The sequence below is a fragment of the Pseudarthrobacter sp. AG30 genome, from assembly GCF_003116525.1.
In the GTDB taxonomy this organism is placed as follows: Bacteria; Actinomycetota; Actinomycetes; order Actinomycetales; family Micrococcaceae; genus Arthrobacter.
Map to the genome: position 1 here is coordinate 284,987 of NZ_QEHL01000003.1, position 56,163 is coordinate 341,149.

Genomic DNA, 56,163 nt, shown 5'->3' on the forward strand with positions numbered 1-56,163 from the left:
ACGGCGAGCCGCCCACGTCGCTCTACAACGTCCTCAGCGAGCAGTACGGGCTGGTTATGGAGTGGGGCGAGGACATGATCGAGGCGACTGCCGCATCACCCTCCACGGCGCGCCTGCTCAACGTGGAAGTCGGGGCCCCATTACTGAAGATCCAGCGGCATGCCTTTGTCGCCAGGGCGATGGTTGACTACTCGGTGTCCTACTACCGCGCTGACCGGTACAAGCTGTGGGTGCCACTGCAGCGGCCCGGAGCCCGGCGGGCCCGCAACCACTAACCAAACCGCCCTTGGCCAACCCCTCCACCAGCCGGCAGCCCGAAGGCCCCTTTCGTGGGCTGGGGCAGGCAACAGCCCAGGAAACGGGTAAGGCCCGATCCGTATGGATCGGGCCTTTCCCGTTTGGGCGGGAAACCTAGTGCGTCAGGCTCTTGCTTCCTTCTGCCGATTCAACAGCTTCGTGGCCGTGGCCGTGAGCGGCCTCAAGTTCAGCAGGCGTGGCCGGGGCGACGCGGTCCTCGAAGAACCAGCGGGAGAGGAGTGCGCGGCGCTTTTCCTTGCGGGTGACGACGCCGTGCTCGTTGGGTAAGGCCGGAAGGACCTGAGGTGACTCAAAGCCAACCAGCTTGTAGCGCTTGTACTCATCCAGCGGTGCGTGGACCTCAATGAATTCACCGTGGGGGAGCCGGACAATACGGCCCGTCTCCCGGCCGTGGAGGGCAATCTCACGGTCCTTGCGCTGCAGCGCAAGGGCGACCCGCTTGGTGACCACGAACGCGATAACCGGTCCGATGAAGAACAGTGCGCGCAGCCAGTAAGTGACGTCGTTCAGCGAAACACCGAAGTGTGTCGCGATGAGGTCGGAACCGGCAGCGGCCCACATAACGCAGTACCAGACGAAACCTGCCATGCCGATGGCGGTACGCGTCGGGGCGTTCCTTGGACGGTCCAGGACGTGGTGTTCCCGGTCGTCCTTGGTCACCCAGCGTTCAATCCACGGGTACATGAACATCACGGTGAACAGGATTCCGGCCGGTACCAGGGCCGGCAGCAGGACGTTGAACGTAAAGACGTATCCGAAGAAGACCTGCTCGACGCGCCAATTGCCCAGGGTACCCGGCATCAGTCGCAACGCGCCGTCCACAAAGCCGATGTACCAGTCAGGCTGGGTTCCGGCGGACACAGGGGAGGGGTCGTACGGACCGTAGTTCCAGATCGGGTTGATGGTAAAGAACGCTGCCATCAATGCGATCACGCCGAAGACGATGAAGAAGAATCCGCCGGCCTTTGCTGCGTAGACAGGACCCAGGGGGTAACCGACGACGTTGTTGTCGTTGCGTCCCGGGCCGGGGTACTGCGTGTGCTTGTGGACGACGACCATGAACAGGTGCAGGACGATCATGAGCAGGATCAGTGCCGGCACCAGCAGGATGTGCAGCATGTACAGGCGGCTGATGATGGCGGTGCCGGGGAATTCCCCACCGAACAGGAAGAACGAGATGTACGTTCCGATGACCGGGATCGACTTGATGACACCGTCGATGATGCGCAGGCCGTTGCCGGACAGGAGATCGTCGGGGAGTGAGTAGCCGGTGAAGCCTGCGGCCATCGCCAGGATCAGCAGGACACTGCCGACGACCCAGTTCATTTCACGGGGACGCCGGAACGCGCCGGTGAAGAAGACCCTCAGCATGTGGACTGCGATTGATGCCACGAACAGCAGAGCTGCCCAGTGGTGCACCTGGCGCATGAAAAGTCCGCCGCGGATGTCAAAGGAGATGTTCAGCGAGGAGCTGTACGCCACGGACATCTCCACGCCCTTCAGGGGGACGTAACCGCCGTCGTAACGGGTCTCCGCCATGGAAGGATCGAAGAAGAACGTCAGGAAGGTGCCTGACAGCAGCAGGATGACGAACGAGTACAGCGCCACTTCACCGAACATGAACGACCAGTGGTCCGGGAAGACCTTGCGGCCGAACTCGCGGAGGATCCCTGACCCGCCGACACGTGAGTCGACGAAGTCGGTGATCCGGCCTGTCTTGGTTTTGGCGACGAAAGCCGGCTCAGCTGTTGATGCTGCGCTCATGCGAATCACGCTCCCAGTAACTTGGTCCTACGGGTTCATGGAAGTCGCTGGTAGCGACGAGGTAGCCCTCGTCATCAACTGCGATGGGCAGCTGGGGGAGAGGACGGCTGGCGGGGCCGAAGATCACCTTGCACTCTTGGGTGAGGTCAAAGGTGGACTGGTGGCACGGGCACAGCAGGTGGTGCGTCTGCTGCTCATACAGAGCAACGGGGCAGCCAACGTGGGTGCAGATCTTCGAGTAGGCAACTATGCCGTTGTAACCCCACTCTTCGCGGCCCTTGGACGGGTTCAATGACGCGGGGTCCAGGCGCATGAGCAGCACAACGGACTTTGCCTTCTCGTTGAGCTTGCCTTCCTCGAGTTCGTTCAGGCCTTCCGGGATGACGTGGAAGGCCGAACCAATGGTGACGTCCGAGGCCTTGATGGGAGTTCCGTCAGGGTCACGGGTCAGGCGCTTGCGCTTTCCGTCCTGGGGAGCCCACATGGTGTGTGCCAGCTTGTCGTCCGGACGGGGTCCAAGGTCAGCAAAGATGGCGACGGCGGGAAGCGGGGCAAGCGCCACAGCACCGAGCAGGGTGTTGCGGATCAGCGGACGGCGCTTGATGCCGGTCTCTTCCACGATGTCGTCGACGATGCGGACCGCCGCTTGACGGTCCTCTTCGTAGCGGATCGCGTGGCGTTCTTCGGAGACTTCGTGATCGGGCATCAGGGCCTTGGCCCAGTGCACGATGCCGGTACCGATACCGAGCATGGCGAAGGCAGTGCCCAGGCCGAGCAGGGCGTTCTGGAGCCGGATGGTGGCGATGCTGGAGTCATCTCCCAGATCAATGGCGAAGTACGCCACCAGGAAGATCAGGGTTCCAACAACAGAAATGCCAAATAGTAAGGCGACCTGCCGTTCTGCCCGCTTTGCGGCCTTCGGGTCCGTGTCAGCCAGGCGCAAACGATGCGGGGGAATTCCAGGGTCCTGGAATTTCTCCACCTCATTCTGACCAGCCGTAGCTACGGTGCCCGAGTGGTTCGGACTGCCGTCACTATGGTTGCCCATGATTCGCCTCATCCTTCTCTCGTCCCGGCTTTCGCCGGATTAGTTTCCAATATTATGCTGCTGGCTGCGCAGCAGAAGTTCTTGTGCTTCGCCTGCGATGTCAGGATGTTCTGGAGGTCAGCCAGATAGTGAAGGCGATGATGACGCCCAGACCGGCCACCCAGACGAACAGCCCTTCAGCGACGGGACCAAGCGATCCCAGATTGGCGCCGCCCGGTGAACCGGTGGACTCGATCTGCTTCAGGAAGGTGATGATGTCCTTCTTGCCCTCAGGGGTGATGTTGGCATCGTTGAAGACGGGCATGTTCTGTGGGCCCGTGACCATGGCCTCGTAGATGTGCTTGCCGGAGACGCCGGCCAGGGCGGGAGCGAACTTACCACGGGTCAGTGCGCCACCGGCAGCGGCGGCGTTGTGACACATAGCGCAGTTGGTACGGAAGAGCTCGCCACCGGCCGCGGCGTTGCCGCCACCGCTTGTCAGGTCCGTCTCAGGGATCGCCGGGCCGGCTCCCAGGGAAGCCACGTAGGCTGCAAGCTGTTGGGTCTGTTCATCGTTGAACTGGGCCGGCTTCTTCATAGCCTGGGGACCGTTCATCTGCAGCGGCATTCGGCCAGTGCCCACTTGGAAGTCAACAGCAGCAGCACCGACGCCCACCAGAGAGGGGCCGGCGTTGGAGCCACTGGCACCCATGCCGTGGCAGGTGGCGCAGTTCGCGGCGAACAGCTTGCCGCCCTCTTCAACGTCGCTTGCGCTTGCGGTGGTGCTCGCCTTGGCCTCATTCATGGAGGTTGCCACGGCGTACAGCCCACCCGTTATGAGGAGCCCCATCAGAAGCAGCGCTATTGCTGCAAGAGGGTGTCGCCGCTTTTGTGAGAGTGCCTTCACGTGGTGCTTCCTTTATTCGATCCTGCGCCGGCTCCGGGAGCCGCTACCTGAAATTCTGCCTCTTGTAGAAAAAGAATCAAAGCTGGCTACTTGAGTACGTAGATGACCAAGAAGAGGCCGATCCATACGACGTCAACGAAGTGCCAGTAGTAAGAGGTGACGATCGCAGACGTTGCTTCGAAGTGTCCGAACTTCTTCGCCGCAAAGGACCGGCCCATGATGAGCAGGAAGGCGATCAGGCCGCCGATAACGTGGAGGCCGTGGAAGCCGGTGGTCATGTAGAAGGCAGAGCCGTAAGCGTTGGAGGAGAGCGAGACGTGCTCGGAGACCAGCATCGCGTATTCGGTGGTCTGGCCGGCAACGAAGAACGAACCCATGAGGAAGGTTAGCGTGAACCATTCATTCATTCCCCAACGGGCGAACTGAAGGGCACCTCCGGTACGCCGGGGCTGCAGCCGCTCTGCAGCGAATACGCCCATCTGGCAAGTAAAGGAACTGGCTACTAGGACGATCGTGTTGACGAGCGCAAAGGGGAAGTTGAGCTTGGCTGTCTCTTCCGCCCACATCTCACCACTCGTGGAGCGGAGCGTGAAGTACATGGCGAAAAGACCGGCGAAGAACATCAACTCGCTGGACAGCCACACAACGGTTCCGACGGAAACCATGTTGGGGCGGTTCAGCGTGGGGTGCGCCGGGGTACTGGGGGCATGGGTCGCAGATGTCACATAGACATTATGTCTGTAAAAGTCCGTGCTGCCCAACGCAAACCGCCTTTTCGGGGGACTTTTTCTACAAAGCCGCGAAATCGCCGGGAAAAGTTCCCACCGCCGTTCACATTGGTCAGTGCCTGCCATCGCTCGATAGCATCAGCACGTGACTTCACAGGCATCTGCAGCGTCCGGCAACACCTGGCCCCGGCTGATCTCAACGCTCATCAAGGGCACTGACCTCACTGCGGAGAACACCTCCTGGGCCATGGACACCATCATGTCCGGGGAAGCAACACCGGCCCAGATCGCCGGATTCCTCGTGGCACTCAGCGCCAAGGGGGAGACAGTGGCCGAGCTCTCCGGCCTGGTGGAAGCCATGCTGGCCCACGCCAAGCCGGTGGCAATCTCCGGGGAGAAGCTCGATATCGTCGGCACCGGTGGTGACCAACTTAACACTGTCAACATCTCGACGATGGCCGCCCTGGTAGCGGCGGGTGCCGGCGCCAAGGTCGTCAAGCACGGCAACCGGGCGGCGTCGTCGTCGTCCGGCTCTGCCGATGTGCTCGAGGCGCTCGGTGTCCGCCTTGACCTGCCTATCGACCGGGTGGCACGCAATGCGGAGGAAGCCGGCATCACGTTCTGCTTTGCCCAGGTCTTCCACCCCTCCTTCCGGCACACGGCCGTTCCCCGGCGCGAGCTGGCGATTCCCACCGCGTTCAACTTCCTGGGGCCTCTGACGAACCCCGCCAACGTACAGGCGTCGGCCGTCGGCGTTGCCAACGCAAGGATGGCGCCCCTCGTGGCCGGCGTCCTGGCGCGGCGGGGGAGCAGGGGATTGGTGTTCCGGGGGAACGACGGCCTCGACGAACTGACGACAACCGGTCCGTCGACCGTGTGGGAATTCCGCGACGGTGCCGTCAGCGAGCTCCGTTTCTCACCTGAAGACCTGGGCATCAGCCTGGCCACCGTGGAACAACTGCGCGGGGGAGACGCCACTGCAAATGCCGGTGTGGTCCGGGATGTGCTCTCCGGGAAGCCAGGTCCGGCCCGGGACGCGGTCCTGGTCAACGCGGCCGCCGGCCTGGTCGCCTTCGATCTCGACGCAAGTGGTCCGTTCCTGGCCCGTATGCAGGCGGCTTTCGTACGGGCGGCGGACTCAATCGATTCCGGTGCAGCCGCTGCGGTGCTGGACCGCTGGGTTTCGCTGTCCCGCGCCTAGGTCCGCCTACTGTTCGAAGCCAAGCGAGAATGCGGCGTCCAAGTCGTGCTGCGAGTAGGCGCGGAAGGCAATATGCGTGGTGGTGTGGACCACTGCTGGCACCTTGGAGAGCTTGTCAGCGATGACGTCTGCCAGGTCCTCGTGCCTTGGCACCCTCGCCACGGCGATAAGGTCCCATTCCCCGGTGACGGAGTACACCTCGCTGATGCCCTCAATGGCCGATATTTCCTCGGCCGTCTCCGGAATGCGTGCGGCGTCAGTCTTGATCAGAACAAATGCGGTGACCACGTTTGAACCCCTTCAATCAGTTCCGCCGCGGCTAAGCCCGGCAGCTGTTTCCCTGCTGCCAGCCTATTACACGGGCGGGCATCTTCCGGATGCCTTCCAGGCTGGGGATTTCCCCGTTGAGCTGAGGCTTCACCTGCGACGCAGGCGTACCACGCCGGCAAGCAGCAGCCGGTAGCCCACCAGGAAAACTGCCAAGGCCAATGTGGCCACGATGATGAAGGGGAGGACCACGGTCTGGGCGGTGAGCGCCCGGAGGACCATTCCACCGACCAGGCTGCCAACCCATACGGGAACTCCTGCACGGAGTGCTGACAGTGGATTCCTCCATGCCCGTGCTGCCATCCAGCCGGCGGCTGCGCCGGCAAGGAATGGCCACGCTGTGAGCAAGACACCCAGGACCGGTTCTTCCCGGTGGTGGGCATCGCGTCCAATTGCCGCAAATGCCAGGATGAGGATGAGGTCAGCCGCGGCGGCAAGGATAACGGTTCGCGCCACAACTGATGGTGCAGGCTTCGTCTTGAGGGAATCCATGGCTTTCACTCTAGCTGTCCGGGGCAGCATGAGCAGCTGCCGGGCTGGTAGGCAGGGCCAGGGGAGTGGGGTGGTCAGGGTGCCTCCGGAAGGGGGTCGCCGGCAGGCGCTCGGCGCACCTTGCGGACAAGCCAGCTCGCCTCCCAGCTGAGCTGGTACCCGGCGTCACCATCCCACTCAACGAGGACGTCTGTGACTGTATGTGCGATGGCGATGGCCCGCAGTGACCGGACCTTAACCGGGGCCGGCCGCAGTAGCAGGATCGGACGTCCCGGAGCCCGCTTCAGGGCTTCCCCCCGCAAATGGCTATGACACGCCTGCCCGTTCGCGGGGCAGGCTGGGCAATGTTGAAGGCAGGCAAATTCTCGCATCGGGCGTCCTGGGAGACGTGGGGGTGTGGGGCGCCGGCGCCAGCTTCATGAAAAGGACGGCATCCGAGGAACCGCTCCACCGTGTGGCCCGCAGCAGGCCTTTCGGCTTGCCGCCATGTGCAACAGGATAGGACCGCAAAGAGCCGCCGCACACCAGTCGCAGCTACCTATTTGCTGCAATGGCGGGTGTTGTCTCTTCGAAGCAGTTATGGGGGCATGCAGTAATGTCGGCAGGGATCGACGTCACTCCCTGCATCCGGAGAGATAGTGAACAAACCGTTATGGATCTGCACGCTGGTCGGGGCCGCTATGGGATTCAGCCTGGGCCTGGCTCTGTTTCAGAGCCCTTTCTGGGGTTGCGCCGTGGGGCTCGCGCTCGGAGGCGTGGTTGGGGCCTCCATACGCCGGCGCCACTGAGCGTCCGCCAAAATCGGGAGCCGGGAGAGGGCTGCGAAGCGCTCCAGTCCAGGCTCTCCGAAAACGTTACTTTACATAATGTAGATTATCGGCGCTTTGGGAATCTCCGGGAGCGGGGCGGATCCCCAAGGCCCAATCCCGCGAATCGGCTGGTCAATCGGCACGGGGCCCATTGTCTTTGGTGCGGCGCGCGTCAAGAATGAACCAATGACGGCCTACGTGTGTTCCCTGGAAACTGCAGTCCCGACGACCAAGCTGATCCAGTCCGAAGCCCGCGATGTCTTCGCTGCGCAGCCGGGATTGTCGCGTCTGGGATCCCGGCTGGTGAACACCTGCTTTGACGGTGCAGCCATCGAGACACGGTTTACCGCCGTAGAGGAAATGACGAACGCATCCCGCTCGGACAACCCGCAGTTCTACGACCAGGAATCCGGACTCCTGCTGAATCCCAGCACCAAGGTCCGCAACGATATCTTTGCCCGGGAAGCCACGAAGCTTTTCATTGAGGCAGCCCGCGCTGCCCTGGCGGCCGTCCCGGATCTTGGTTTACTTGACATAACTCACCTCATCACTGTTTCATGCACTGGATTCTTCAACCCCGGCCCGGACTATAAGGTGGTCCGGGAGCTGGGGCTGAACCCGGCCGTCCAGCGGTACCACTTGGGCTTCATGGGCTGCTACGCGGCATTTCCCGCATTGCGCGCCGCAAAGTTGTTCTGCGAGGCCGATCCCAAGGCCGTCGTCCTGGTTGTCTGCGCGGAACTGTGTTCCCTGCACGTGCGCACGTCCAACGATCCCGATGCCATCATGGGTTCAGCGCTGTTCGCCGACGGAGCCGCTGCCGCCGTCGTCACGGCCCGGCCCGGAGCCCACGACACCGCTTTGCTCGCCCTGGACCACTTCGAAACGGTCCTCACCCCTGTCGGCGAAGACTCGATGGCCTGGAACATCGGCAACAACGGGTTCGAAATGGTGCTCGGCAACTACGTGCCCCACATCATCGACGAACACATTGTGGGCGCCCTGGAGCCCCTGCTGGCACGGGAACCGGAACTGGCGGCACTCCCCTACACCTCAATCCCCCACTGGGCCATCCATCCGGGCGGCCGCAGCATCCTGGACAAGGTCGAGTCCCGGCTTGACCTCACGGAGGAGCAGCTGGTGCCCGCCCGCGAAATCCTTCGCAACTACGGGAATATGAGCAGCGCCACGGTGCTTTTCGTCCTCAAGCACATCCTGGAACAACCACTCCGGGACGGAACCGGCGGGGGTGAACGCATTTGTTCCATGGCCTTCGGCCCGGGACTCACCGTGGAAACAGGCCTGTTTACCAAGCTCCGTCAGGCCGTTGCAAGACACGGAAAAACGTCCGATGCGGCCACCGCCGAGGCAGCCACAGTCGGCTGACCGGGTCCGGGCGATGGATTTCATGCTGGCCCGCCGCGCTGCTGCTGCCGTCGAGCAGATGGACCGCGCCGACTGTGATGCCCGGCTTTTGGACAACACCTACCGCCAGTTCGGCGTCATCAACAGAGTCTTGTCCGGGTGGCGGGGACTGTACGCGAGGGAGCTTCGGCCCATCGTTCCGCCACAGCCGCGCCCGCTGACCATCCTGGATGTCGGATGCGGCGGCGGCGACCTCGCCGTCATGCTCTCCCGCTGGGCCGCCCGGGACGGGAAAGAGATGCACATCACGGGAATCGACCCGGATCCCCGAGCCGCCCGCTTTGCCCGGCAGCGTGCTGCTGCCTCCGGTGTGGACTTCCGGCAGGCCCACAGCAGCGACCTCGTCCGCGAGAAGGCCCGGTTCGACGTCGTCATTTCCAACCATGTCCTGCACCATCTGTCTCCCGAAGAGTTCCGGCACCTGCTGGCAGATTCGGAAATCCTCGCGGAAAGGACATCGCTGCATAACGACCTCATCCGCAGCCCGGCAGCCTTCGCCCTCTTCAGCGTTGCCGCGCTGCCGTTCCGGCGCTCCTTCATCCGCGAGGACGGCCTGACTTCCATCCGGCGCAGCTATAAACCCGCTGAATTGTCCGCCGCCGCTCCCCCGGGCTGGTTCGTGGAACGGTCGTCTGCATTCCACCACGTCCTGACGTGGCGACATGGCTGAGCTGGCTGCCGATGTTGTCATCGCCGGCGGCGGCCCTGTTGGGCTGTTCCTTGCCGGGCTCCTGCTCCAGGAGGGCGTCACCGTCAAGGTGCTGGAACAGCATACGTCACGGAACCAGCACACCCGGGCCATCGGTATCCACCCGCCGGCGCTGCAGGCACTTAGCCGGATCGGCGTGGTACCAGCCTTGGTTCGGGAGGGTGTCCGGATCCGTGAAGGCGTCGCCCTGAGCAGGGGAAGGACAGTCGGCACCATGGCTTTCGGCACTGTGTCCGCCAATTTTCCCTTTGTCCTTGCGCTGCCCCAGTTCAGGACGGAGCAAATCCTGGCGGACCGCGTGCTGGCCTTGGACCCGAACGCCCTGGTCAGGGGCGCAACCGTTACGGGGTTCACTGACGACGGCGCCGGGGTCACCGTCGCGTTCGAGTCCCCGGATCATCCATCGCTCGCGCCGGCCCGGGCCACGGCCGCACTGCTGGTGGCCGCGGACGGTGCCCGCTCCCGGCTCCGGGGCGCCCTGGGCGTGGCTGCCGCCCGCAGGACGTATCAGGACCATTACCTCATGGGGGATTTCGACGACGACAGCGGACTGGGTGAAAAGGCTGCCCTCTTCCTCGAGCAGCAGGGCATCGTGGAATCGTTCCCGCTCCCGGGCGGAATCCGCCGCTGGGTGGTGCGGCTCGACTGCCCGGCCGGTTCCGCAACGGCCACCGACCTGGCCGGCCTGGTGGGCCGGCGAACCGGAATCGTTCCCGACCCGGCCACCACTTCCATGCTGAGCGCCTTCAGCGTCAGTTCGGCCATCGCCGGCCGTACTGTGGCCGGACGGGTAATCCTGCTGGGCGACGCGGCCCATGAAATCAGCCCCATCGGCGGCCAGGGCATGAACCTGGGCTGGCTTGATGCCGAAGCACTCGCCCCGCTGGTTCTCGAGGCGCTCCCCGGCGGCCCTGCGGACAGCCACTTCAGTGACTTCGAAAGGGCCCGGCGAAGGGCAGCGGTCCGTGCGCGCCGCCAGGCCGAAATCAACATGGCGCTCGGCCGGCCCCTGCCGGCTCCGTTGCTTCGAATCCGTACGGCGGCACTCGGTACTGCCGCCTCCATTCCGGCAGTCAACCGGTGGGCAGCCATGCGGTTCACCATGCAATGAACCAGTGGTGGGCCGGGGCGTGCCTAGCGGAAATAGCAGTCGTAGCTGTCCTGGCTCACAATAAAGCCGTCTTTCACCTCAAAGACGGAGGACGTCCTGGCCCGGATGGTCTCGCCGCGATCCCAGTACCGCAGATCCATCAGCAGGGTGGCCGACCAATCGGCTTCCACGGCCACGCGGCCGCCCTCGCATGTCGTCCGACGGACCACGAACTCCTGGTCCTCCACTACCTGGCGGCTCTGGTCAGCACCGGAAAGCACGCCCTCCAGCGTCCGGGTGGATCCCTCCGGTGCCAGCAGGTGCGGCGCTTCCGTGAGGACAAATCCGTCCGAGAGGAACGGGCGGATTTCAGCGGCGCCACCCCCCGCTTCAAGGACACGGATAAACTCCAGGACACGCGCCAGCGGCGAGCCGTGCGCCAACTCATCAACCATGCAATCGACCCTAGCCGAGGTTTCCGCAGGCCGTCCCCCAGTAGGCTGTCATCATGATCCAGAGTGCTCCCCCGACGACTGCCGGACCCGACGAAATCCGCGAGGCCGTGGAGCGGATCCTGTCGACCGGTTCCCTGCCGCCGATCGTCCAGGCCGGCCACCCCGCATTGCGCCAGCAGGCCGCAGAGTTCCACGGCCAACTTTCGGCGGAGCAGCTTGGCCGCCTCATCGAGGTCATGCGCCAGGTCATGCACGAAGCCCCCGGTGTCGGCCTGGCCGCGCCCCAGCTTGGCATCCCGTTGCAACTCGCGGTCCTGGAAGACCTGTACGACGTCGACCCCGGCGCCGCAGCGCTGCGGCACCGGAGCCCGCTGGAATTCCTGGCAATCCTCAACCCCCGCTACACCCCGCAAGGGTCCGGGCAGGCAGCGTTCTACGAGGGATGCCTTTCCCTCAACGGGCTGCAGGCCGTGGTGTCGCGGCCGGACACCGTGCTGCTGGACTACCTGACGCCCGACGGCGCGGCGGAGCAGCGCGTTTTTTCCGGCTGGCAGGCCCGCATCGTCCAGCACGAGACGGACCACCTCAACGGCATCCTCTATATCGACCGTGCCCAGCTCCGTTCCCTCAGCAGCAATGCGGAATATGCGGCCCACTGGGCGGAACCCGGCATCGGCAGGGCAAGCACCGGGTTGGGGTTCGACGCCGGCCCCGCGGGAATATCCCTCGGCTGACCTCGGGCGGGCCACCCTCTGCCCAGTAACGGGCAGCAGGACGGGCAGGCCACCATAAACTGGTGTCCATGCCATCCGCGGACCTCCCCCTCCTGTGCCCCGTCTGCTCGAATCCGTTGGTACTCCTCGGACCCGGCGCCGGGACGCAACCCCGGCTGGCTTGCGCTGCCGGTCACCACTTTGATGCCGCCCGGCAAGGCTACTTCAACCTGCTGGTTGGCAAGGGAACGTCGTTTGAGGCGGACAGCGCCGCCATGGTGCAGTCCCGCGTCAATTTCCTGGGGAACGGCCATTACCTGCCGCTGGCACGCGCCGTAGCTTCCGCCGTCGTCCCTTATCTCTCGGAAACAGGTGCCGCGGTGCTGGATTCCGGAACCGGAACCGGCCATTACCTCCGCGAGATCCTCGACGCCGCGGACGCTGGCGGGCGGCACGTGGCGGCCATCGGCCTGGATATATCCAAGTTTGCGCTGCGCCGCGCCGCGCGGCTCAACCCGGAAGCCATCAACATGGTCTGCGACATCTGGCAGCCCCTTCCGGTGGCCACCGGCTCGGTGGACGCTGTCACGGTGGTGTTTGCCCCGCGGAACCCGGCCGAATTCGCCCGGGTACTGCGCCCTGCCGGGGCGCTGGTGGTGGTGACTCCCCGGCCCGGCCACCTCGCGGAACTTGCCGCGGTCACCGGGATGCTCGGCATCGAAGAGGGGAAGGATGACCGCCTGGCGGAGGGCATGGCCGGCAATTTCGACCTGGACAGCTCCTCCGACGTCGACATAGCCCTCACGTTGACCCGCGCGGCCGCCGCGGACCTTGCCTTCATGGGACCGGCGGGACACCACCTGGATCCCGGGCACATCGCGGAAAGGCTGGAGAGCCGCCCCGAACCCGTGACGGCCGGCGCACGGTTCAGGCTGATGGTGTTCCGGCCCAGGAAACACGGCGCCGCGTAACGACTTGGCCACTATCCCCGGGCCGGCGCCTGCGCCCGGCGCGCTTGCCCGGTCCCCGGACTAGGATGAAAAGACAGTTGCAGGCGGGTCCGCAGACGCGGCTCCCCCGTGACGAAGGGGGAAACAGGATGTTCGAGTGGCTTGGGGAGAACTGGTGGGCGCTGTGGCTCACGGCGTTCCTGGGGTTTGCCGTGATCGAGATGATCACCCTTGACCTATTCTTCATCATGCTCGGTGGCGGCGCTCTTGCCGCCCTGGCAGCTGACTTTGCCGGCGCCGAACCGTGGCTCCAGGTGGTGGTCTTTTGCATCGTATCCCTGCTCATGGTCGCGTTCGTGCGGCCGGTGGCACTCTCGCACCTGAAAAAGGGCCCGTCCGAGCAGCGGACCAACGTTGACCGCCTCATCGGCGAACCCGCAATCGTCATGGAGGCCGTGACCTCGGACGGCGGTTTGGTGAAAATCGGCGGCGATATTTGGAGCGCACGCTCCGCCGCGGGAGTTCTTCCCGCAGGCCAGAAAGTGGTCGTCTCGGCCATTGACGGCGCAACAGCAGTGGTTTCGGTGCCGCCGGCGGCGGCCACCGGCCCTGAAACAGCCTGACATTTGGGGGATAAGGAGTTTTATGGAAAACGCAGGCGGAACCGCACTGGCCGTTGTGTTGGTGGTCCTGATCGTGTTCGTCATCATCGTTTTGGTCCGGTCGGTCCGGATCATCCCGCAGGCACGTGCCGGCGTCGTTGAACGCCTGGGCAAATACCAGCGGACGCTCAACCCGGGGCTGACCATCCTGATTCCTTTTGTGGACCGGCTCCTGCCGTTGCTGGACCTGCGCGAACAGGTGGTTTCCTTTCCACCGCAGCCGGTGATCACGGAAGACAACCTGGTGGTGTCCATCGACACGGTGGTCTATTTCCAGGTCACCGATCCACGAGCCGCCACCTATGAGATCGCCAACTACATCCAGGCGGTGGAGCAGCTCACCACGACAACGCTGCGCAATGTGGTGGGCGGGCTTAACCTCGAGGAGGCCCTGACTTCGCGTGACCAGATCAACGGGCAGCTCCGCGGCGTTCTTGATGAGGCGACGGGCCGCTGGGGCATCCGCGTGTCCCGGGTGGAGCTGAAGGCAATCGATCCGCCCCACTCCATCCAGGACTCGATGGAGAAGCAGATGCGTGCCGAACGCGACCGGCGCGCCGCCATTCTTACCGCCGAGGGGACCAAGCAGTCCGCCATCCTTACCGCTGAAGGACAGCGGCAGGCCGCCATCCTCAAGGCCGAGGGCGAGGCCAAAGCCGCCATCCTCCGGGCAGACGGCGAGTCGCAAGCCATCCAGAAGGTCTTCGATGCGATCCACAAGGGAAACCCGGACCAGAAGCTCCTGGCCTACCAGTACCTCCAGACGCTGCCGAAACTGGCCGAAGGCTCGGCAAACAAGCTGTGGATCATCCCCAGTGAAGTCGGTGAGGCCCTGAAGGGAATCGGAAGCGCCTTGGGAGGGAACGCACCTGAACAGGCGGCGAACGGACTGTTCGACGACGTACCGGCCCAGCGGACCGAGCCCTAACCACACCCGGAAACAGGGAGGGACCCGCGCCGCGGGCCCCTCCCTGTTTTGGTGCCGGCGGCAAAAGGCCCGTATAATTGTGTATTTGTCCGGCAGGATACCACCAGCTGGAACAACACAGCTTCGCAATGCGTTGAATCCAATGATGCAGCACAGTGCACACAAGAGTCCGGCGGCGCATCGTCACCACCGGCAGTCGCGGAGTTTTCATCCGCGAACCGACCAGAGGGAGAAATCATGAGCGATCGCAGCCTGCGGGGCATGCGCCTTGGTGCGCAGAGCATGGAGACCGAGTCCGGAGTTGAGCCGGCTCCGCGCCAGCGGGTCGAGTACCGTTGCGAGGATGGCGAGCAGGTCTTCGTCACGTTCTCCTCCGAGGCGGAAATTCCTCCGGTATGGGTCTCCAAGACCGGCAAGGAAGCGCTCCTGGTAGACGGCGAAAAGCCGGATACGAGCAACGACAAAGCAGTCCGCACCCACTGGGACATGCTGCTGGAACGCCGGTCCCTTCCTGAGCTGGAACAGATCCTTGAGGACCGCCTCACCATTCTGCGCGAACGCCGTGGAGAGCGCCGCTCCGCTTAGGCCACGCAAAAACGAGGGGGCGTCCCCGCACTTCCAGTGCGGGGACGCCCCCTTTCTTTAACCGTGGTAAGGGCTACGAGTTTGTGTTTTTCACTTTGCCGGCGAGCGTGTTCCAGCGAGCCGCGAGTCCCCACTTGGTGACGTTGATCATGGCTTCCACCACGATGTTGCCGCTCATCTTCGAGGCGCCCAGTTCGCGTTCGACGAAGGTGATGGGGCGTTCTTCGATACGGAGGCCGAGTTTGGCGACGCGCCAAGCGAGGTCCACCTGGAAGCCGTAGCCCACCGAATCCACCTGGTCCAGGTTGAGCTTTTCCAAAGTGCTTCGGCGGAAGGCGCGGTAGCCGCCGGTGACGTCCTTGATCCGGAGGCCGAGCATCAGCCGGGCGTACGTGCTGCCCACACGGGAGATTGCCTGCCGGTACAGCGGCCAGTTGACCACGCTGCCGCCGGGGACCCAGCGCGAGCCCATGGCCAGGTCTGCGCCCTGCTCAATGGCTTCAAGGAGTTGCGGGAGCTGTTCGGGCTGGTGCGAGCCGTCGGCATCCATTTCGACGAGGACGTCGTAGCCGGCTTCCAGTCCCCACTTGAAACCTGCGATGTAGGCCGCCCCAAGGCCTTCCTTGCCTTTGCGGTGCAGGACGTGGACCTGGGGATCCTCCGCGGCGAAGCCGTCGGCCAGGGTGCCGGTACCGTCGGGGCTGTTGTCATCGACCACCAGTACGTCCGACGCCGGAACAGCCGTCCGCAGGCGCTGGAGCGTCTTGGGCAGCGATTCCAGTTCGTTGTAGGTGGGAATGATCGTAAGGACGCGCACGAAGGGCCTTTCCTGGTGGAAGTGGTCGGAGCACCTGGTGCCGGGCTGGCCGGCGGTGGGCGCAACTACCCATTATAGGGCGGTAGAAACCTGGCTCAGGAACGCAAGGCCGGGCTGGCAAACAGTTCGGCTCCGTCTTTCACGGTTTGGAGGCACACGGGATCCGAACCCGTGTCCAGCGCCGGCAGCAGCGGGGTCCTGGCACGCGGATCCGTACTCCATGATTGGACCCGGCCGTCAGCCACCTGGACCATCAGTTCTTCCACCTCCCATACGGCGAAACTTGCCGGGGCTCCGGGGACGAGTTGCCCGGCCATCGGGTTGGTGTGCCGGGCGGCCCTCCAGCCGGCGCGGGTGTGGCCCAGGAACGCGGCACGTGCGGAAATTCTTTCGCCCTCGTTGTGGTGCTCCACGCACGCGCGGACACTGGACCAAGGACGCAGCGGGGTCACCGGGCTGTCGCTGCCAAAGCAGACTGGGACCCCTGCTGAGTAGAACGAGGCGAACGGATTCATGGACCGGCTCCGCTCCCCCAGTCGTTGCTCGTAAAGCCCGCCGGGTCCGCCCCAGGCTGCGTCGAACGCCGGTTGGGCGCTCACAGTCACCGAATAGGAAGCCAGTTTTTCGACGGCGGCGGCATCCACCATTTCAACATGCTCGAAGCGGTGGCCGGCGGCACGCACCCGCTGTGCGCCGACCACTTGGGCGGCACGGTCGAGCGCCTCCAGGGCAACGTCCAGCCCGGCGTCTCCAATCACGTGGAAACCGCCTTGGATACCGGCCAGAGAACAGGCGGCGAGATGGGCTGCGGTCTGCTCGACGTCCAGGTACGCAGCGCCGCGCTCGTGGCCCGCGTCGCTGTAACCGGCCCGCAGGGCGGCAGTCCGGGAGCCAATCGATCCGTCAATATTCAGGTCCCCGGCGAGCCCGCGGATGCCACCGCCGAACTGCGCAACGAGGGCGCGGGCCTGCTCCTCGGAAGATACCGCCTCGCCCCAGTACGGCAGGATTTCGGGAACCGGCCGGGCCGATGCATCCTGTGCGTTCCATGCGACGGCGCTCTTGAGATCGTCCAGGCCGCCGATGTGGGGCGCCCCCATCTCGGCGAGGGCGACGTACCCGTTGGCGGCAGCCTCGGCCAGGGCGCGGGCCTGGTGCTGCTTCAGGGCCCCGGCCGGCAGCTTCCGTGTGGCCAGCCGCGCTGCGGCGTGGGCTGCCCGGATGACCCTGGCTCCGCCGTCGAACCCGTCCTGGCCCTGAAGGGCCGCGGACCGGGCAAGCGACGGTGAGACGAGCGCCGAGTGCACGTCAACCCTGGAAAGGTAGACCGGCCGGCCTCCGGCCGCCCGCTCCAATTCGTCCGCCGTGGGCAGCGTGGGGTCCGCCCATGTGGTCTCATCCCAGCCGTGCCCCAACACCGTGCCTTCGCCCTTAGCGCCGGCGACGGCGTCCAGGAGCTCCCGGGCAGACATTGCTGAGCCGAGTTGCAGGGAGTCCAGGGCGATGCCGGTTTCCGTCAGGTGCATGTGCGAGTCCACGAAGCCCGGTGCCACCAGTGCGCCGCGGAGGTCGATGACCTCCATCGAGCTGTCGGCGATGGACGCAGCCGCCTGTTCAGAACCAACCCAGGCGACGGTGTCGCCATCCACCAGCATGGCTGTCGCGAATGGGTCCGCAGCGGTGTAGACGGATCCGTTGCGGTACAGGACCGGAGCGGGGCGGGACGTGGCAGCGGGATTGGGCATGGTGGGCAGGACTCCTGGGGTGTGAACAGGCCGACGCCGGCCGGCGGGGTAGAAAGGTCAGAGAACAGACGAGTAAGCGACGACGCCGCGGCGGATCAGGGTGATGGCTTCAACGCACAGCCGGGACAGGCGTGGATCAAGGCCGGGAATTTTGGCCAGTTGGTCAAGCAGGTCCACAACCTGCTTGACCCAACGGACGAAGTCGCCGGCGGCGAGGTCCGTCCCGCTCAGGACATCCTGCAGATGCCGTCCCCGGGCCCACTTGTACAGCGGCCAGACGAGTCCAAGTTCGGGTTCGCCGGTCAGCGGAAGCTTGTTCTCCTCCTCCACGTCCTCCAGGGCGGACCACTCCCTGACCACGATGTCCACGGAGGTCTCCAGCGAGACGCTGGGCATCCGTGGCCGCAGTCCCCGGTCCTCCCGCTTGGCCTGGTACACCAGGACGCTGGCCAGCGCTGCCACCTCTGTGGCGTCAAGGTCGTCGAAGGCACCCAGCCGCAGGGACTGGGAGATGAGCAGGTCCTTCTCGCCGTAGATCCGGCGCAGCCGCTGCCCGTCGGGACTGATGACAAGCCGGCCGTCTCCCGTGTCTTCCAGGTAGCCGTAAGCGGACAACACGTCGCAGACCCGGTCGAAGGTTTTGGCGATGGTATTGGTACGGCCCTGGATCTGCCGGACCAGGCCATCCGTTTCCCGCCGCAGCTTCCACCAGCGCTCGGACCACCGCGCGTGGTCTTCCCGTTCGCTGCACCCGTGGCAGGGGTGCGCCCGGAGGGCACGCCGGAGATCGGCAATGCGCTTTTCCTGGTTGGGCAGCGCCGCTCCGCGGCCGAAGTCGTGGTTCCGGTTCTGGCCGGGCGCGGGTGGGCGGTTCTCCCGCAGCGCATTCCGCGCCGAGGAGGCGAGGTCCCGGCGTGACTTGGGCACCTTGGCGTTGAAGGACTTGGGGATCCGGATCCTGGTTACGGGCGCGATGGGACCCTCAAGGTCGTCCGTGCCGATCCGCCGGAGCTGGTTGTCCAGCGTGAGGACGGCCGGCCGCGGTTCGCGGCTGCCGTGGTCGGAACTGAGGACGACGGCGGGTCCTGGCGCGCGTCCACCCGGAACGTTGACCACGTCTCCGGGCAGCAACCGGGCCAGCGAGTCGTCGCTCAGCGACTTCTGCACACGGGACTTGGTCCGGGACGTGGCGTTCTCGGCGTCCGACAATTCCCTCCGCAGCCGGGCGTACTCGGTGAAGTCGCCCAGGTGGCAGGTCATGGATTTGGCGTAACCGGCAAGGGATTCTTCCCTGCTTCGGACCTGCCTGGCGAGACCCACCACGGAGCGGTCGGCCTGGAACTGGGCAAAGGACGATTCGAGGATTTCGCGGGCCCGGGACCGGCCAAACTGTGCAAGCAGGTTGATGCTCATGTTGTAGGTGGGCCGGAAACTCGAGTTCAGCGGGTAGGTGCGCCGGGAGGCGAGGCCGGCGACCGCCGTCGGGTCCGTCCCGGGCTGCCACAGCACCACGGCGTGGCCTTCGACGTCGATGCCGCGCCGGCCGGCGCGGCCGGTGAGCTGGGTGTATTCGCCCGCGGTGATGTCCACGTGGGCCTCACCGTTGAACTTGTCCAGCTTCTCCAGCACCACCGAACGCGCGGGCATGTTCACGCCGAGGGCAAGGGTCTCCGTGGCGAAGACGGCTTTGACCAGTCCGTCGGCAAAGAGTTTCTCCACCACCTCTTTGAAAGTGGGCAGCATTCCGGCGTGATGGGCAGCGAAACCCCTGAGCAGTCCGTCGCGCCAGGTCCAAAAGCCCAGGACATCAAGGTCGTCCGGTGGGATGTCCTGCCCGGCTTCGTCTACCCGCTGCGCGATGATCCGCTGTTCGGTCTCCGTGGTAAGCCACAGGCCGGATGCGACGCATTGGGCGACTGCCCCCTCACACCCGGCACGGGAAAAGATGAAGGTGATGGCCGGCAGGAGGTCCATCCGGTCGAGGCTGGCGATCACCTGGGGGCGGCTGGCCCTGCGCACCCCTGCGGGTTCGCTGCCACGGACCGGGCGGTCATCGCCGCGCCGGCCGCGCTGGCCGCGCTTTCCCGGTCCCTGCCGGCTCCGGAAGCTTTGCTGGATTTCGCGGCGTGCCACATCAAGCAGTTCAGGGTTGACGTCAAAGCCGCGGCCCTTGGCGTCTTCGCGGGGTTTGGCCTGCGCGGGCGCCTCATCGATTCCGTCCCCACCGGGCGGGGCGATCTCGTCGAAGGTGGTTTCGCCGGCGAACAGGTCCATGATCCGGCGGCCCACCATGACGTGCTGCCATAACGGTACCGGCCGGTGCTCAGAGACAATGATGTCTGTGTCGCCGCGCACGGTGTCCAGCCACGCCCCGAATTCTTCGGCATTGGAGACGGTGGCGCTCAACGAAGCTACCTGGACCTCGCTGGGCAGATGGATGATGACTTCTTCCCAGACCGCCCCGCGGAACCGGTCGGCCAGGTAGTGCACTTCGTCCATGACCACGTAGCCAAGGTCGCCAAGCGTGGCAGAGTCGGCATACAGCATGTTCCGGAGGACCTCGGTGGTCATCACCACCACCTGCGCGTCGCCGTTGATGCTGGTGTCGCCGGTAAGGAGCCCCACGTTGTCCGCGCCGTACTTCGCGGCGAGCTCGCTGAATTTCTGGTTGCTGAGCGCCTTGATGGGCGTGGTGTAGAACGCCTTCAGGCCACGTTGCAGGGCCAGGTAGATGGCAAACTCGCCAACGATGGTTTTGCCCGCGCCGGTGGGGGCCGCCACCAGGACTCCCCTGCCTTCCTGCAGTGAACGGCAGGCCTGCCGCTGGAAGTCGTCAAGCTCGAACTCGAGGGTTCCGGAAAACTGTCCCAGGTACGTGGCGGCTTCAGCCCTGCGTTCGGCGCTGGCACGGTACCTTTCAGCGGGAGACAGTTCTTCTGAATCGGTGGGCCCGGTGGAGAACGGCCCGGTGTTGGAAGACATATCCCAAGCCTAGCGGCAGGCTAGAGCTTCTTGAGTTCACTGCTCGGGGTGGCTACGTCTGCGGTGGCCTCGGTTTCGGCAACCTGCTTGGCCTGGCGGCGGTCACGCCGCTTGTCATTCATGATGCAGATCCCAATGGCGGCAAAGAACAGCGCCAGCAGGGGCCCGGCGAGCATGAACATCGAGATGGCATCCGCGCCCGGGGCGGCGATAGCTGCCAGGACGAAGACGAGGAACACCGTGATGCGCCACGCTTTGAGGATGGTGCGGCCGGACACAAGGCCTGCCATATTGACGCCGACCAGGACCACCGGAACCAGGAACGCCAGGCCCAGCATCAGCACCATGCGCGTGACGAATTCGATGTAGGTGCGTGCATCGATCACACTTGAGGAGCCTGCGGGGGTGAATTGCGTCAGCGCATGCACCACCTGGGGAACCACCAGCCACCCCACCCAAATGCCGGCAAGGAACAGCGGGATGGCGGCGGCCATGTAGCCCAGGGTGTAGCGGCGTTCCTTGGACGTCAGGCCGGGAGTGATAAACGCCCACAGCTGGTAGATCCAGATCGGGCTGGAGATCACTGCCCCAATGAGGAGCGACATCTGGAGCTTGAAGTCAAAGGGTGAGGCGATGGTCCCGAAGTTGATGGCGGCCAGGCCGCCGGTTTCATCGGAGATCCTGTTGACCGGCTCGGCCAGCGCCTTCAACAGCGGATCGTAAAGTATCCAGCCCCCAATGCCGCCGATAACGACGCCGATGGCCGACTTGATCAGCCGGTTCTTCAGCTCCTTGAGGTGCTCCCAGAGGGACATCCGTCCCTCTGGGTTGGCTTTACGGGCCCGCGACAGTGCCACGGGAGGTCAGGCGCGGGTCGACGGCGGAACGTCAGTGCCGTCTGTCGGCTCACCGGGCTTCGCCTTGGGATGGTTCACGATGGTGCCTTCCACCGGCCCGGAGGGCTCGGGGGGCTCGGCTTTTCCGTCGTTCTTCATTTCCTTTACCTCGGATTTGATAATCCGCATTGACTGGCCCAGGCTGCGGGCCATGGCCGGAAGCTTGGGGGCGGCGAAAAGAAGCAAAGCTACGACGATGATAATGACGATTGGCCAGGGGCCATCAAAGAGTCTTCCCACGGGAAATCCTTTCCTCTAAATACATCCTACTTCTATGTGAAGTCGAGATCTCCGAACGCCTGCGGCTGGCCCCGGTCCTTTTTGCGCTGCACTCGACGGCGGCGGCGTTCTTCCTGCCTGGCCGATTTGGATGCCTCGTAATCATGTCTCATGACAGCGGGCGAGGCAAAAACGGCCGAACCTGGCGCGACACCTAATGGAGCGGCGGGCTCCTCCGGCAACCCGGCCGGACCCAGGCTTCCCAGCCTGGCGGCAGCCTCGCTGAGGTCCCTTACCGTAGCCATGAACTGGCGGTAAAGGCGGATGCCCAACAGGACATAGAACAGCAGGGACACCGCAACAAGCGCTATCCATATCAGGATCCAGGACCACCAAGGCATGCTGGAAGTCTATCCGCCGTAGGTTGCCAGCGACGCCGCGAGCCACTCGCTTGCCGCCGCGGCAAGTTCCGCCGGCGCCAGGATCCTGGCCGTGCCCCCGTGCTGGGCCACGAACATGGGCAGCCACGCAGTGCTGCCAAACCTGATCTCGGCCACCAGGCCGCCGTCGGGCAATTCCGCGGTGCGCTCCGCGTAATAGTCGTCCGCCAGGCCCCTCCCCTGCCGGGTGAGCTGGATGATCACTGTGGTGTCGTCGTCGTTGGGGGTGAAGAGTTTGGCGGGCACGCCGCCGCCGGGCGTGGCGTGGCGGCCTGCAGGTGCGCCGTTGGGGTGCACCTCCTGCATTCGGTCCAGGCGGAAGTTCCGAAGTCCTGACACGCTGTGGCACCAGGCTTCGAAATACCAGGTGTTGTCCAGCGAATAGAGCCGTAGGGGGTCGACATCCCGGATCGTGACCGCGTCCCGCTGGGGCGAGAGGTAGGTCAGCCGCAGCTGGGAGCGGGTTTCAATGGCCTGCCGGATGGTGGCATGGGTGTCGGCGTCTGCTGGTGCCACCTGGGGCCCGGCAATGGAGGCCGCCTGGAGGCCTTCCTCACCGGCTGCGGCGAGCAGCTTGAGGGTGACCGATTCCAGTGCACCGCCGCCGGGCAGGTCGGGCAGGCCGTTGAGCGTTTCGAGGCCCGTCAGCAGTGCGCAGGCTTCCTCCACGGTGAATCGGACGGGACGCTTCAAGTCCAGATCCTGGGAAATGAAGACGTGGCCGTCTTCCCATTGGATATCAAGCAGGTCATCCGGGTAACCCTCGGGCAGCCCGGAGCAGATGAGGATCTGGAGATCAGCCTCCAGTTCCTCGCGGGTGATCCCGAAATGCTTTGCGACATCCTGGATGTGCAGGCCCTGGTTGTGGACCAGGAAAGGGACCAGTTGGAGCATGCGCTTGAGCTGGTCCTCGGAGGTCCGCTTGCGGGCGGCCCGGGCGTGGACGTCGACGAACGTGTAGGCGGGGATGGGTGCGGCGCTGAAGGCGGCGGCGGCCCTAAGCCGGCGGCGCACGGCAGCGGCGAGGTCTTCCGGGTCCACCACCAGCGCGTCCGGCCCGTAGGAGGCGAGTTCCTCGGCAAGCACTTCCGGATCCCGGTATTCCAGGACAAGCCGGTCAAAGCCGTCGGCGGGCGGTCCGCCCGGCACCTGCGTTGCGGCGGCTCCGGCACGGCTCCGCAAGGCGAGGAGGCGCCCCTTCCTGACGTCCACGACGGCGGCGCGCAGCGGCAGTTCAGGCAGCCGGTCCAATGCGGCGCGGATACTGAAGTCCGCGGGCGGGGCGTACTGGTCTTTGCTTAGTACCGTGACGGCGCTGGTGAACCGGGAAAGACGGAAATGCCGGGGCGCGTTGCGGATGCGGTCCTTCCCCATCAGGTACCACTGGCCAAAGCGGCTGCCAAGGCCCCAGGGTTCCACCACCCGTTCTTCCTCCTTGCCGGTGCTGCCGGCCAGGTAGGTGAAGCTGACCGGATGCCGGGCATGCATGGCGGTGACGATGTCATCAAAGGCTTGTCCGGCGGGCTTGATCCGGGGTTGGACACCGGCGGGCAGTTCAACGTCCGCCAGCTGTCCGGAGGCCTGGATTTTGCGAAGTGCGCTCTGGGCCGCCGCGCCCAGGGCCGCCCGCTCCCAGAGCTGCGAGGCGAGCAGCAGGACGGTCCATTCTTCTGGTGCCAGCTGGACGTCGGGGAGCCTGTTGGATTCCTTGCCGATCCGGTAGCGCGTGGTGGCGGGGTCGTCTTCGCTCCAGCCGGTGTCCGTGAGGGTCTCGACGTCGAAGCCCATCGCCCGCAGGTCGTTTTTGTCGCGCTCGAACATCCGTCCAAATGCAACGTCGTTGCCGGAGGCGTCGTGGTAGACCTTCTCCCGCAGTTCACTGCGCCGCAGCCCATAGCGGGTATTCAGGAGCGCGATCAACAGGTTGAGGAGTCGTTCAGTGCGGGATACGGACACCTTGGCTACGTTACTAAACTCCTCCGCCTTAAACCGAAAGCGCGGCAGCACCGGGAAACATCCCCGTGCTGCCGCGCCTGTGGTTGGTGCGGTGTGCTGAAAGTCAGCGGACCCCGACGAGGTCCACAACGAAGATCAGCGCCTCGTTGGGCTTGATCGCTCCACCGGCTCCTCGGGAGCCGTATGCCAGTTCTGAGGGGATCTCGAGGCGGCGGCGGCCGCCGACCTTCATGCCCAGCAGGCCCTGGTCCCAGCCCTGGATGACCTGGCCGACGCCGACACGGAAGTCCAGCGGTGCGCCGCGGCCCCATGAGGCGTCGAACTCTTCGCCCGTGGACCAGGCCACGCCAACATAGTGGGTGGAGACGGTGTCGCCCGCCTGGGCTTCCCGGCCGTCGCCCTCAATGATGTCGGTGATGACCAGTTCCGTGGGGACGTCGCCTTCCGGAAAATCGATCTCGGGCTTCTGGCGGTCGAATTCCCGCTGTCCAAACGACATGCTTGCTCCTCTGCGTGAGTGTACTGGTGGGTGCCGCGAAAGGATGCGGCCTCCTTGTAAGTGTTGCTACTTGACCCCGAGGATGTCCACTACGAAGACAAGGTCACCCTTCGCCTGGCCCTGGCCGGCGTCGCCATAAGCCAGGTCCTTGGGGATGACGAGCAGGACACGGGAGCCGACCGTCTTGCCGGCCAGGCCCTGGGTCCAGCCCTTGATGACACCGGTCAACGGGAAGGTTGCCGGTTGGCCGCGGTCGAAGCTGGAATCAAACTTTGTGCCGTCGGCGAGGTTGACGCCAACGTAGTTCACGGTCAGGGTGTCGGATTCCTTGACGGTGGCGCCCGTGCCCTTGATCAGGTCCTGCGATACGAGGGATGTGGGCGCGGGGGCACCCGCAACGTTGATTTCCGGCTTGCCGTCTTTTTCCGTCACGGTGGGCAGGCCGGGAGGCGGCGTCACGGTCTCGCCTTGGGGCTTGTCCAGGACGGGCGTGGAGTCGGCAGCGGAAATGACTTTGATGATCAGCAACTGGGTGGGATCAGCTGCAGCGCTCGGGCTGGGGCTGGCGCCGTCGGACGGGCTGGGGCTGGCTGACGGGGCACTTTGCTGGCCGGGGACGGCCAAGGCCAGGCTGGATCCGACCTTCGCGCCAACGAAGGCGTTGTAGATGACCGGGCTGCTGGTCTTGAGGTCGTCGGTCAGCTCGAGGCTCTCGGGCTCGCTGGGGAACGTGTCCTCCAGCTGGGATCCGTCGGTGCCGTTCAGGGCCAGGATCGAAATCTTGGCTACCTGGTTTGCCTTGACGGCGTCGCCGCTGCCTTGGGAAACGACCTTGATGGTCGGTTCAGTGACGGACAGGGGCTTGTCGAAGTCCACGCCCGGGGCCTTCTTGTCCCCGTTGTCCGTGAGTTTGAGGGAGTCGAACTTTGCAGTCTCCCCGGCGGACTGGCTGGTGGGCTCAGGCTGTGAAGCTGTGCCTCCACAGGCGGTCAGCAGCAGCAGGCCGGGAAGGAGGATTGCTAGTAGTCGGCGCACGTAGGAAACTTTCGTCGGGGCAAGATGGATACGGCATTCCGCATGGCAGCGGACAATGCCGTGGCAGGTCCCGTTAAAAGGACCTTATCCAGAATAGACCCTGAAGCTGGACGTCAGCCCATAGAGTCGAGCAGGGCATCCACGCGCTCATCCACGCTGCGGAACGGATCCTTGCAGAGAATGGTCTGGTGGGCACGGTCGTTGAGCTTCAGGTGCACCCAGTCCACCGTGTAGTCGCGGCCCAACTCCTGCGCGCGGCGGACAAAGTCGCCCCGCAGCTTGGCGCGCGTGGTTTGCGGCGGCGCGTCCACGGCTCCCTTGATGACGGTATCGTCAACGATCCGGCGCACGGCACCGCGGGACTGCAGCAAATAGTAAATGCCCCGGCTGCGGGAGATGTCGTGGTACGTCAGGTCCAGCTGGGCGATGCGTGGCGCCTCCAGGCCCAGGCCATGGCGTTCGCGGTAGTTGTCCATCAGCTTCTTCTTGATGGCCCAGTCGATTTCGGTGTCGATGCTCCTGGTATCACCGGTCTCGATCGCGTGGAGGGTCCGTTCCCACAGGTCCAGGATTACTGGAACGTGCGGGTTGTGCGCGCCATGTTCCTGGACGAAAGCGGTGACCTTGGTGAGGTACTCCTGCTGGATCTCCAGGGCGGTAAGCTGGCGGCCGTTGGCGAGCCGCACGAGTGCCCTGCCGCTGAGGTCATGGGAAATTTCGCGGATGCTCCGGATGGGGTTTTCCATCCGCATGTCGCGCATGATCACGCCTGCTTCGATCATCCGCAGGACCAGGTCCACGGTGCCCACCTTCATGAGCGCTGTGGCCTCTGACATGTTCGAATCCCCGACAATGACGTGGAGCCGACGGTAGAACTCGGCATCCGCGTGTGGCTCGTCCCGGGTGTTGATGATGGGGCGTGACCGGGTGGTTGCGGAGGATACGCCCTCCCAAATGTGGTCGGCACGCTGGGAGAACGCGTAGGTGGCTCCGTGCGGCGTCTTGAGGATCTTTCCGGCCCCTGCGATGAGCTGGCGGGTCACCAGGAAAGGGATCAGGATCTCCGCGAGGCGGGAGAATTCCCCGCGCCGCGGGATGAGGTAATTCTCGTGGCTGCCGTAGGAGTTCCCGGCGGAGTCCGTGTTGTTCTTGAACAAATAAACGGTGCCATTGAAGCCCTCCGCCGCGAGCCTGGCTTGGGCTTCGTCCACGAGGTCGTCGAGGATCAGCTCGCCCGCGCGATCGTGGGCGATCAGCTGGGCAAGGTCATCGCACTCGGCGGTGGCGTACTCGGGGTGGGATCCAACATCGAGGTAGAGCCGGGAACCGTTGGTGAGGAAAACATTGGATGAGCGTCCCCAGCTGACCACCTTCCTGAAGAGGTACCGCGCCACCTCTTCGGGAGCAAGAGGCCTCGAATCGGGGCTTGAATACGAGATCCCGAATTCGGTTTCGATACCGAAGATTCTCTTGTCCATGTGGTCCTCCTAGGCCAGCAATGCCGTAATGTCCGCGTCGTTCAGCCTGCGGAAGGCGCGCCGTGTCCCGCGGGAGCTTTCGGAACGCCTGTCCAGGACCGCCACTTCGAGGGCGCTTGCGGGCAGCGGGGTGGGCGGTTGGTCCGTGTCCGCGGCGGGGGTCAGCCCTTTCAGGGCCAGGCGGACGGCGTCGGCGAACCCCAGGGAGGCCTGCCAGCCGGCGTCGATGGCGGAGGAGACTTTCTCGGCCTGCCCACCCATGACGACGAAGCTGTGTTCGTCTGCGATCGAGCCGTCGAAGGTCAGGCGGTACAGGTGGTCGTCGGCCTGGGTGGGGCCAACCTCGGCGACGGCAAGCTCCACCTCGAAGGGCTTTTGCTCGGCGGTGAAGACTGCTCCGAGGCTTTGCGCGTACACGCTGGCCAGCCCGCGGGCGGTGACGTCCTCGCGGTCATAGGAGTAGCCGCGGACGTCGGCGTAGCGGACACCTGCCTGGCGGAGGCTTTCAAATTCGTTGTATTTCCCTACGGCTGCGAAAGCGATCTTGTCGTAAATCTCGCCGATCTTGTGCAGTGACGGGGAAGGGTTCTCGGCGACCAGCGCGATGCCGTCCGCGCAGCTGATCACTACCACCGAGCGGCCGCGGGCGATGCCCTTCCGCGCGAAGTCCGCGCGGTCCTTCATCAGCTGTTCAGGCGAGACATAGAACTGCTGCGTCATCTCAGGCCTCCCGTCCGGCGATGGTGCGGGATTCGATGATGTTCCGCGACGCGGCCGATAGTTCGGCGTCCGGAACCCGCCGGGCGCCCGTCCTGTCCACGGTATAGACCACCGGCCACAACTGCCGGACGGTATCCGGACCGCCGGTGGCGGAGTCATCATCCGCCGCGTCGTAGAGGGATTCCACGGCCACGGACAGCGCCTCGGCGGCGGTGAGGTTGGGCCGCCAAAGCTTCTTCAAGGCCCCGCGGGCGAAGACTGAACCCGAGCCCACCGTGTGGTGTTCGTGTTCCTCGTACCTGCCCCCGGTGACGTCATAGGAGAACAACCTGCCCACGTTGGCGCCAGTGTCGAAGCCGGCGAAGAGCGGTACCACTGCCAGGCCCTGCAATGCCATGGGCAGATTGCCCCTGATCATGGCGCCCAGCCGGTTTGCCTTTCCCTCAAGGCTGAGCTGGGTGCCCTCGATCTTTTCGTAGTGCTCAAGTTCAACCTGGAAGAGCCGGGTCAGGTCGATAGCAATTCCTGCGGTTCCGGCGATGCCAAGGACCGAGAAGCGGTCGGCGGGGAAAACCTTCTCAATGTGCCGGCTGGCAATGACATTGCCCATGGTGGCCCGCCGGTCGCCCGCCATCAGGACACCGTCGGTGTAGCTCATCGCTACGATCGTGGTGGCGTGGGGAACCTGCACGGGGGCAGCCGCTGACGCGCTGCCGGAGAAGGACCGGCTAAAGGGCAATAGCTCCGGCCGGTCCCGCTGCAGATGCTCGGTAAAGGACGAGGTGGCGTTGGCGGCTACCTGGTTGGCGGTTGATTCCTGCACTCATCACTCCTTGAACGTGGTACCTCAACGTCGGTACAGATTCCGGCCTGCCGCGGCTTCCGCCACCCATCGGGTCCGGGTTACTGGCCGCCCTTTTGGACGAAGGCCCGGACGAATTCTTCGGCGTTCGATTCCAGCACGCCGTCGATTTCATCCAGGAGGTCGTCCACGCCTTCGGTCGACGCCGATGCCTGCGCCTCGGGCGGTGCCGGGGGTGCCTCGGGAATGTCGTCTTCGACCTGGCTGTCACGTGACTGCGGCTGCTGTTGCTCCTGGCCTGCCATCGGTTTCCCTCCTCGTTCTTCCGGCGGATCCGGCGGATCCTCCGATATCCCCATCCTGCCACGGGACGGGCATTCCGGCGCGGTTTACGCCGCAGGCGGAGTGCTGTTGTGTCCCAGCAGTTCTCCCAGGAACGGTCCGGCTTCCCGGTAGCGCTCAAACAACGCTCCGGTCAGCTCTTTGGTTCCCCTCAAGGGCTCCCGGGTGGGCACGCGTTGGAGCCGTCCGTAACCCGGTACGTCGAAGATCACCGAATCCCAGCTGGCGCCCACGACGTCCTTGCCGAAGCTGCTGATGCACTTGCCGCGGAAGAACGCCCGCGTGTCCTCCGGAGGCTCCGCCACTGCGGCGGCGATGGCGGCGTCGTCCACCACACGCTGCATCCGGCCCCTGGCGAGCATGCGGTAGTACAGGCCTTTTTCAGGCCTGATGTCGGACCACTGCAGATCCACCAAGCCGAGCCGGGCATCACTCCATTCCAGTCCATCGCGTTGCCGGTAGCCGTCCAGCAGGGAGAGTTTCGCCAGCCACTCCACCGACCCCGCAGCCGCGGTGCGGTCGTTGTCCAGCTGCGTCAGGACGGTAGCCCACCGTTCCAGGACGTCGTGGGTGTGGCCGTCGCCATCCACGGCGTCACCCACGCCGGTGTCCTGCGCAAGTTTTGCGGCGGCCTCGTGGTACATCCACTGAAGGTCCAGCGCCGTCACCCGACGGCCGTCCAGGAGGCGCAGCTTGGCGGTCAGCGACGTATCGTGGCTGACCGTCTTGAGTGCGGTAACAGGCTCGTAGACCTCGATTTTTGGTGCCAGCCCGGCTTCGATCAGGCTGAGGACCAGGGCGGTGGTACCGAATTTGAGGTAGTTGGACACCTGGCTGAGGTTGGCATCCCCAATGATCACGTGCAGGCGCCGATACTTGTCCGCGGTGGCGTGCGGCTCGTCCCGGGTGTTGATGATGGGCCTGCGGATGGTGGTTTCCAGCCCGACTTCCGCCTCAAAAAAGTCGGCCCGCTGGCTGACCTGGAAACCGGGGACGGAACTGTCCTGGCCGAGTCCCAAGCGTCCGGCTCCGCACACCACCTGACGGCTGACGAAGAAGGGTGTCAGTCCACGGACAATGTCGCCAAATGGTACGGATCGGGGCATGAGGTAGTTTTCATGCGACCCATAGGAAACGGACTTGTTGTCGGTGTTGTTCTTGTAGAGATTGACCGGAGGAAGGGCAGGGTCCGCTGCCAGGCGCCGGACAGCGGCCAGGGCGACCAGGTCGCCCGCTGCGTCCCAGGCCACGGCATCGCGCGGGTTGGTGACCTCGGGGCTTGAGTACTCCGGGTGGGCATGGTCAACGTACAGCCGTGCCCCGTTGCCAAGGACCATGTTCATTAACAGGGACCCGGACTCGTCCTGGCCGTCGAGCTCAAGTTCCTCACGGCCGTAGGCCAACGCTACGGACTCGGCGTCAAGCACCGGTGGCTGGTCGGTCAGCTGGCTGGGATGCGCCGATCCGCGGTCCACCGTCCAGCCCCGGGCATCGTGCAGGGGTTCTTCATCCGTGTAGTCCCACCGGGTTTCCGCTCCCCCGGCGGCCCGCTGCCGGGTGACCTGGGCATAGGCCTGGACAACGCGGGCACTCATCATGGTGGCGTTGGCCGAGGGTGCCGAGGGAGCATGGATGCCGTATTCGGTTTCCGCTCCCATCACCCGCATGGCCCCGCCGGCAGGGAGGGCGTCCCCGACGGCGGGTCCTGATGCACCCGTCACAGATACTGTCCCGTGGTGGGCATGGTTTCGATCGACTTCCCGGGCTCCTGCCCGGCTTTGCCTTGGACGATGGTTCGGATGTAGGTGATCCGTTCGCCCTTCTTCCCGGAGATGCGCGCCCAGTCGTCAGGGTTGGTGGTGTTGGGCATGTCCTCGTGTTCGCGGAACTCATCCACCACGGCGCGCAGGAGATGTTCGATCCGCAGTCCCTTCTGGTGCGAGGTCAGCAAATCCTTGATGGCGTACTTCTTGGCCCGGTCCACCACGTTTTGGACCACGGCGCCCGAGTTGAAGTCCTTGAAGTAGAGCATTTCGGTATCACCGTTGGCGTAGGTGACCTCCAGGAACTCGTTGGACTTGTCCGTGGAGTACATGGCTTCGACGGTGCGCTGGACCATGGCGTCTACCGTCGCCTGGACGTCACCGTTGTGTTCGGCCAGGTCCGATTCGTGGAACGGCAGGTCGGGTGTGATGTATTTGTTGAAGATGTCTGCGGCGGCTTCCGCGTCCGGGCGCTGGATCTTGACCTTCACGTCCAGCCGGCCCGGCCGGAGGATCGCGGGGTCGATCATGTCTTCACGGTTGGACGCACCGATCACGATCACGTTGTCCAGGCGTTCCACGCCGTCGATCTCGCTGAGGAGCTGGGGCACGATGGTGGTCTCGACGTCGGACGAAATCCCGGTGCCGCGGGTTCGGAACAGCGAGTCCATCTCGTCGAAGAAGACCACTACGGGGCTGCCGTCGGAAGCCTTTTCACGGGCGCGGGAAAAGATCAGCCGGATGTGCCGTTCCGTTTCGCCCACATATTTGTCAAGGAGTTCGGGCCCCTTGATGTTGAGGAAGTAGCTCTTGAGATCCACGTTCCCGGACCGCTCTGCCGCCCGGGCGGCGAGGGAATTGGCCACCGCCTTGGCGATCAGCGTTTTGCCGCAGCCGGGGGGACCGTAGAGGAGGATGCCCTTGGGGGCCTTCAGCCCGTGCTCCCGGTAGAGGTCCGGATGCAGGAACGGCAGCTCGACTGCGTCGCGGATCTGTTCGATCTGGGGCCCGAGGCCGCCAATGTCCTCGTAGGTGATGTCCGGGACTTCCTCAAGGACCAGGTTCTCCACCTCGGAACGCGGAACCTTTTCCAGCGCATATCCGGTGCGTGAATCGATGGAAAGGGCATCGCCGACCCTGAGCTTTTCGGCCAGGAGGGCGCCGGACAGGCGGACGACGCGTTCTTCGTCCGCACGGCCCACCACCAGGGCGCGGTCGCGTCCCAGCATCTCCTTCAACGTGGCGAGCTCGCCGGCCCGCTCATAGCCGAGCCCGGCGACGATCAGGAGCGCCTCGTTAAGCAGTACTTCCTGCCCGACCGCCAGCTGGTTGATGTTGACCAGGGGGCTGATGCCCACCCGCATCTTCCGGCCGGCATTAAAAATGTCCACTGACTCCTCGGTGGCGGCCTGTCCGCTGCTGCCCGGGGCGGGTTGCCGTTTGGGATTGATCTGCAGGATGGTGCCGAAGCTGTACGGCGGCTGTCCTTCCTGGTCCAGGGCGTTCTTAAGCCGCAGGATTTCCGCTTTCGCGGTCTCAAGCATGGTGACCAGCTTGGTGTTGTTCTGGGTTGCCGCTGCGAGCTGGCGGTCGATGTGCCTGAGCTTGTCCCGAAGTATGTTGACCTGGCGGTCAGCAACCGAGAGGTCGTTGGCGGCAGACTGCTCTGCCGGTGTACGTCCGGAGTCCTGGTTTGGAGTCTCCATGATGTATCAGCCCCTTCCTGCGCTTCTCTTAAGACATTAGTCCCAAGAAGGCGGGTAGGGATGGAGACTCCCGAAATATGGACTAGTTCGTAACCTCGGGGGTGTCCACGACGTTCGTGCCGGCAATGGCGTCGCGGGCGGCCCGGCGGAGTTTCTTGTCCGACACCGCCCGCTCCCCTACGGCACCGGGGGTCCAGGCATTGACGTCTTCTTCGTTGAATTCGGTCTTCGAAGGACGGCGCTTCACGGAGATTCCGGTGACCCCGTCGGCGAGCCGGCGGGTGACCAGGAGGAACCCGGTGTGGGCCACCATGCGGTGGTCGGGGCGTACCGCCAAACCTTCGAGGTGCCAGCCGCGGACCATTGACTCCCAGGCATCGGGTTCCGTGAAGCGCCCGTCGGCGCGGATGGCCTCAGCCGTCCGGGAGAGCTGCGTGACGGTGGCGACGTAGTTGATCCACACGCCGCCGGGGGCGAGGACCGTGGCCACGGCGTCGAGGCATTCCCAGGGTGCCAGCATGTCCAGGACCACCCTGTCGACGGAGCCGGGGGCCTCGGCCTTGACCACTTCCTCCTGGAAGTCGCCGAGCGAAATCTGCCACGCAGGGTGCGGGCCGCCGAAGATGGTTTCCACGTTGCCGCGGGCGATGTCGGCGAATTCCTCGCGGCGTTCGAAGGAGTGGAGGTAGCCGTTGTCGCCGACCGCACGCAGGAGCGAGATGGACAGGGCACCCGAGCCGACGCCGGCTTCCACCACGCGGGCACCGGGGAAGATGTCCGCCATGGTGACGATTTGGCCCGCGTCCTTGGGGTAGACGACGGCGGCGCCGCGCGGCATGGAGAGGACGAAGTCGGAGAGCAGCGGGCGCAGTGTCTGGTACTGCTGGCCCACATTGTTTACCACGACGGAGCCATCCACCTTGCCGATGATCTCGTCGTGATTAAGGAAGCCGCGGTGGGTGTGGAAAGCGCCGCCACGCTCCAGGGTGATGGTGTTCATCCGGCCGCGTTCGTCGGTCAGCTGGACGCGTTCGCCCTCGCGGAAAGGGCCGCGGCGACGGGCGGCTCCCACCGGCTGCGAGCCGCTGGCGGCAACACTGGATGGTGCTGCACCCTTGGCGTCGTTGACGGCAGTTTCGCTGCTCATGATTTTTCCTCGCTCCTGTAAACCTGGTGGTGCCGCGCTCCCCTGGTCCCTCGGGGCGCCAGTTGGCGTTGGCGGCGGCAATGCATGACCGGCAGGTAACTCTACCGGTTCTGGCCCTGAGGGGAGCTATTGTTCCGCGGACTCTTGCCGGTGATGGTTGCGAGGACGGCTTCCTGCGTCAACAGTCCGGTGACCTGTCCATTGTGGTCCACCACCGCATAGTGGCGGCCCGCAACCTGGGACAGGAACTGGACCAGCTCTTGTCCCTTGGACCACTCGGGAACGTACGCGCCGCCCGCGAGCGGGAAGGAAACGGCATCAACCGGCGTCGAATCCGCCGCGGCAGCGGGGACTGACTGGAGTGCCTCCGGGTCCACCACGGCTTGCGGCCGTCCGTCCGGTCCGCAGACCACCACTGCCCTTGCCCCTCCCTCCGAGAGGCGCAGGGCGTCTCCGGCGGTTGCGGTCGCAGGCAGGCCGGCAGCGGGCATGGACAATGCCGCGGCACTGACCAGTGGGAGCCTGCCGCGCAGTGTCCCTTGTTGGATGGACGCCGACGCGCCCATCCACAGGAAGCCGCCAACAAGGATGGTGATCATCAGGAAACTGAAGTCCGGGCTGTCACCGGCAAGGAAGGGGCGTACCAGGAACCAGTAGGCGATGGCGAGGACGATGATCCGCCCGCCCCAGCCGGCGGCAACGGTGCCCTTGGCCTGGCTGCCGGTGGCTTTCCAGACGATGGACTCGACCATCCGGCCCCCGTCCAGCGGAAGGCCAGGAAGGATGTTGAAGACGCCGATGAGGAAGTTGGCCCACATGAAGATGTTCGTCAGGATTTCGGCGACGCTCCCCAGGCTGTTGGTGCCCAGCACCAGCCACGCGCCCCCGGCCAGGACGAAGTTGGCCGCCGGTCCGGCAAGGGCCACCACTACCGAGCGCCCCGGGGAAGCTGTGAAGCTCTCGAACTGGGTGTGGCCGCCCCAGAGGTTCAGGACGATTTTCTGGGTGGGCCAGCCGTAGATTTTCGCGGTGAGGGCGTGGGCCAGTTCATGCACGAGCACAGAGATCAACAGCAGGACGGCGTAGGCGAAAGCGACGACGTAGGCACTGGCGCCCAGCACGGGGTTGTTCCGTGCCAGTACCGGTCCGTACACGATCACCGTGAAGGCCGCAATGACGAACCATGAGTAGGCCAGGACCACGGGGACGCCGGCGATCCGTCCCAGCGGGATCCCTTCGCGGCGCCCGGGGGCCTCCTGGCCGGTGCCAGGCTTCGTGCTGTGCTCAGCCACGGGGATCACCCGAAGCGGGTGCCGCGAGGCCTTTTGGACCCGCACCCACCAGCAGGGCTTCCAGCTCTCCCAGTGACCGGCCGGCCAGGGAGTCCCAGAGCTCGTAGCTCTCATGGTCGGGCAGGGGAACGATGTGCGGCACTGCCACCGTTGCGACCCCGGAGGCAACCGCTGCAGCCACGCCCGGCACGGAATCTTCCAGCGCGACGCAATGGTGGATGCCGAGCTCGGGGTCGGCTTCCTGCAACAACTCCACTGCCGTCAGGTAGGCCTCCGGATGCGGCTTGCCCTGGGTAACGGTGTCACCGGTGACCAGCACGTCGAAGTAAGGCCTGGGAAGGTTGGCCACCACCTCCCGGGCCAGTGGACCTTCGGACATGGTGACCAAGGCGCACCGGACCCCGGCTTGGTGGAGTTCTTCCAACAGCTCACGGGCACCGGGCCGCCACGGCACCTGCTGCTGGACGCTGCTGATGACCTGGGCCGTCAGGGCGTCGATGATGTCGCGGATTTCCAGCTCCACACCCGCCTGCTGCAACAGTCCGGCAGAAAAAGTCAGTGACTGTCCAACCAGCTGCATGGCCTGCTGGTGGCTCCAGGTTCCTCCGTGCGCCTCAACCAGTGCCCGCTCGGCGGCGATCCAGTACGGCTCGGTATCCACGATGGTCCCGTCCATATCCCAGAGGACGGCCTTGAGCGGTGAACTGGCGGCAGGTATTGACATATAGCCAGTCTACGGGGCGTGGCTGGGCGGAGGCTGTGGGCTACGCCCTTGGCGAATATGACGCGGCAGGGGTGCCACAAGGACGGGTTTACGGGGATTTGCAGCGCTTCAATCCATGCACGACCAAGCACCTTGGACGTAGGGTGAAGAAATGAATAGCTTCGAGGGAGCCACGGCGGAAGAGGGTGCCGGACCCGAGCGGGAACGGTTCCTCCAGCCGGTGGCAGACGGACAGCGCGTAACGGTGATGCTTGCCGCCTTTGAAGGGTGGAACGACGCCGGAGAAGCGGCCAGCGATTCGTTGCGCTACCTGAACAAATTGTGGGGCGGCAAGAAAGTCGCCTCCATCGATGCTGACGAGTACTACGACTTTCAGTTCACGCGCCCCACCGTCCGCAGGAACGCGGCAGGCGAACGGAAGATCAAGTGGCCTTCCACCCGGATCTACAAAGCCAGCGCGCCAAATTCCAATGTGGATGTCATCTTTGTGCAGGGCACCGAGCCATCCTATAAATGGCGCGCCTACACCGCTGAGCTCCTGGTTCATGCGGAAGCGCTGCACGTGGATTACGTGGTCCTCGTCGGAGCGCTCCTGGCGGATGTCCCGCACAGCCGCCCGATTCCGGTGAGCACGTCCTCCGACGACGCCCCGCTCCGGGAGCGGATGGACTTGGAAGCGTCCCAATACGAAGGGCCAGTGGGCATTGTCGGCGTGCTGTCCGAGGTGTCCCTGCTGGCAGGCATTCCCACCGTGTCCTTGTGGGCTGCCGTACCGCACTACGTGGCCCAGGCACCCTCGCCCAAGGCCCAGCTCGCCCTCCTGCACCGCATCGAGGAACTCCTCCAGGTGCCCCTGGATACCCATGAGCTGGCCGAGGAGGCCGAGGCGTGGGAGCGCGGGGTGGATGAGTTGGCCACGGAGGACCCGGAGATCGCCGCCTACGTGCGCCAGTTGGAGGAAGCCAAGGACACCGCCGATCTGCCCGAAGCGAGCGGCGAGTCCATTGCCCGGGAATTCGAGCGGTATTTGAAGCGGCGGGGCCAGGACAGGGGCTGAAACCCGCCGGACGCGGAAAGGGCCTGGCCCGGAGGAATCCGGGCCAGGCCCTTTTTGTGCCGCCCGAAGCGGAGTTCGTTACAGCTGGATGCCCAGGAGGGCGTCCACCGCGTCCTTGACCAGGGCGGCGTCGGCGGCGCTGGCAGCAGCGCCGGCATCATTGGCTTTGCGTGCCCACCGGGATACGGCGGCAACCGCTGCGGGCGCGTTGAGGTCCGCTGCCAGAGCTTCGCGCATCTCGGCCAGGAGCGCCGTCCCCGAACCTGCGGGGGCATGCGGCAGGGCCGTCCGCCATGCCGCGAGGTCTGCCTTGGCCGCGGAGAACCCTTCATCCGTCCACGACCAGTCGGAACGGTAATGGTGGGACAGGATCGCCAGCCGGATGGCAGCCGGGTCCTCGCCGGCGGCACGGAGCTTCGAAACCAGCACCAGGTTGCCTTTGGACTTGCTCATCTTCTCGCCGTCCAACCCCACCATGCCGGCGTGTGCGTAGTGCTTCGCCAGGGGGACTCCAGCCAGTGAGTAGGCGTGGCCGGCGCCCATTTCGTGGTGCGGGAAGATCAGGTCGGAGCCGCCGCCCTGCACGGTGAATGGTGACGGGAGGTACTTCTGCGCGATGACGGTGCATTCGATGTGCCAGCCGGGCCGGCCTGGGCCCAGGCTTCCACCGGGCCAGCTTGGTTCGCCGTCCCGCGCCACCCGCCACAGCAACGGATCCAGGGCCTGCCGCTTTCCGGCGCGCCCCGGGTCGCCGCCACGTTCGGCGAAAAGCTCCAGCATGGCGCTTTCGCCCAGGTGGGAAATGGCGCCAAGTGCCCACGCGTCAGGTGCGGTTGACTGCTTGCCGGCTGCTTCGACGTCGTAATAGACGTCTCCGTCGGGTTCGCCGTTGCTGCCGCCCACTGTGTAGGCCAGGCCCATGCTCACCAGCCGTTCCACTTCGGGCACGATGAGCCCGATGGACTCAACAGCGCCCACGTAGTGGTCCGGCGCCAGGACGTTGAGGGCTTCCATGTCGGTCTGGAAGAGCTCCACCTGTTGTGCGGCCAAATCGCGCCAGTCAACCCCGGTGGCGGTGGCGCGCTCGAGCAGGGGGTCGTCCACGTCGGTGACGTTCTGGACATAGGACACCTCGCTGCCGGCGTCGCGCCACGAACGGTTCAGCAGGTCGAAGGCGACGTAGCTGGCGGCGTGACCCATGTGGGTTGCGTCGTAGGGGGTGATGCCGCAGACGTACATGGAGGGCCTGGCATCCGGTTCGAGGGCCACTTCGCGGCCTGCCGAAGTGTCGAACAGCCGGATGGCGGGCATGTTTCCGGGCAGGGCGGGAACGGGGCGGGAAGTCCAGGATTTCACAGGTAAAGCCTAGTCCTAGGCGCTGATGACGTTGAAACCGAGGAGGAGGTAGAGGGCGAGGCCAAGGAAGATCCGGTACCAGACAAACAGCCTGTAGCTGCGGGTGGAGACGAACTTCAGGAACCAGCCGATGATCACGTACCCCACCACCAGTGCGATCACGGTGGCCAGGGCGGTCTCCGGCAGACCGAACGGCCCCGTAATGCCTTCCTTGGTGACCACTTTGTAGAGCTGGTAGAGCCCGCTGCCGAAAACGGCGGGGATGGCGAGCAGGAAGGAATACCGGGCGGCGGCCTCACGGGTATAGCCCATCAGGAGTCCGGCGGTAATGGTGCCGCCGGAGCGTGACACACCCGGGATCAGGGCCATGGCCTGGGCCAGGCCGTAAAAGATGCCGTGCTTGTAGGTCAGGTGGGCCAGGTCCCGCTTCTGGGCGCCGATGGCGTCCGCTACGGCGAGGATGAGGCCAAAGACAATCAGCATGGTGGCAACGATCCACATGCTGCGCAGGACCGATTCGATCTGGTCCTGGAAGAGCAGCCCCAGCACGATGATCGGCAGGCTGCCCAGAATCACCAGCCAGCCCATGCGGGCATCGGGATCCTGCCGCGGCACTTTGCCGGCCAGTGAGCCTGCCCAGGCTTTGACGATGCGGACAATGTCACGCCAGAAGTAGATCAGCACAGCTGTTTCCGTGCCCAGCTGGGTGATGGCCGTAAAAGCTGCACCCGGATCCTGCGCGTTGGGAAGGAATTCCCCCACAATCCGCAGGTGTGCGCTCGATGAAATCGGTAGAAATTCGGTCAGTCCCTGCACTAGGCCCAGCAGGGCCGCTTCAAACCAGTTCACGCTAAGACCCTACGGCATGGCGGTGGCGCTTCTGCCCGTAAGCTTGCTGCTATGCAGCAGCGTTACGTCGGCAACAGTGGATTGCGAGTTTCAGCCCTCTCCCTGGGCACCCGTTCCTGGGGCCGGGAGACCGACGAGCAGGACGCCTCCGAGATGCTGCGGACGTTCCTTGGTGCGGGCGGCCGGCATGTGGACACGTCCGCGTCCTACGCTGGCGGGGGCTCCGAAGCGATCCTGGGCGCGCTGCTGGGCGACGTGGTATCCCGCACGGAGATTTCCATCTCCACCAAAGCGGGAATGACGACGCCGGATGGCCGGCGCGCCGTGGATACCTCACGGAATGCGATGCTCACCGGGCTGGACGCCAGCCTGGCCAGGCTGGGCACGGATTACGTGGACCTCTGGTTCGCCGAAGAGTGGGACGGAAACGTTCCCCTCGAGGAGACGCTGGCAGCACTGGAGTTCGCTGTCCGGTCGGGCCGGGCCCGGTACGCCGGAATCTCCAATTTCAAGGGCTGGCAGGCGGCTAAGGCTGCGGCGATCAGCAGCGTACCGCTCGTGGCCGCCCAGGCCGAGTATTCGTTCCTTAACAGGTCGGCGGAATCGGAACTCATGCCGGCCCTCGAAGACGCCGGGCTGGGCCTGATGGCCTGGGGTCCCCTGGGCCGGGGTGTCCTCACGGGCAAATACCGGGGCAGCATTCCGGCCGGTTCGCGCGGCGCCTCCGCGGGCGAGGCCGATTACGTGGAGCCCTACCTGGAAGAGAAGCCGTCCCGCATCGTGGACGCCGTGTGCATGGCAGCCAACGGGCTGGGACGTTCACCGCATGATGTCTCATTGTCCTGGCTGCTGTCCCAGCACGGCGTCGCCACAGTTGTTGTCGGGGCCCGCACGAACGTGCAGTTGAAAGAGATCCTCGACGCCCAGCTCTCCCCGCTGCCGCCCCAAATTGCCAGGGCGCTGGAAGACGTGTCCGCCTAGCGCCCCACCACCGGGATCCCGCGGGCTCCAGAGTCTTTCCCCGCTGCGCTATTCCTCCACAATCTCCAGGTCTTCGTCGTCGTCCACGTCGGCTTCATCATCGTCGTCTTCATCGTCGAACACCTGCAACGGGGTAACTTCGTTGTAGGCCTCATAGAGGGCGTCTTCATAAACTTCGAACGCATCTGCAACTGCAAAAAAGGCTGCCTCCACGGAGGGGTCACCGTCCCCGCGCCGGTTCGATGCTGCTATAAGGTGTTCTTCCAAAGCGGTGGTCAGGGACGAAAGCGCGACACGCGGATCGATGCTCATGACTTCACGTTAGCCGGAAAAGGACGAAAATGGAGAGCAAATGAAGGAGCAATTTCTCACCAGCTCAGTCCAGCGGGAGCGGGACTATTTACGGCAGTACGAATACCTCGTACTGACGCTCAGCCCTGAGGATTCCCTGCCGGAGGCGCGGCGCCGCCTGGTGGAACACTCCGAGTACGGCAAGTGGGAATTGGAACGCAGCAAGCTTTACATGGGCGGCGGCCGGCGGTTTTGGCTGCGCCGCCGGGTCATGCAGGTCCAACGCACCGTATAGGGCGGGCTTTGGGGAACCAGCGGCCCTTGGGGGAACGAACAGGAGCAGGTGCCCCGCGCCGGGGTTACTCCTCCAGGGGACCGAGCCAGGCGTTGGCGACGGTGTTGTGGGCTGACTCATCGTCGGAAGGGTGGAACATGCCGGCCAGCACGTCCCTGTACAGCCGCTCCAGTTCGGAGCCCCTGAAGTAGCTGGATCCGCCGCTGACCCGGATGGCCAGGTCCACTACCCGCCTGGCGGTTTCGGTCGCATTCACCTTCAGCCCCACCAGCTTGGGGAACCACTGGGACCCGTGATCAGCCAGCGCGTCGACGTCCGCCGCCACGGCGTCCAGCTGGGGGTAGAGCGCATCCATGGCCATGGCCGCTTCGGCGACTTTCCAGCGGATGTCGGGGTCCTGGGCGTAGCTGCGTCCGCCGTTCTTGAACGATGTGCGCCGCTTTGCCGTCTCCACGCCCACTGTCAGGGCACGCTCCCCCAGCCCCGTATAGACGGCGGCAAGGAGCGTCTCGAAGCAGGCGAAGATGGCGAAGATGAGGGGGTCGGCGTTGGGCCCCACCGGCAGCTTCCGAAAGATCCGGTCCGCCGGTACTGCCGCGCCTTCCAGCACCGTGGTGGCGGACTGGCTGGCCCGCATGCCCAGCGTGTCCCAATCGTCAAGGATCCGGTAGCCCGGCGATCCGCGGCGGATGAATCCATGGACAAGCTCTCCCGCTCCATCCCTGGCCGCAGGGTCCTTGCCGAAGATCCCGAGGCGGGTCCAGGCAGGCGACAAGCTCGTGAAGATTTTCGTTCCGGTAAACGTGTACCCGCCGTCCGGGGCCGGCGCCGCGATGGTCCGTGAGTCAAAGAGGACGGAGTCGTTGCCCGCCTCGGAGTTGCCGAACGCAAACACTTCGCCCTGCGCGGCTTCTTCCAGGACAAAGGACAAGGAGTCGTCGCCCCGGGCGGCCAGGACATGTGCGACGCCGGTCCAGACCAGGTGCATATTGACTGCCAGTGCGGTGGCGGGGGCAGCCGTTGCCAGCCTGCGCTGGCACTGCGCCGCCGCCCGGAGCCCAAGGCCCGGACCGCCGTCGGACGCCGGCACGAAGAGCTTCAGGTATCCCGCAGCCGCCAACTCCTCCAAATCCTCGTGGAAGAAGGCGTTGTCCCGGTCGTAACCGGCCGCGCGTTGCCGGATCCGCTCCAGGAGAGCGTCCGGCAGCAGCTGTTCCGGAGTCACAGCCGTCCCCTAGTAGTTGGTCAGCAGGGTGTTCAGCACCCGTGCGCCGAATTTGAGGGAATCGGCCGGGACCCGCTCGTCCACCCCATGGAACATACCGGTGAAGTCGAGCTCGTCCGGAAGCATCAACGGTGCGAAGCCGTAGCCGGTGATCCCCAGCCGGCTGAGCGACTTGTTGTCCGTGCCACCGGAGAGGGTGTAGGGCAGCACTTTGGCGCCCGGGTCCTCCTTGTGGAGGGCATCGATCATGGAGTCCACCAAATTCCCGGCGAAGGGAACCTCCAATGAGACGTCGTTGTGGACATAGCTCACATCCACGCCGGTGCCGGCGAGCTCGCGGACGATTTCCAGGACCTGCTGTTCCTGGCCGGGCAGCGTGCGGCAGTCGACAAGGGCTTCGGCCGACTCCGGAATGACGTTGTGCTTGTAACCGCCCTTGAGGAGGGTGGGGTTGGTGGTGTTCTGCAGGGTGGCGCCGACGAAGCGGGCCACGGTGCCAAGCTGGTCCAGCAAGAGGTCCGGGTTGTCGGCGTCGAACTCCACTCCGGTGAGTTCAGTCACTCCGTCAAGGAACTGGCGGGTCGTGGGGGTGAGCTCGATGGGCCATTTGTACTCGCCGATGCGGGTGACAGCCGCGGCCAGTCGGGTGATGGCGTTGTCCGTGTTGATCTGCGAGCCGTGGCCGGCCCTGCCATGGGCCACCAGCCGAAGCCAGGAGATCCCCTTCTCGGCGGTTTGCAGCAGGTAGGTGCGCTGGCCGCCGATGGTGGCGGAGAAACCGCCCACCTCCGAGATTGCCTCGGTGGCGCCCTCGAAGAGTTCGGGACGGTTGTCCACGGCGTACCGGGCGCCGTAGACGCCGCCGGCCTCCTCATCGGCGAAAAACGCAAAGATGATGTCGCGCTTGGGCTTCCTGCCGTCCCGGGCGAAGCTGCGCATGACGGACAGGATCATGGCATCCATGTCCTTCATGTCGACGGCGCCGCGTCCCCAGATAAGCCCGTCCTTCAGTTCCGCGCCGAACGGGTCCACTGACCACTGGTCACGCAGGGCGGGCACGACGTCCAGGTGGCCGTGGACCACCAGGGCACTTGCCGAAGGGTCCTCCCCCGCCAAGCGGCTCACAACACTGGCGCGGCCCGGGGCGGATTCGAAGATCTCCGCGTCCAATCCCACTTCCTCGATCAGCCCTGCGGTGTATTCAGCAGCTGCCCGCTCGCCCGGACCCGATCCGTCACCGTAGTTGGACGTGTCGATCCGGATGAGTTCCTGGCAAATCCGGACAACTTCATCCTCGGGCAGGACGTCAGGCATTGGTATCTCCTTGGTAGGGAATGACTGGGTGGCACGAGCTGAATCGCTGTCCTCAGCCTACCCATTCGGCCCGATTCGTTCTTCCCGAAAAGTCATGTTAGAGTTTTTCTCGCTGCTTCGGAGAGGCGCGAAACGCTGAAAGGCGGGACGGCTTCCCGAAATACCACCTGCGCGGGTGGCGGAATGGCAGACGCGCTAGCTTGAGGTGCTAGTCCTCGAAAGGGGGTGGGGGTTCAAGTCCCCCTCCGCGCACATTGGGAAACCCCGGAAAATCAATGATTTTCCGGGGTTTTTCTGTATCCGGGCAACCCCAGGCGATTCCCGGGGTTCCTTACCGGCGTCGCACCACCAATCCCACCGGGAAGGCAGGCCATGACTACCAGTACCGTCCTTGTCGCCGGAGCCACCGGCGATCTCGGCCAACGCATTGTTCGTGAGCTGCTGCGCCACGACACGCTCGTCCGGGTCCTTACCCGTCCCGGGAGCGGCAGGGCGCAGAAAGTCTTCGGCGGGGCGGATCGCGTGCAGGTCCGCGAGGCCGTCTACACGGACCACGCCGGCCTCGTCTCCGCCCTGTCCGGCGTCGACACGGTCATCTCGGCTGTCAGCGGGGCGCGTCCGGTCATCATCGACGCGCAAAGGTCGCTCCTCGCAGCCGCCATCGAGGCAGGTGTGGCGCGGTTCATCCCGTCGGATTACTCCGCCGACTACCGTCGCGTCACTCCCGGCAGCAACCGGAACTTCGAGCTCCGCCGTGATTTCGCCGCGGAACTCGACGCCGCTCCCCTCCGCGTGACGTCCGTCCTGAACGGTGCGTTTGCGGACATGCTCACCGGGCAGGCGCCCATGATCCTGTTCTCGCGCCGCCGGGTCCTCTACTGGTCCTCAGCCGACCAAATCCTCGACTTCACCACCAAAGATGATGTGGCACGCGTCGTCGCGCTTGTCGCGCTCGACAAGGCCGCACCCCGGGTTGTCGAAGTGGCCGGTGACCGGGTCACTGCCCGTTCCGTTGCCCGGACCATGACCGAACTCACGGGAAAGCCCTTTGCGCTGCAGTGGGCCGGAACCACCGGGACCCTGTCGGCGATGGGCAGGATCGGCCGCCGCTTCTCGAAGGACAGGGAGGGAGCCTTTCCGGCCTGGCAGGGCATGCAGTACTTCTTCAGCATGTTCAGCGGCCAGGCCGAACTCCGCCATGTCGACAACCACCGGTACGGGCCGCACCGGTGGACTTCGGTCCGCGATGTCCTCCAAGGTCACCTGGCACAGACAACGGCCGATCGCTGATCCCAAACGCTGCAGCCGGCACCTGCCGCCACCCGGGAATGCGACGGGCCCAAGACATGAAAGAGGGGAAGACCATGGTGGTCTTCCCCTCTTCCTTACCCCCGCCTTTCCGGCGGGCCGGCAGCTGGGTTATTGAGTGGGCTGGTCGAACCGCTGCCCGGCCGGGTCCGGCCCCATGAGGGTGAAGACCAGCAGGATGATCGCTCCGGCGAACGGAATGAGTCCCAGCAGGATCAGCCAGCCGCTCTTGTTGCTGTCATGCAGGCGGCGGACCGTCAGAGCCAGCGACGGGACGATGGTGGCCAGGCCCCAGATCATGCCCAGGATCAGTCCGACAACTGCTCCAGGACCCAGCTGCGGAGCGCTGCCGTAAGTCGACGTTGACGCCACCATGCCGGAGCTGATGATGATGTTCAGGACGATGCCGACGATGACGGCGACGAGCGTCCACCACCAGTATTCGCTCCTGCTGGCCCGGCCGGAGAAGGCTGCATACTTCTTGAAGAACCGCTTGACCGCCACCGGGAACGGGGCGCCATAGTAAGGGGCCCAGAGCGGGGGTTCCCCGCCGGGCCAGGACTGCTGGGACGGATACTGCTGCGGCGGATAGGGCTGCTGCGACGGGTATTGCGGATAGCTCAAGGTTTCCCCCAGGTGTCAGAAGTGACTGGAACGTGCTCATCGTACTGTCGATGCGGTCGAAATAGCCTGCACAGGGGTAACAATTTTCCCAATTTTCCCCGGAACAACAAGGAAACGGCCGCTCCCGGAGATACCGCCGCGGGCCGCGTCCATGGGCTAGTTTGGGAACGAAGCGCCCTGCCCCGGGGCCCCGACAAGGAGCGCCGATTGGACAACATCGCCCGCAAGTGGTTTTTGAGCAGGTCCGAGCGCGGAAATCCTGCCAGTGCCGTGCAAGCGTTGAACGACGGATCACCAGCGTGGTCAGAGGGAAACCTGGTGCGGCCCTTGATCCACGGGGCGTCCTACTTTTCCCGCTTGCACGGGGAATTGTCGGCTCTCAAGGCCGGTGACCGGGTGTGGTTCACGGACTGGCGGGGGGATGCCGATGAGCGGCTTTCCGCTGACGGCCCAACGATTGGCACGGTGCTGGCGGAGCTGGCCCGGGCAGGGGTGGAAGTCCGTGGACTCGTTTGGCGGTCCCATGGAGAGCGGATATCGGCCCCCATCAGTGGACGCTCCAACGAACTGCTCAGCAGGCGAATCAACGATGCAGGCGGCGAAGCGCTGCTGGACCAGCGGGTGCGCCTCTTCGGTTCCCATCACCAGAAACTGGTGGTGATCCGCCGTCGCGACGACCCATCGAAGGACGTCGCTTTCGTTGGCGGGCTGGACCTCTCACACAGCCGCCGGGATGACGCCCGCCATGGCGGTGACCCGCAGGCGGTGAAGATGGACCCCAAGTACGGTCAGCGGCCCCCCTGGCACGACGCCGCGCTGGAGCTGCGTGGCCCCGTAGTGGCTGATGTCCTGGCGGTCTTCGCTGAACGCTGGAACGATCCCCACCCGTTGGACCGGCACACGCCATACCGCATGTTGCTGCAGCGCCTGGCCCGGATGCCCCGTCACCCCCGGCCCCTGCCTGACGCTGCCCCACCCCCGCCGCCGGCGGGCCCGCACGCAGTCCAGCTGCTGCGTACGTACGGCCGGAAGCATCCACCCTTCCCGTTCGCTCCCAACGGCGAGCGCAGCATTGCCCGCGCCTACGCGAAAGCCTTCTCGCAGGCCCGTTCCCTCATCTACATCGAGGACCAGTATTTGTGGTCAACAGATGTCGCGGCCGGAATCGCAACCGCGTTGGAGCGCAACCCTTCGCTCCAGGTGATCATCGTCGTCCCTCGCTATCCGGACTCTGACGGTCGGCTGGGCGGCCCGCCCAGGCGGCTGGGCCAACAGCGTGCCGTCTCCATGCTCCGGCGGGCCGCACCGGACCGGGTTGGCGTCTTCGACCTGGAGAACAGCGACAGCACGCCGATCTACGTCCACGCCAAAATCTGCATTATCGACGACACCTGGTTTACCTGCGGATCGGACAATTTCAACCGCCGGTCCTGGACCACTGACAGCGAACTGACGTGCGCCGTCGTCGATACCTCCCAACCGGAAAGAGGCAGCCCCGGCGAGGCCGGCCAACCTGCCCGATCCGGGCCGTTGGCCAGGGAGCTACGGATCCAGCTGTGGACCGAGCACCTGGGGCTGGACCCCGACGACCCGCGGCTCCTTGAGCCGACGGCCGGCCTGGACTTGTGGAACAGCACTGCCGATGCCCTTGCGCAGTGGCACCGAAACGGGCGCCGCGCTCCTCGGCCTCCCGGACAGGTGCAGCGCCACACCATAGAGCCCCTGCCGCCCCTCCACCGGCTCTGGGCCGATCCCCTGTACCGGCTTGTCGTGGACCCGGACGGGCGCCCTCGGTCCCTCCGCGGCACAGACCGGTTCTAGGCGCCGGAAGCGGGAAGGTTTCGGGCCACGCAACGGGGGCCACGCGGCACGAACAACCTGCAGTGGCACTGTGCGGGCGCGGTAAGTTGGAGCGGTACTTACAGCCGAACGTGGATAGGGAGAAGACATGAAGGCCATCGTGTACGAAGAGACGGGCCCATCGGCGGTCCTGAAGCTCCGCGACAGGCCCTTGGTGGACCCCGGCCAGGACGAGGTCAGGGTCCGGCTGCTGGTGTCCGGAGTGAACCCTACTGACTGGAAGTCACGCTCCGGCGGCGGGAGCAGGAAACTGGACGCGCCCAAGGTTCCCAACCAGGACGGAGCCGGGGTGATCGATGCCGTAGGTGCCGGGGTAGCCAGGTTCGGCGTCGGGGACCGTGTCTGGCTCTGGGATGTCGCGTGGGGCGGCAACGAAGGCACCGCACAGGAGTACGTCACTGTCCCGGCCGGAAAGGTTGTGCCTCTTCCGGACGGAGAGTCCTTTGACGCCGGCGCCTCACTCGGCATCCCTGCTTTGACTGCCCACCGGGCCCTCACCTCAAGCGAAGGCGGACCGTCCCGGCTCTCCCCCGGGGCCCTGGCCGGACGGACCGTCCTTGTCACCGGCGGCGCGGGGGCAGTGGGTCATGCAGCCATCCAGTTGGCACGATGGGCCGGGGCAACCGTCATCACCACCGTCAGCGGCGACCACAAAGCGGAACTGGCCCGGCGGGCGGGAGCAGGCACGGTCATCAATTACCGGACCGACGACGTGGTGCGTGCTGTCCGCGACGCGGCCCCGGACGGTGTGGACACCATTGTGGAGGTTAACGCTCCGGCAAACATCGAGGCAGGCCTGGAGGTGCTCAAGCCGGGCGGGACGATCTCCGTCTACGCCGCAAACCCCGGGGAGTCACTGACCGTGCCCATCCGCGAGGGCATGACGAAAAACGTCCGGCTGCAATTCATCCTCACCTACACGGTGACTGACGAACAGAAACAGGATGCGGTTGCTGCGGTCTCCGGAGCCCTTGAGGCCGGCGCGCTCCGGGTCGGCGAAGACTACGGGCTGCCGCTGACCCGCTTCCCCCTTGAAGAGACCGCCGCTGCGCACGACGCCGTTGAACAGGGCATCGTCGGAAAGGTGCTCATCGACGTCGCGCCGTAACCGGCGGGGACCGGCGGCGGCGACGCCGCCTGGGCACTATTGCGAAAGCCGGTCCCTCGCCGCATGCTCGACAAGCACCGGTATGAAAGCGCGCACCCTCCCGGTATCAAGCATGCTGTGCTCCTGCTGCACCACGTCTTCGATCTGCTCCCTGGACAGCGTAGGAAACCTCGCTGCCAACCGGTCCACCACTTCGCCGAGGGCCCGCAACTCTTCGCTTACTCCCATCGTGAAAGTGTCAGCGGCGTTGAGAACCTCGTCAAGACTTGACTATGCAGCCGGCTTTGCGGTGTGTGGAGGGCTCCCAGGGAGCGTGTCCAACGGCGGGCGCCGAGCCGCACCGGGCAGCCTCGCCGCCCGCCTGGTCGCCGTGTGCCCACCCGCCCACAAGCCGTCAGTGCGGATGCAACCTGCGGGGACGGGAATGGCGGTGGATACGCGAACCGGCCACGGCAGGCCGGTACTCGATCCGACGTTTCTCCGTCCGGACATCACGCCGTTCCTGGCGCCGCGCTTTGCGTTCCGGACGGTCAATGGCGGACAGGATGGTCAGCGTCACCGCCATCCACAGGAGTGCGGTCCCCAACACCAAAGCGATCTCCAGCTCCGTGCTCATAGTCCCAATTTTAGGGCCCCACGGCTCCGGCTGACCCTGCGCAGATCCACATCGAAGCCGCCTAAATCCACAGCGTCCGCGGCGCTTCCTATTGGGGAATACGGGCCGGATGCTGTACGTTTCATACCCGACAGCCAATCAAAGAAAAGAGAAGCACCTAAAGTGGCAACCGATTACGATGAACTGCGTTCCGACGTCAAGGAATCGCAGGACAACTCACTTGAGCAGCTCCAGTCAGCAAATGCTCCCGACGCCCGCAGTGTTGTGCAGGAGTTGGACGAAGCTGACGGGCTGGACGGCGCCGGCGTCCCTGGCGGCGAATTCGTCGCTGAGGAACTCGTAGTCCAGGTCATTCCGCAGGCAGAGGACGAATTCACCTGCTACTCCTGTTTCCTGGTCCGGCACCGGTCCCAGATTGCGCGCCAGAAAGACGGCCACAGCTACTGCACTGAGTGCGAAGGCTAGGAAGAAACAGTTCCGGGCAAAACACCTGGACCCTCGTGAAAACCATCCGGAAGGCACGCCGCACAAGGCGTGCCTTCCGGTTTTAAGCGTTCACCCAGACAAAGTGGGTAACGTGCCGTCAAGGAACTTACGACGACGACCCGGCAGCCAGGAGGCAGCGTTGGACAGCCCAGCTGGCGTATGGAACACCTTCGCGGCGGCCTTCTCCCAGGCACCCGTGCCCAACATCACCTGGGTAGAGATGTTGCTGTCCCTGGCAGCAGCCACGGCGCTGTCCATCCCGCGCCGTTCCTGGCGCTACTTTGGACTCCTTGCCACCGCAACTCACGAACTGGGCCACGCGGTTGCCGCCGTAACCTCGGGCCAGCGGCTGTCCGGGATCCGGCTCCGTCTGGACCACTCCGGAACAACGACTGCCTACAGCCGGAGCCGTGTTGCCGCTGCCTGGTCGTGTTTCTGGGGCTATCCGGTCCCGGCACTCGTTGGTGCGGCGTTCGTGTGGTGCGGAGTCACCGGGTGGGGTGCCGCAGCCATGGCGGCAAGCGTGGTGGTCCTGGCCGCGTCAATACTGTTCCTTCGCAACCTTGCCGGATTCCTCATCACCCTGACCGCCATGGCCGGCGCCGCTGCCCTCACGTTCCTGGCAACGGCCTCGGCTGCCGGACATGCCGCCGTCATCTTCGGCCTCGCCTTGCTCGTGGCCGCAGTCCGGGACCTGGCCAAACTCACCCACGTCCACCTCCGGCGTCGCGACCGCCTGGAAAGTTCCGACGCATACCTGCTGTACCGCGCCACCTCCGTGCCGTCCGCCGTCTGGATCACCATCTTCAGCGCGCTCGTGGCCGGCTCATGGCTTGCGGCCTGGCTGCCCGTCTCCCGGATCCTGCTTGGCGGCGCCTGAATTGTTGAGCCGGACGCATACGCTAGTGCCATGAGCCAGGAAACCGACAGCAGTCCCACAGCGACGGACCACAGCACCGAGCACAGCACCCGAGGCGCATATGTGACCGGCGGTGCGGAGTTCACCCGTGACACCAACTACATCGAAGACCGCATCACCAGGGATGCCGCCCCCGGCAGCAACGGTGAACCCGGCTGGCCGGTGGAAGCGGGACGGTACCGGCTCATTGCCGCCAGGGCTTGCCCGTGGGCCAACCGAACGGTCATAGTCCGCAGGCTGCTGGGCCTTGAAGACGTCATCTCACTGGGCCAGCCCGGACCTACCCACGATGCCCGGTCCTGGACGTTCGACCTCGATCCCGGTGGCGTTGATCCCGTCCTGGGCATTGAGCGCATCCAGGAGGCCTATTTCAAGCGTTTCCCTGACTATCCGCGGGGCATCACCGTCCCCGCCGTCGTGGATATACCAACCGGCGAAGTCGTGACCAACAACTTCCCGCAGATCACGCTCGACTTTTCCACCGAATGGGTGGATTTCCACCGGCCGGGCGCACCGGAACTCTACCCGGAGCACCTCCGCGGGGAGATCGACCGGATCAACAAGCGCGTCTTCACCGAAGTCAACAACGGCGTCTACCGCTGCGGTTTCGCCGGTTCGCAGGAGGCCTACGACGCCGCGTACGACCGGCTCTGGACGGCCCTGGACTGGCTCGAAGAGCGGCTCTCGCGCCAGCGGTACCTCGTCGGCGATACCATCACCGAAGCGGACGTCAGGCTCTTCACCACGCTGGCCCGCTTCGACGCCGTTTACCACGGCCACTTCAAGTGCAACCGGCAAAAGCTCAGTGAGATGCCCGCGCTCTGGGGCTACGCCCGGGACCTGTTCCAAACTCCGGGCTTCGGTGATACCACCGATTTCGTCCAGATCAAGCAGCATTACTACATCGTCCACGAGGACATCAACCCCACCGGGATCGTGCCGAAGGGGCCGGACCTGGCTGGCTGGCTGACCCCGCATGGCCGCGAAGCGCTTGGCGGCCGGCCTTTCGGGGACGGCACACCGCCGGGTCCGGTACGGCCGGGCGAAGAAGTGGCTGCCGGACACGGAGCCGTGGGCTAGTCCGCAAAGCCCGGGCAGGAAATCGCTTTCCCCTACGCTGGGAGGCATGCTGACTTCCCTTGGCTTCGTCGCCCCCGGATACGAGAACGTGCTGGCCTTGTTCGAGACCCTGCTCGCTGAGGACCCCCGGTACAGCGCCCAACTGGCGGCCTACCAGGGATCCCGGCAGGTGGTCCGGCTGACTGGAGGCCCGGACATGGCGCCGGACACCCTGACGGGGGCGTACTCCTGTTCAAAGGGCGTCGGTGCGATGGTCATCGCACTGCTGGTCCAGGACGGCCTCCTCGATTTGGACCGTCCGGTGGCCCACTACTGGCCGGAGTTCGCCGCCCACGGCAAAGACAGGCTGCTGGTCCGGGAAGCCCTGTCCCATCAGGCCGGATTATTGGGTATCGACGGCGGGTTCGGGCTCACCGAGTTCACCACGCCCGAGGCTGCGGCGCGGCTCGCCGCGTTACCGCCCCTCTGGGAGCCGGGGCGGCAGTTCGGATATCACGCCCTCACTATTGGAATTCTGATGGAGGAGCTGTGCCGACGCACCGCCGGCGAGCCATTGCAGGCTGTCTACGAAGCAAGGATCCGCGCGCCCCACGGCGTGGACTTCTTCCTCGGCCTGCCGGAAGAACTGGAACCGCGGTACCGGGACGTCCTCTACCAGGACACCCCCGACCAGGGATGGGTGGACCCGCTGAGCCTGGAAGGGATTAACGGCAACGCACCCGTCAGCACCATCATGGAGCTGCCGAACATCCGCGCAGTCCGGGCAGCAGGCATGTCCGCGGCCGGAGGAGTGGGATCCGCCGAGGGGCTGGCCCGCCTCTACGCCGCCGCAACCACCGGCGTCGACGGCGGCCGTCCCTTCCTCGAGGCCACAACCATCGAAGCAATGTCACGGGAACAGGTGTGGGGCCTTGACCGGTCCTCTGGGCTCGATAATGCGTTCGCCGTCGTCTTCATGAAACCGCACCCGTCAAGGAACTTCGGCAGCCACCGCGCATTCGGGCATGAGGGAGCGAACGCTGCCCTTGGCTTTGCGGATCCCTCCTACGCCCTTGGCTTCGGATATGTCCCCCGCCGCCAGGAGGAAGGGCGGACCCCGGGCAGGGCCCACCGGCTGGCCTCCGAAGTGCGGCGTTCCGCGGCCGGCTTGTCCTGACGGGATGCCGGCCTTACTGTGGCCGGATGGGCAATACTCAAGCACGACCGGACGCACGGTGGGCTCGGGGGACCCAACTTCTCAAACAATCGGTGGAAGGAATTTCCGCTGCCTTTGCAGCGCAACGGCTGCAACTGGCGGCGAAAGCCGCGCTCGCAGCGGGCCTGGCTTTCACGATCGCTCCGCTGATGCCCGGGGCGGCGTCGCACTACACGTATTATGCGCCGCTGGGCGCCCTGGTGGCCATGTACCGCAACGTCGCGGGCTCGGTCCGGAACGGACTCCAGGCCATCGCAGGACTTGCGGTGGGGATCGGTTTGGCGTTCATCCTGGTCAGCATTTCCGATCCCTCACCGTTGACGGTGGCTCTCTTCATGGGCGTCGGAGTGCTGTTGGGCGGGCTGCCAGGCATCGGCTCCGGCAGTGACTGGATTCCAACGGCCGCGCTCCTGGTCCTGCTGGTCGGCGGCAGGAATGCCGAGGACTTCTCCTACGGCTACCTCCTGCAAATGGCCGCTGGAGTGGCAGTGGGCATCGCCGTGAACTTCCTGATCTTTCCACCCCTGCACCTGAACGCGGCCGCCACCAGCCTGGCCGAACTCAGGCGCGCCCTTGGCAGGCAACTGACCGACATGGGTGCGGCCCTGACGGAAAAATGGCCGCCGGAACACGAGGAATGGTCGCGCAGGTCGGAGGAGCTGTCCGACGCGGCAAGATCGGTACGCCACCTGGTCAAGGAAGCTGATGCCAGCCGGCGCGCCAACCCGCGGCGAAAGCTGCATCCGAGGGACATCGACCAGGACTACCGCGAGTTGCAGAACCTGGAGCAGGTGACATTCCATATCCAGGACATGACCGATGTTCTTTCCGACGTGATCTGGAACAACGACCTGCCGTATGAGATTCCCCTCGAGGACACCGAACCCCTGGCCGCTGCGATCACGGCCACTGGAGAATTGCTGTCTATCGATGTCGAAGGTGAAGACAACAATCACCAGGACCGCTATGCCGCGGCCAAGGCGGCAGTGGAAGCCTGCATGGCCGCCACCACCGCCAGGCAAGCCGAGGAGGGCACCGTCCCGGCCTCCGAATCGGTCCTCCTGAGCCTGCACCGCATCCTGCGCGCCGCCAAGCCGAAGGACTGATCCGGCGCACCGTCATACTGCCTAAAGCGCTGAGACTGTGCCGTGGAAGTGGCGCCGCCCCGAACGTGGGTTCCAGGCCACATAGCGCGAATGTTTCCACGCACCGGACGAGGCCTGGTCCGTGCTGATCTCCAAAGCCACCCGGCACGGCAGGAAAACCGGCGCTTCAAACTCCACGTCCCAGCTGAAGGCGTCGCCCCGGGCGGGACCGACGTCGGCGAGCGCACGCGAGGCGAGGTACATTCCGTGGGCTATCGACCGGCGCATCCCCAGCGCCTTGGCCGAGAGGACGCTCAGGTGGATTGGATTAAAGTCACCTGACACGGCGGCGTACGCCCGTCCTGTGTCCACCCCCAAGTGCCACAGCGCCGTCGGTGCCGGAGCAGTGAATTCCGGTTTCGGCGCCGCGGCGGTTGGTTTGTCGATGCCGGGAAGGAACAACCCCTTGGCCAGGTAGGTGGAAACTCCGCGCCAGTGAATGTCCGCCGAGCCCGCGCGTCGCACCTCAGCCACGACGTCCACCTGCGTCCCTGCCCGGTGGCCTCGAAGATTTTCCACCCTGGCGGTCATGTCAAGCACGTCCGTGAAGACCAACGGCGTCCTCTGCTCGACGCTGTTGCGCAGGTGGATCATCCCCAGCAGCGGCAGCGGGAAGTCGTCGCGGTTCATGACGCTCATGGCGAGGGGAAAGGCCAGGGCATGGATGAAGCCGGCAGGCAGGACGTCACTGGCGGTCTCACCAATGAGGTGCTGGTACGCCGTGAGGTTTCCAACGTCCACGGTGACGCCCCTGACGTCGTGGCTCTCGGCCGGAAGATCGGCGGAATCATGCGTTCCCAGGAGCCTGCGCCGTGCTGCCTGGGCGGCGGCGTTGACATACAGCTTGGACAGCGAGGGCATCTCCGCCAGGATCACTGGTTGCTGGAGTGTCATGCCCCCACCAGGTTTTGACCGCACACCCGCAACACCTCCCCGTTGATACCACCTGCGGCGTCGCTGGCCAGGAAGGCAATGGTTTCCGCCACGTCCGCGGGAAGGCCTCCCTGTTGCAGCGAGTTGAGCCGGCGCGCCACCTCACGGACCGCAAAAGGGATCCGCGCAGTCATCTCGGTCTCAATGAACCCGGGCGCGACGGCATTGATGGTGCCGCCACTGGCGGCGAGCAGCGGTGCCGTGGCCCGCACCATTCCCATCACGCCTGCTTTGGAGGCGGCGTAGTTGGTTTGGCCCCTGTTGCCGGCAATGCCACTCGTGGAGGCAACTGACACGATCCGCGGTGACGAGCGGAAGTGGTCCGCGGCGAGGAGGGCTTCGTTGATCCGAAGCTGGGCTGCGATGTTGATGTTGATGACCGAGTTCCACCGGGAATGGTCCATGTTGGCCAGCAGTTTGTCCCGGGTAATCCCGGCATTGTGCACCACGATATCCAGGCGGCCATGCCGCTGCGCTGCATGCTCAAGGATCCGCGCCCCGGCGTCTGCGCCGCTGATGTCCAGCTGCAGCGCCGTACCCCTCACCTCGTTGGCCACGGCCGCCAGCTGGTCACCCGCCGCCGGAATGTCAACCAGGACCAGCATGGCACCGTCGCGGTGCAGGGTCCGGGCAATCTGCGCGCCGATACCCCTGGCTGCGCCTGTCACCACAGCGACCTTGCCCTCCAGCGGCCGGTCTGTGTTGGCGGGAAGCGCACCGTCCGGGGAAGAGACCGTCAGGAACTGCCCGTCAACAAATGCCGAGCGGCTGGAAAGGAAGAACCTGATGGCGCCCAGTGCGCTGGGACTCGTGGTGGTGGTGCCGTCCGAGAGGAGGACACCGTTGGCCGTGGCGCCCGCCCGCAACTCTTTGGCCAGGGAACGCAGGAAACCATCCACGCCCTGGCGGGCAGCCGCTGCTGCAGGGGAAGAAACGCCCGCCGCGGGCCGGGACACCGTAATGACCCGACCTCCGGCCCGCAGGTCCCGCAACGAACCTGCGGCGGAGAGTACCGGCTGTTCCAAATCCGCGGGATGCTCCAGCTCGTCGAGGACCAGGATGATGGCGCCCAGCTTTTCGGCCGGAACGGCGTGCCTCCGGACATCGAGGTCCCACGACAGCAGTTCGGTGGCGAGGCTGTCCGCCGCAGGACTGTTTCCGACAACGACGACCGGGCCAACGACCAGCGGTTGTCCTGGCTGGTAGCGCCGAAGCACTGCGGGCTGCGGGAGTCCGAGCTTTCTGGCCAGGTTGCGGCCCGCGCCGCTGTTGACCAGCCGGGTATATGTATCCGTCATGACTGCCCCCTACACCGATTCCAGGATCGCGACGACGCCCTGGCCACCTGCCGCGCACACAGACACCAGGCCGCGGACGGGCCGGCCCTCCGCGTCCGCCTTGGCGTGCAGCATCTTGGCCAGCGAACTAACGATCCGTCCGCCGGTGGCGGCGAAGGGATGACCCGCCGCGAGCGAAGATCCGTTGACGTTGAGGCGTGAACGGTCGACGCTGCCGAACGCGCCGTCAAGCCCGAGACGGGTCCGGCAGAATTCCTCGTCCTCCCATGCGGCCAGCGTGCTGAGGACCGTGGCGGCGAAGGCTTCATGGATTTCGAAGAAGTCGAAGTCTCCCAGTGTCAGGTTCTGCCTGGCCAGGAGCCGCGGCACGGCGAAGACCGGGGCCATCAACAGGCCATCCTTGCCGTGTACAAAGTCCACTGCTGCGGCTTCGGCGTCCACCACGGCGGCGAGTTTGGGCAGGTCGCGGGCATCGGCCCAGTCGTCGGAGGCAAGAAGGACGGTTGAGGCGCCGTCGGTCAACGGGGTGGAGTTGCCTGCTGTCATGGTGGCGCCGGCGCCCAGGTTCCT

57 protein-coding genes and 1 tRNA gene (2 of these 58 only partly in view) are annotated in these 56,163 nt (G+C 65.1%); 22 read left to right on the forward strand and 36 right to left on the reverse strand.

All coding sequences use genetic code 11. The features are described 5' to 3' along the window. On the forward strand, window positions 1–275 hold the 3' end of the coding sequence (locus DC347_RS04525; protein ID WP_109044578.1) for a GntR family transcriptional regulator. 496 nt of this gene lie to the left of the window's left edge; 275 of the gene's 771 nt are visible here — the last part of the coding sequence; its start codon lies beyond the left edge, outside the window; the stop codon is at window positions 273–275. A gap of 136 nt (window positions 276–411) precedes the next feature. Here the strand turns inward: DC347_RS04525 and DC347_RS04530 are convergent, their stop codons facing one another. From DC347_RS04530 to DC347_RS04545, 4 genes are all read right to left on the reverse strand, one after another. After that, the gene (locus DC347_RS04530; RefSeq protein WP_109044579.1) at window positions 412–2,082 is read right to left on the reverse strand and encodes a ubiquinol-cytochrome c reductase cytochrome b subunit; all 1,671 of its coding nucleotides are present in this window, start codon (window positions 2,080–2,082) and stop codon (window positions 412–414) included. Next, window positions 2,060–3,130 (reverse strand): ubiquinol-cytochrome c reductase iron-sulfur subunit, encoded by a 1,071-nt coding sequence (locus DC347_RS04535; protein ID WP_109044580.1) that lies wholly within the window; start codon window positions 3,128–3,130, stop codon window positions 2,060–2,062. Before DC347_RS04535 ends, DC347_RS04530 begins: the two co-directional genes overlap by 23 nt. 100 nt (window positions 3,131–3,230) lie before the next feature. Beyond that, window positions 3,231–4,016, reverse strand: coding sequence for a cytochrome c (locus tag DC347_RS04540; protein ID WP_109044581.1), 786 nt, complete (start codon window positions 4,014–4,016; stop codon window positions 3,231–3,233). A gap of 86 nt (window positions 4,017–4,102) precedes the next feature. Then, complete coding sequence (locus DC347_RS04545; protein WP_255414765.1) at window positions 4,103–4,777, reverse strand: heme-copper oxidase subunit III; 675 nt, start codon at window positions 4,775–4,777, stop codon at window positions 4,103–4,105. 112 nt (window positions 4,778–4,889) lie between these two features. Here DC347_RS04545 and trpD point away from each other — a divergent pair, with 112 nt between their 5' ends. After that, complete coding sequence (gene trpD / locus DC347_RS04550) at window positions 4,890–5,945, forward strand: anthranilate phosphoribosyltransferase (RefSeq protein ID WP_109044583.1); 1,056 nt, start codon at window positions 4,890–4,892, stop codon at window positions 5,943–5,945. Between the two features lie 6 nt (window positions 5,946–5,951). Here trpD and DC347_RS04555 read toward each other — a convergent pair whose 3' ends face one another. Together DC347_RS04555 and DC347_RS04560 are read right to left on the reverse strand one after the other, a co-directional pair. Beyond that, window positions 5,952–6,233, reverse strand: a complete 282-nt coding sequence (locus DC347_RS04555) for an Lrp/AsnC family transcriptional regulator (RefSeq protein ID WP_018761366.1) — start codon at window positions 6,231–6,233, stop codon at window positions 5,952–5,954. A 129-nt stretch (window positions 6,234–6,362) separates the two neighbouring features. After that, window positions 6,363–6,764 carry a DUF3054 domain-containing protein gene (locus DC347_RS04560; protein ID WP_051083435.1) on the reverse strand — a complete coding sequence of 134 codons (402 nt, stop codon included), beginning with the start codon at window positions 6,762–6,764 and terminating at the stop codon, window positions 6,363–6,365. Between the two features lie 995 nt (window positions 6,765–7,759). Here DC347_RS04560 and DC347_RS04565 point away from each other — a divergent pair. Genes DC347_RS04565 through DC347_RS04575 form a run of 3 tightly spaced genes read left to right on the forward strand, consistent with a single transcriptional unit; the run spans window position 7,760 to window position 10,818 of the window. Next, the gene (locus tag DC347_RS04565; RefSeq protein WP_109044584.1) at window positions 7,760–8,959 is read left to right on the forward strand and encodes a type III polyketide synthase; all 1,200 of its coding nucleotides are present in this window, start codon (window positions 7,760–7,762) and stop codon (window positions 8,957–8,959) included. A 22-nt stretch (window positions 8,960–8,981) separates the two neighbouring features. Further along, a complete protein-coding gene (locus DC347_RS04570) occupies window positions 8,982–9,668 on the forward strand; it encodes a class I SAM-dependent methyltransferase (protein WP_109044698.1) in 687 nt (228 codons plus the stop codon). After that, window positions 9,661–10,818: an NAD(P)/FAD-dependent oxidoreductase gene (locus DC347_RS04575; protein ID WP_109044585.1), complete on the forward strand. Its 1,158-nt coding sequence runs from the start codon at window positions 9,661–9,663 to the stop codon at window positions 10,816–10,818. The genes DC347_RS04570 and DC347_RS04575 overlap by 8 nt, the downstream gene beginning before the upstream one ends. Before the next feature lie 23 nt (window positions 10,819–10,841). Here the strand turns inward: DC347_RS04575 and DC347_RS04580 are convergent, their stop codons facing one another. Further along, window positions 10,842–11,252, reverse strand: coding sequence for a nuclear transport factor 2 family protein (locus tag DC347_RS04580; RefSeq protein WP_109044586.1), 411 nt, complete (start codon window positions 11,250–11,252; stop codon window positions 10,842–10,844). 53 nt (window positions 11,253–11,305) lie between these two features. On the opposite strand from DC347_RS04580, the gene DC347_RS04585 reads away from it, so the two are divergent. From DC347_RS04585 to DC347_RS04605, 5 genes are all read left to right on the forward strand, one after another. Further along, on the forward strand, window positions 11,306–11,986 hold the full coding sequence (locus DC347_RS04585) for a peptide deformylase (RefSeq protein WP_018761360.1): 681 nt from the start codon (window positions 11,306–11,308) through the stop codon (window positions 11,984–11,986). Between the two features lie 68 nt (window positions 11,987–12,054). Then, window positions 12,055–12,936, forward strand: coding sequence for a putative RNA methyltransferase (locus DC347_RS04590; protein WP_109044699.1), 882 nt, complete (start codon window positions 12,055–12,057; stop codon window positions 12,934–12,936). A 128-nt stretch (window positions 12,937–13,064) separates the two neighbouring features. Then, window positions 13,065–13,538, forward strand: coding sequence for an NfeD family protein (locus DC347_RS04595; RefSeq protein ID WP_109044587.1), 474 nt, complete (start codon window positions 13,065–13,067; stop codon window positions 13,536–13,538). Between the two features lie 22 nt (window positions 13,539–13,560). Beyond that, a complete protein-coding gene (locus DC347_RS04600) occupies window positions 13,561–14,505 on the forward strand; it encodes an SPFH domain-containing protein (RefSeq protein ID WP_109044588.1) in 945 nt (314 codons plus the stop codon). A gap of 237 nt (window positions 14,506–14,742) precedes the next feature. Beyond that, window positions 14,743–15,090 (forward strand): RNA polymerase-binding protein RbpA, encoded by a 348-nt coding sequence (locus DC347_RS04605; protein ID WP_018761356.1) that lies wholly within the window; start codon window positions 14,743–14,745, stop codon window positions 15,088–15,090. A 73-nt stretch (window positions 15,091–15,163) separates the two neighbouring features. On the opposite strand, the gene DC347_RS04610 is transcribed toward DC347_RS04605, so the two are convergent. From DC347_RS04610 to DC347_RS04695, 18 genes are all read right to left on the reverse strand, one after another. Continuing rightward, window positions 15,164–15,907, reverse strand: a complete 744-nt coding sequence (locus DC347_RS04610) for a polyprenol monophosphomannose synthase (RefSeq protein WP_018761355.1) — start codon at window positions 15,905–15,907, stop codon at window positions 15,164–15,166. 95 nt (window positions 15,908–16,002) lie between these two features. Beyond that, window positions 16,003–17,652: an amidohydrolase gene (locus tag DC347_RS04615; RefSeq protein ID WP_109044589.1), complete on the reverse strand. Its 1,650-nt coding sequence runs from the start codon at window positions 17,650–17,652 to the stop codon at window positions 16,003–16,005. Between the two features lie 57 nt (window positions 17,653–17,709). After that, the gene (locus DC347_RS04620; RefSeq protein WP_109044590.1) at window positions 17,710–20,634 is read right to left on the reverse strand and encodes an RNA helicase; all 2,925 of its coding nucleotides are present in this window, start codon (window positions 20,632–20,634) and stop codon (window positions 17,710–17,712) included. A 20-nt stretch (window positions 20,635–20,654) separates the two neighbouring features. Further along, window positions 20,655–21,449: a twin-arginine translocase subunit TatC gene (gene tatC / locus DC347_RS04625; protein WP_018761352.1), complete on the reverse strand. Its 795-nt coding sequence runs from the start codon at window positions 21,447–21,449 to the stop codon at window positions 20,655–20,657. A 48-nt stretch (window positions 21,450–21,497) separates the two neighbouring features. After that, window positions 21,498–21,770, reverse strand: coding sequence for a Sec-independent protein translocase subunit TatA (tatA, locus tag DC347_RS04630; RefSeq protein WP_109044591.1), 273 nt, complete (start codon window positions 21,768–21,770; stop codon window positions 21,498–21,500). A gap of 32 nt (window positions 21,771–21,802) precedes the next feature. Further along, window positions 21,803–22,150: a hypothetical protein gene (locus DC347_RS04635; RefSeq protein WP_018761350.1), complete on the reverse strand. Its 348-nt coding sequence runs from the start codon at window positions 22,148–22,150 to the stop codon at window positions 21,803–21,805. Between the two features lie 9 nt (window positions 22,151–22,159). Further along, the gene (locus DC347_RS04640; RefSeq protein WP_109044592.1) at window positions 22,160–24,145 is read right to left on the reverse strand and encodes a YafY family protein; all 1,986 of its coding nucleotides are present in this window, start codon (window positions 24,143–24,145) and stop codon (window positions 22,160–22,162) included. 103 nt (window positions 24,146–24,248) lie between these two features. Then, on the reverse strand, window positions 24,249–24,644 hold the full coding sequence (locus DC347_RS04645; protein ID WP_018761348.1) for an FKBP-type peptidyl-prolyl cis-trans isomerase: 396 nt from the start codon (window positions 24,642–24,644) through the stop codon (window positions 24,249–24,251). A gap of 66 nt (window positions 24,645–24,710) precedes the next feature. Beyond that, window positions 24,711–25,679 (reverse strand): FKBP-type peptidyl-prolyl cis-trans isomerase, encoded by a 969-nt coding sequence (locus tag DC347_RS04650; RefSeq protein ID WP_018761347.1) that lies wholly within the window; start codon window positions 25,677–25,679, stop codon window positions 24,711–24,713. A 113-nt stretch (window positions 25,680–25,792) separates the two neighbouring features. Next, window positions 25,793–27,157 carry a Pup--protein ligase gene (pafA, locus tag DC347_RS04655; RefSeq protein WP_018761346.1) on the reverse strand — a complete coding sequence of 455 codons (1,365 nt, stop codon included), beginning with the start codon at window positions 27,155–27,157 and terminating at the stop codon, window positions 25,793–25,795. 9 nt (window positions 27,158–27,166) lie between these two features. Next, the gene (gene prcA / locus DC347_RS04660) at window positions 27,167–27,877 is read right to left on the reverse strand and encodes a proteasome subunit alpha (protein WP_018761345.1); all 711 of its coding nucleotides are present in this window, start codon (window positions 27,875–27,877) and stop codon (window positions 27,167–27,169) included. A 1-nt stretch (window position 27,878) separates the two neighbouring features. After that, window positions 27,879–28,700, reverse strand: a complete 822-nt coding sequence (prcB, locus tag DC347_RS04665) for a proteasome subunit beta (RefSeq protein ID WP_018761344.1) — start codon at window positions 28,698–28,700, stop codon at window positions 27,879–27,881. An 80-nt stretch (window positions 28,701–28,780) separates the two neighbouring features. Then, window positions 28,781–28,984 (reverse strand): ubiquitin-like protein Pup, encoded by a 204-nt coding sequence (locus DC347_RS04670; protein ID WP_018761343.1) that lies wholly within the window; start codon window positions 28,982–28,984, stop codon window positions 28,781–28,783. 84 nt (window positions 28,985–29,068) lie between these two features. Further along, a complete protein-coding gene (dop, locus tag DC347_RS04675) occupies window positions 29,069–30,688 on the reverse strand; it encodes a depupylase/deamidase Dop (protein ID WP_206073886.1) in 1,620 nt (539 codons plus the stop codon). Between the two features lie 50 nt (window positions 30,689–30,738). Continuing rightward, window positions 30,739–32,490: a proteasome ATPase gene (arc, locus tag DC347_RS04680; RefSeq protein ID WP_018761341.1), complete on the reverse strand. Its 1,752-nt coding sequence runs from the start codon at window positions 32,488–32,490 to the stop codon at window positions 30,739–30,741. Between the two features lie 82 nt (window positions 32,491–32,572). Then, window positions 32,573–33,637 (reverse strand): tRNA (adenine-N1)-methyltransferase, encoded by a 1,065-nt coding sequence (locus tag DC347_RS04685; protein WP_018761340.1) that lies wholly within the window; start codon window positions 33,635–33,637, stop codon window positions 32,573–32,575. 101 nt (window positions 33,638–33,738) lie between these two features. Then, on the reverse strand, window positions 33,739–34,929 hold the full coding sequence (locus DC347_RS04690; protein WP_109044700.1) for a site-2 protease family protein: 1,191 nt from the start codon (window positions 34,927–34,929) through the stop codon (window positions 33,739–33,741). Further along, entirely contained in the window at window positions 34,922–35,653 is a 732-nt protein-coding gene (locus DC347_RS04695; protein ID WP_109044594.1) for an HAD family phosphatase, read from the reverse strand. The genes DC347_RS04690 and DC347_RS04695 overlap by 8 nt, the downstream gene beginning before the upstream one ends. 151 nt (window positions 35,654–35,804) lie before the next feature. Between DC347_RS04695 and DC347_RS04700 the strand changes: the two genes are divergently transcribed. Further along, entirely contained in the window at window positions 35,805–36,710 is a 906-nt protein-coding gene (locus DC347_RS04700) for a PAC2 family protein (protein ID WP_018761337.1), read from the forward strand. 78 nt (window positions 36,711–36,788) lie between these two features. Here DC347_RS04700 and mshC read toward each other — a convergent pair whose 3' ends face one another. Further along, complete coding sequence (mshC, locus tag DC347_RS04705; RefSeq protein WP_109044595.1) at window positions 36,789–38,066, reverse strand: cysteine--1-D-myo-inosityl 2-amino-2-deoxy-alpha-D-glucopyranoside ligase; 1,278 nt, start codon at window positions 38,064–38,066, stop codon at window positions 36,789–36,791. A 15-nt stretch (window positions 38,067–38,081) separates the two neighbouring features. Beyond that, window positions 38,082–38,915, reverse strand: a complete 834-nt coding sequence (locus tag DC347_RS04710) for an undecaprenyl-diphosphate phosphatase (RefSeq protein WP_018761335.1) — start codon at window positions 38,913–38,915, stop codon at window positions 38,082–38,084. Between the two features lie 51 nt (window positions 38,916–38,966). On the opposite strand from DC347_RS04710, the gene DC347_RS04715 reads away from it, so the two are divergent. After that, the gene (locus DC347_RS04715) at window positions 38,967–39,896 is read left to right on the forward strand and encodes an aldo/keto reductase (RefSeq protein WP_109044596.1); all 930 of its coding nucleotides are present in this window, start codon (window positions 38,967–38,969) and stop codon (window positions 39,894–39,896) included. Between the two features lie 48 nt (window positions 39,897–39,944). On the opposite strand, the gene DC347_RS04720 is transcribed toward DC347_RS04715, so the two are convergent. Then, a complete protein-coding gene (locus DC347_RS04720) occupies window positions 39,945–40,208 on the reverse strand; it encodes a hypothetical protein (protein ID WP_018761333.1) in 264 nt (87 codons plus the stop codon). A 40-nt stretch (window positions 40,209–40,248) separates the two neighbouring features. On the opposite strand from DC347_RS04720, the gene DC347_RS04725 reads away from it, so the two are divergent. Further along, on the forward strand, window positions 40,249–40,482 hold the full coding sequence (locus DC347_RS04725) for a DUF5703 family protein (RefSeq protein WP_018761332.1): 234 nt from the start codon (window positions 40,249–40,251) through the stop codon (window positions 40,480–40,482). 64 nt (window positions 40,483–40,546) lie between these two features. Here the strand turns inward: DC347_RS04725 and DC347_RS04730 are convergent, their stop codons facing one another. After that, entirely contained in the window at window positions 40,547–41,707 is a 1,161-nt protein-coding gene (locus DC347_RS04730; RefSeq protein WP_109044597.1) for an acyl-CoA dehydrogenase family protein, read from the reverse strand. A gap of 9 nt (window positions 41,708–41,716) precedes the next feature. Further along, the gene (locus DC347_RS04735) at window positions 41,717–43,021 is read right to left on the reverse strand and encodes a M20/M25/M40 family metallo-hydrolase (RefSeq protein WP_018761330.1); all 1,305 of its coding nucleotides are present in this window, start codon (window positions 43,019–43,021) and stop codon (window positions 41,717–41,719) included. 169 nt (window positions 43,022–43,190) lie between these two features. Between DC347_RS04735 and DC347_RS04740 the strand changes: the two genes are divergently transcribed. Together DC347_RS04740 and DC347_RS04745 are read left to right on the forward strand one after the other, a co-directional pair. Next, a tRNA-Leu gene (locus DC347_RS04740) sits at window positions 43,191–43,273 on the forward strand. Between the two features lie 120 nt (window positions 43,274–43,393). Further along, on the forward strand, window positions 43,394–44,311 hold the full coding sequence (locus DC347_RS04745; protein ID WP_109044598.1) for an NmrA family NAD(P)-binding protein: 918 nt from the start codon (window positions 43,394–43,396) through the stop codon (window positions 44,309–44,311). Window positions 44,312–44,440: 129 nt separating this feature from the next. Here DC347_RS04745 and DC347_RS04750 read toward each other — a convergent pair whose 3' ends face one another. Beyond that, window positions 44,441–44,953: a DUF805 domain-containing protein gene (locus tag DC347_RS04750; RefSeq protein WP_109044599.1), complete on the reverse strand. Its 513-nt coding sequence runs from the start codon at window positions 44,951–44,953 to the stop codon at window positions 44,441–44,443. A 357-nt stretch (window positions 44,954–45,310) separates the two neighbouring features. Here DC347_RS04750 and DC347_RS04755 point away from each other — a divergent pair, with 357 nt between their 5' ends. Then, window positions 45,311–46,774 carry a phospholipase D-like domain-containing protein gene (locus DC347_RS04755; RefSeq protein WP_240617692.1) on the forward strand — a complete coding sequence of 488 codons (1,464 nt, stop codon included), beginning with the start codon at window positions 45,311–45,313 and terminating at the stop codon, window positions 46,772–46,774. Between the two features lie 127 nt (window positions 46,775–46,901). Beyond that, the gene (locus tag DC347_RS04760) at window positions 46,902–47,921 is read left to right on the forward strand and encodes an NADPH:quinone reductase (protein WP_018761326.1); all 1,020 of its coding nucleotides are present in this window, start codon (window positions 46,902–46,904) and stop codon (window positions 47,919–47,921) included. 36 nt (window positions 47,922–47,957) lie between these two features. Here DC347_RS04760 and DC347_RS04765 read toward each other — a convergent pair whose 3' ends face one another. Beyond that, the gene (locus DC347_RS04765) at window positions 47,958–48,149 is read right to left on the reverse strand and encodes a three-helix bundle dimerization domain-containing protein (protein ID WP_018761325.1); all 192 of its coding nucleotides are present in this window, start codon (window positions 48,147–48,149) and stop codon (window positions 47,958–47,960) included. A 166-nt stretch (window positions 48,150–48,315) separates the two neighbouring features. Further along, the gene (locus DC347_RS04770; RefSeq protein WP_018761324.1) at window positions 48,316–48,537 is read right to left on the reverse strand and encodes a hypothetical protein; all 222 of its coding nucleotides are present in this window, start codon (window positions 48,535–48,537) and stop codon (window positions 48,316–48,318) included. Window positions 48,538–48,699: 162 nt separating this feature from the next. Here DC347_RS04770 and DC347_RS04775 point away from each other — a divergent pair, with 162 nt between their 5' ends. The 5 genes from DC347_RS04775 to DC347_RS04795 all read left to right on the forward strand — a co-directional run bounded on the left by DC347_RS04775 (window position 48,700) and on the right by DC347_RS04795 (window position 53,323). Beyond that, entirely contained in the window at window positions 48,700–49,002 is a 303-nt protein-coding gene (locus tag DC347_RS04775; RefSeq protein WP_018761323.1) for a DUF4193 domain-containing protein, read from the forward strand. Between the two features lie 160 nt (window positions 49,003–49,162). Next, a complete protein-coding gene (locus tag DC347_RS04780; RefSeq protein ID WP_018761322.1) occupies window positions 49,163–49,903 on the forward strand; it encodes a M50 family metallopeptidase in 741 nt (246 codons plus the stop codon). Window positions 49,904–49,933: 30 nt separating this feature from the next. Next, window positions 49,934–51,022 carry a glutathione S-transferase family protein gene (locus tag DC347_RS04785; protein ID WP_018761321.1) on the forward strand — a complete coding sequence of 363 codons (1,089 nt, stop codon included), beginning with the start codon at window positions 49,934–49,936 and terminating at the stop codon, window positions 51,020–51,022. A 46-nt stretch (window positions 51,023–51,068) separates the two neighbouring features. Beyond that, on the forward strand, window positions 51,069–52,178 hold the full coding sequence (locus DC347_RS04790) for an EstA family serine hydrolase (RefSeq protein WP_026264463.1): 1,110 nt from the start codon (window positions 51,069–51,071) through the stop codon (window positions 52,176–52,178). A 92-nt stretch (window positions 52,179–52,270) separates the two neighbouring features. After that, window positions 52,271–53,323 carry an aromatic acid exporter family protein gene (locus DC347_RS04795; protein ID WP_018761319.1) on the forward strand — a complete coding sequence of 351 codons (1,053 nt, stop codon included), beginning with the start codon at window positions 52,271–52,273 and terminating at the stop codon, window positions 53,321–53,323. 21 nt (window positions 53,324–53,344) lie between these two features. On the opposite strand, the gene DC347_RS04800 is transcribed toward DC347_RS04795, so the two are convergent. The 3 genes in view from DC347_RS04800 to DC347_RS04810 are tightly spaced (at most 9 nt apart) and all read right to left on the reverse strand, a layout consistent with a single transcriptional unit that may run on beyond the window. Beyond that, window positions 53,345–54,256: a MaoC/PaaZ C-terminal domain-containing protein gene (locus DC347_RS04800; protein WP_018761318.1), complete on the reverse strand. Its 912-nt coding sequence runs from the start codon at window positions 54,254–54,256 to the stop codon at window positions 53,345–53,347. Beyond that, window positions 54,253–55,593, reverse strand: a complete 1,341-nt coding sequence (locus tag DC347_RS04805; protein WP_018761317.1) for a 3-oxoacyl-ACP reductase — start codon at window positions 55,591–55,593, stop codon at window positions 54,253–54,255. Before DC347_RS04805 ends, DC347_RS04800 begins: the two co-directional genes overlap by 4 nt. A gap of 9 nt (window positions 55,594–55,602) precedes the next feature. After that, a protein-coding gene (locus DC347_RS04810; protein ID WP_018761316.1) for an acetyl-CoA C-acetyltransferase crosses the window boundary here: on the reverse strand, window positions 55,603–56,163 show its 3' portion. Its footprint extends 795 nt past the window's final position; 561 of the gene's 1,356 nt are visible here — the last part of the coding sequence; its start codon lies beyond the right edge, outside the window; it ends in the stop codon at window positions 55,603–55,605.

Bases quoted from the DNA above. Each gene is read 5' to 3' on its own strand.
- DC347_RS04530 (WP_109044579.1), bottom strand. From the start codon at position 2,082: ATGAGCGCAGCATCAACAGCTGAGCCGGCTTTCGTCGCCAAAACCAAG.
- DC347_RS04535 (WP_109044580.1), bottom strand. From the start codon at position 3,130: ATGGGCAACCATAGTGACGGCAGTCCGAACCACTCGGGCACCGTAGCT.
- DC347_RS04560 (WP_051083435.1), bottom strand. From the start codon at position 6,764: ATGGATTCCCTCAAGACGAAGCCTGCACCATCAGTTGTGGCGCGAACC.
- DC347_RS04565 (WP_109044584.1), top strand. From the start codon at position 7,760: ATGACGGCCTACGTGTGTTCCCTGGAAACTGCAGTCCCGACGACCAAG.
- DC347_RS04570 (WP_109044698.1), top strand. From the start codon at position 8,982: ATGCTGGCCCGCCGCGCTGCTGCTGCCGTCGAGCAGATGGACCGCGCC.
- DC347_RS04575 (WP_109044585.1), top strand. From the start codon at position 9,661: ATGGCTGAGCTGGCTGCCGATGTTGTCATCGCCGGCGGCGGCCCTGTT.
- DC347_RS04580 (WP_109044586.1), bottom strand. From the start codon at position 11,252: ATGGTTGATGAGTTGGCGCACGGCTCGCCGCTGGCGCGTGTCCTGGAG.
- DC347_RS04585 (WP_018761360.1), top strand. From the start codon at position 11,306: ATGATCCAGAGTGCTCCCCCGACGACTGCCGGACCCGACGAAATCCGC.
- DC347_RS04590 (WP_109044699.1), top strand. From the start codon at position 12,055: ATGCCATCCGCGGACCTCCCCCTCCTGTGCCCCGTCTGCTCGAATCCG.
- DC347_RS04595 (WP_109044587.1), top strand. From the start codon at position 13,065: ATGTTCGAGTGGCTTGGGGAGAACTGGTGGGCGCTGTGGCTCACGGCG.
- DC347_RS04600 (WP_109044588.1), top strand. From the start codon at position 13,561: ATGGAAAACGCAGGCGGAACCGCACTGGCCGTTGTGTTGGTGGTCCTG.
- DC347_RS04605 (WP_018761356.1), top strand. From the start codon at position 14,743: ATGAGCGATCGCAGCCTGCGGGGCATGCGCCTTGGTGCGCAGAGCATG.
- DC347_RS04615 (WP_109044589.1), bottom strand. From the start codon at position 17,652: ATGCCCAATCCCGCTGCCACGTCCCGCCCCGCTCCGGTCCTGTACCGC.
- DC347_RS04620 (WP_109044590.1), bottom strand. From the start codon at position 20,634: ATGTCTTCCAACACCGGGCCGTTCTCCACCGGGCCCACCGATTCAGAA.
- tatC (WP_018761352.1), bottom strand. From the start codon at position 21,449: ATGTCCCTCTGGGAGCACCTCAAGGAGCTGAAGAACCGGCTGATCAAG.
- DC347_RS04635 (WP_018761350.1), bottom strand. From the start codon at position 22,150: ATGCCTTGGTGGTCCTGGATCCTGATATGGATAGCGCTTGTTGCGGTG.
- DC347_RS04645 (WP_018761348.1), bottom strand. From the start codon at position 24,644: ATGTCGTTTGGACAGCGGGAATTCGACCGCCAGAAGCCCGAGATCGAT.
- pafA (WP_018761346.1), bottom strand. From the start codon at position 27,157: ATGGACAAGAGAATCTTCGGTATCGAAACCGAATTCGGGATCTCGTAT.
- prcA (WP_018761345.1), bottom strand. From the start codon at position 27,877: ATGACGCAGCAGTTCTATGTCTCGCCTGAACAGCTGATGAAGGACCGC.
- DC347_RS04670 (WP_018761343.1), bottom strand. From the start codon at position 28,984: ATGGCAGGCCAGGAGCAACAGCAGCCGCAGTCACGTGACAGCCAGGTC.
- dop (WP_206073886.1), bottom strand. From the start codon at position 30,688: ATGCGGGTGATGGGAGCGGAAACCGAATACGGCATCCATGCTCCCTCG.
- arc (WP_018761341.1), bottom strand. From the start codon at position 32,490: ATGGAGACTCCAAACCAGGACTCCGGACGTACACCGGCAGAGCAGTCT.
- DC347_RS04685 (WP_018761340.1), bottom strand. From the start codon at position 33,637: ATGAGCAGCGAAACTGCCGTCAACGACGCCAAGGGTGCAGCACCATCC.
- DC347_RS04695 (WP_109044594.1), bottom strand. From the start codon at position 35,653: ATGTCAATACCTGCCGCCAGTTCACCGCTCAAGGCCGTCCTCTGGGAT.
- DC347_RS04700 (WP_018761337.1), top strand. From the start codon at position 35,805: ATGAATAGCTTCGAGGGAGCCACGGCGGAAGAGGGTGCCGGACCCGAG.
- DC347_RS04715 (WP_109044596.1), top strand. From the start codon at position 38,967: ATGCAGCAGCGTTACGTCGGCAACAGTGGATTGCGAGTTTCAGCCCTC.
- DC347_RS04720 (WP_018761333.1), bottom strand. From the start codon at position 40,208: ATGAGCATCGATCCGCGTGTCGCGCTTTCGTCCCTGACCACCGCTTTG.
- DC347_RS04725 (WP_018761332.1), top strand. From the start codon at position 40,249: ATGAAGGAGCAATTTCTCACCAGCTCAGTCCAGCGGGAGCGGGACTAT.
- DC347_RS04735 (WP_018761330.1), bottom strand. From the start codon at position 43,021: ATGCCTGACGTCCTGCCCGAGGATGAAGTTGTCCGGATTTGCCAGGAA.
- DC347_RS04745 (WP_109044598.1), top strand. From the start codon at position 43,394: ATGACTACCAGTACCGTCCTTGTCGCCGGAGCCACCGGCGATCTCGGC.
- DC347_RS04760 (WP_018761326.1), top strand. From the start codon at position 46,902: ATGAAGGCCATCGTGTACGAAGAGACGGGCCCATCGGCGGTCCTGAAG.
- DC347_RS04765 (WP_018761325.1), bottom strand. From the start codon at position 48,149: ATGGGAGTAAGCGAAGAGTTGCGGGCCCTCGGCGAAGTGGTGGACCGG.
- DC347_RS04770 (WP_018761324.1), bottom strand. From the start codon at position 48,537: ATGAGCACGGAGCTGGAGATCGCTTTGGTGTTGGGGACCGCACTCCTG.
- DC347_RS04785 (WP_018761321.1), top strand. From the start codon at position 49,934: ATGAGCCAGGAAACCGACAGCAGTCCCACAGCGACGGACCACAGCACC.
- DC347_RS04790 (WP_026264463.1), top strand. From the start codon at position 51,069: ATGCTGACTTCCCTTGGCTTCGTCGCCCCCGGATACGAGAACGTGCTG.
- DC347_RS04800 (WP_018761318.1), bottom strand. From the start codon at position 54,256: ATGACACTCCAGCAACCAGTGATCCTGGCGGAGATGCCCTCGCTGTCC.
- DC347_RS04805 (WP_018761317.1), bottom strand. From the start codon at position 55,593: ATGACGGATACATATACCCGGCTGGTCAACAGCGGCGCGGGCCGCAAC.